Here is a 55,918-nt window from a genome sequence, read left to right as displayed (position 1 = left end):
ATTCCTCGAAACGATGCATCGCCTCGTCTTCCGACAGGCCCACGGTTCCGATTTCCGGCTGGGAAAACACCGCCGTGGCGATCGTGTCCCTGTCCGGCCTGGCAGGATTGCCCTTGAATGCCGTCTCGACGACACACATGGCTTCGTGGATGGCCACCGGCGTCAACTGTACCTTGTTGGTGACATCGCCGACCGCCCAGATGTTCTCTACATTGGTGCGTTGGTAATCGTCGACGATCACGGCGCCCTGATGATCCGTCGCCACCCCGGCCCGGTCAAGGCCCAGCCCTTCCGTGTTGGGCAGGCGGCCGATGGCCAGCATCACCTGATCGGCCTCCAGCACCTCTCCCTCGGAAAGATGCGCCCGCAGGCCGCCATCATCACGCCGTTCCACCTGCTTGATGACGCGATGGCACAATATGCGGATGCCCTTGGCCTCCATGGCTTCATGCAGGCCGCGCCGCATGTCCATGTCGAACCGGCCGAGGATTTCCTTGCCGCGATAGATCAGGGTCGTCTCCACGCCCAGCCCGTGGAAGATGTTGGCGAATTCGACGGCGATGTAGCCGCCGCCCTCGATCACGATGGCCTTCGGCAGGGTTTCCAGATGAAAAGCCTCGTTGGACGTGATGCACAACTCATGGCCCGGCAGCGCATTGTGCGGATTGGCCCGCCCGCCGACCGCGATGAGGATCTGGTCCGCCGTCACCGTACGGCCACCGGCCACAAGGCGCACCGTATGCGCGTCCACCAGTTCCGCCCGCGTGTCCAGCACCTCCGCGCCGGCATTCTCCAGACCCTTGCGGTACAGCCCTTCCAGCCTGGCGATTTCACGATCCTTGTTGGCGATCAGCGTCGCCCAGTCGAATGTGCTTTCGCCGACGCTCCAGCCGAAGCCTGCCGCGTCCTCGAAATGTTCGGTGAACTGCGAGGCATAGACGAACAGCTTCTTCGGCACGCAACCGCGGATGACGCAGGTGCCGCCATAGCGGTACTCCTCGGCGATTGCCACGCGCTTGCCGAGCCCGGCGGCCAGCCGCCCCGCGCGCACCCCGCCAGAGCCCCCGCCGATGACGAAGAGATCGTAATCATAAGCGGCCATGGCATCACCTTTCGCTGGCTGTCGGATCGGCGCGAACGCGCCCGGGCAGGATATGGCCAGCGGTGTGGCAAAGAAAAAGCCCGGCCGCAAGAGCCGGGCTGGCAATGTTTGGCAATCGACGGTCAGCCGGGTTACTGGGCCGGCTTGTCGCCGCCCGCCGCCTCGGCCAGTGCGTTGCCCACGCCCTCCGCCAGGTCGCGGGCAATGCCCTGCTGCCAGATTTCGGCGGCCTTCATCATTTCGCGCGTGGCGATGGGGCCTTCCGAAAGCAGTTTCTTGCCGGCATCGGTCTGGTAGAAACCGGCAATGGCTTTCAGTTCCTCCTCGCTGAAGGAACGGGCATAGACCAGCGCCACTTCGCGCTCCAGGTCTGCACGGCGCGACACCAGTCCCAGCGCCTCTTTCTGCACGACCTGATTGATCGTATCGGCCATGTCCGGGTTTTTCTGGACAAGCTGGCCCTGCAACTGCTGCGCCGTGGCCGGCAGAACGGCATCGAACTGGTCCGTGACATGCAGCGCGCCGATGGCGTCGCGCGCGGCTTTCAGATGGGCCTCGGAAATATCCTGGGCGCTGGCCGAAACCGGAGCGAGAAGAAGCGCGGCAAGGGCCGCTGCCGGCACGAGGCGGGTAAAGGAAATACGTGTCATGTCTGCGTCAGCTCCGTTGGTTCATGCGCGGCGCGATTTCCTCCACGCCGCCGGCCCTGGCGACGACCGCCAGTCTGGCCATGTCAGTGAAAAGCCCATGCTCCACCACGCCGGGCACGGCGTGCAAGGCTGCCGAAAGCGCTCTTGGATCGGGAATGCGGCCAAAAGATGCATCGAGAATGAGGTGTCCGCCATCGGTGACGAATTCGCCGTCTCCGGCCATGCGCAGCGAAAGCGGCCCTTCAAGCCCGAGCTTGCGCGCAACCGTTTCCACGGCCAGCCGCGTGGCGCCCAGACCGAACCGGTTGACCTCGATGGGCAGCGGAAAGGCGCCCAGCGGATCGACCAGCTTGCTCTCGTCGGCAATCACGATCATCGAATCGGAGGCCGCAGCAACGATCTTTTCGCGCAGCAATGCGCCACCGCCGCCCTTGACCAGGTTGAGTTCGGGATCGATCTCGTCCGCCCCGTCAATTGTCAGGTCGAGATGCGGTGTCTCTTCGAGCGTTGTCAGCGGCACGCCAAGTTCGCGGCAAAGCGCCGCGGTCCGTTCCGACGTGGGAACCCCGATGATTTCCATGCCGGCGGAAACCTTTTCGGCCAGCAGGCGGACGAATTCCTCCGCCGTCGACCCGGTGCCGATGCCCAGTTTCATTCCGTCCCGGACATGACCGAGCGCAACCCGCGCGGCCTCGATTTTCAGCGCCTTGGCATCCATGTGCAGTTCTGCTTTCCGCCTTCCCGAATTGATCGCCGGTGACCTATCATTTTTGCACCCGCAGGCAAAGCCCAATCTCCCCGCGGCTTGATGCGCGGCGGCGGCCCGGCTATGGCGGGTGCGGATCAGCCGTGGATGGAAACGCATGCCCTCAGCCGCCTCAGCAAACGTCATCGCCTTTGACCTTGACGGAACGCTTGTGGATACCGCGCCCGACCTGCTCGATGCGCTGGATCACGCCATTGCCGCGGCCGGCCTGCCGCCGGTGGACCAGAAAGCCATGCGCGCCTATGCCGGGCACGGGGGCCGAGCCATGATCGAGCGGGCCTTTGCGCTCAATCGCAGGCATCTTGAAAACGATGAGCGCGAACGCCTCCTGGCCCTTTTTCTTGAGCATTACACCGACAGGATGCCCGGCCGCTCGGCTCCCTTCCCCGGCGCGCTGGAAGCCATGGCGCGGTTCGAGGCTGCCGGTTTCGCACTTGCCGTCTGTACCAACAAGTTCGAGCGGCTTGCCCGGCATCTGCTGGAAAGCCTGGGCCTTGCACACCGCTTCGCCATGATTGCCGGCGCCGACACGTTCGGCTTCCGCAAGCCCGACCCGCGCCACCTGACCGAGACGATCCGCCTTGCCGCCGGCGACGGCGCAGCCGGATTGCTCGTTGGCGACACGAACACCGACATCGCCACCGCAAAGGCAGCCGGACTACCCGTCATTGCCGTTGAATTCGGCTATTCGGCCGAACCCATCGCCAGCCTTGAACCCTCCATCGTCATCCACCATTTCGATGAACTGACGCCTGACCTTGCCCGGCGGCTGATGCGCAACGCGGAGGAGGCACCGCACAAATCCGTCATGCAGGCATCAAAAGCGCCTTGACTTCCCGCGCCGCGCCCTCGTATACCGCGCGGCACCGGACAGCGGCGCATCGCCGCAACCGACCGGGCGCGTAGCTCAGCGGGAGAGCACTCCCTTCACACGGGAGGGGTCACAGGTTCAATCCCTGTCGCGCCCACCATCCTCATGTCTTGAAAATGTGGTCTCAAGCGATTCGCGTCGCAGCCCGCGGCCGGGTCTGCCGCGTCATCGCCGAAAGTTGGTTGCCTGTCATCAGACAGACAACAGCCGCAGACCTGAAGCCTGCGGTCCGTCGTTTGAAGACCCGTCGAAGTCCGTCAGCCCGCCGCCGCGCGCGCATCGCGCACGGCATCCAGCGCCCGAGTCAGGAATTCGTCGCGGCCATAGACATCGGTGAAGAAGCCGATTTCGCCGGTTTCCTGCGGCCAGGCGGTGAAATAGGCGACATAGACCGGGATCTTCACCGGCACCTTGCGCGAGGAATGCCCGGCGGCCAGCTCTCGCCGGATGTCATCCATGCTGGTGCCGAGCACCGCCGCTGCCATTTCGCGCGGTTTCTGCAAACGCACACAGCCATGCGAAAAGGCGCGCGAATCCCGATTGAACAGTGATTTCGACGGCGTGTCATGCATGTAGATGGCGTGCTTGTTGGGAAACAGGATCTTCAATTCACCCAGTGCATTGGCCTCGCCCGGCGTCTGGCGCACATTGTAGGGAATGTTGGCGCCATGCGCGCCCCAGTCGATGGACGAGGACGGGATGCGCCGCCCCTTCGAATCGGTGACCTCGTATCCTGCCCTGTCGAGATAGCCCGGATCGTTGACCAGACGCGGCAGCATCTCGTTGACGATGATCGAGCGAGGAACGCCCCAATAGGGGTTGAAGTCGACCTGCTCGATCTCGTCGTAAAAGAACGAGGTCTGGTTGGATTTCTTGCCCACCACCACGCGCATCGAAAGCTTCACCTTGTCGTGCTCGTAATAGCGGACCAGGAATTCCGGCTGGTTGATGAACACGCGGCGCGCGCCCAGGTCGTGCGGCAGCCAGCGCAGCCGCTCCAGCGCCAGACGGATCTTTTCCATCCGCTCCGCCTTGGAAACCGGGCTGATCGCCGCCACGGTGCGCGGGCCGATGATACCGTCGGGATTGAGGCCCCGCGCCTTCTGGATGGCCTTGACCACCGGCACCAGATCCTGGGTATAGGTATCGCTCCTGCGCGCGGCCATGATGGCGCGGCCATGCTCGGCCATGATCTCCGGATTTCCGTCGCGCCACACGATTTCCATCAGCTTGGCGAATTCCGGGCTCTGGCCGCCGGGGCGCAGGAACAGCTTGCTGTCGACGATGATATCGGCATCCGCCTCACGCCGGATCTTTGCCATGGCAGCGCGCAGGCGCTTGTATTCGTCGCCATGCGGCGCCTGCTCGGCAAGCCACGTGCCGGCATCGGTCGTGGAAGCCAGATCCGCCAGCGCCTTCTTCGGATCGAAGGGCAGGACCGGCAGGTCATGATAGCCCGAAAGCTTGTTGGGGTCGACACGGCCCGCTGCCACGTCGCGCGCATAGCGCAGCACCCGTGCCGAAAGCGTCATCTCGAAGCGGATGAGCGCCTGCAAACGGCCGGCCATGTCATCCATGGAAAAGGCTTCCGTTGGCGCGATGACGCCATAGTGTTCGGCGTCCAGCCCCTCGTCGCCGGCGTTTTCCAGCACCCGCAGCGCCGCGCGCGCCTTGGCGTTCGGCCCGTAGCCGGACACCCAGATGAAATCCGGATTTGCGGCATAATGCGCCGCGATGGCCGCGGCATCGGCCTTGTCTGCTGTCAGGTCGAAACCCTCAAGCGCCGGCGCGGCTGCCGTGAAGCTTGCGCCGCCGGGCAGGGAAAGCGCGCTGACGGCACTGGCCGCGGCAAGGATCTTGCCGAATTCGACACGCACGGGCGACGTCGCCTGGTAATTGAAATAGCGTGGCGCGGAGACTTTCGGCAGCGAGGCAACCGGTCTCTTCTTCTGTCTTTCCTGGGCAGCCGCCCGCTCCCTCTCCCGGCTGTCCGTCTCGAACCGCCCACGGATGATGCGCGACAACCAATTGTCCTGGGCTTGGGCGGGACTGGCCGGCAGCGCAAGAAAGCCTGAAAAGGCCATGACGGCGGCAAGGCATAGGCGGGAGGAGAAGGCGCGTATCATCAAGTCAGGTTCCCGGGCTGGCTGGCGTGCCCGTCGGCGATGCGGGCGTTGATCGGCCGGGCTCAGTGCCCGCGCCGGCTTTGTCTATCCCAGAATGATACGGATTTGAATCGAATTCGTTAAGGCCGGAGCCGCCAAAAGTAGCACCTTGCCGCTGACGATCACGTGAAAAAGGCCAGCCCGCATGTACAGACCGGCCGGCATTCTTCCCAGAAGCGCCTGTCTTCTGAACAGCCTCCGACAGGAGACCGTGGCTGCGGCCAGGCGCGTTACTTCACGAGCCGCAGCCGCGTCAGGGCCTCGGCAATCTTCTGGAAGGTCGTATCGAGGGCACTGGCCGACTTGGCGTCGAAGAAATGGGCACCCGACGAGGCGCAGTCCTTGAGAACCTTCTTTCCGCTCGCCGACACTTCGGTGCCATAGGCGATGGAGAAGATTTCCACGCCGCGGCTCTTGGCATGCTCGCAGGCCTCACGCGTCCATTCGTCACCGATCGTGGGATCGGACACCAATCTATTTTCGTCCTTGTACGTTGCTTCGTGGAAAGCGTTGTAGATGGAATTATCCATCCTCGGTGCCAGGGTGTTGTCGCCATCCGACATGACGATGAGGATCTTGCGAACCTGGCCATTTCCGGACTCGGTCTGATCGGCACCCTCGCTGAAGGGGGCAACGGAAGAGAGGATGCGAAGCCCCCACATCACGCCATCTGCAATATAGGTTCTGGAATAGACCCACAAATTGTCGATCGCATCGAGGACATCCTGCTTTTTCTTGGTCAGGGGAAGAAGTGGATCACCACACCGCGCGCCAGGAAGTGCGGGAAAGCGTCGGACTTCCGGCCAACTGACGAGGTCAGTTGTCTCGTCTTCCAGCGCAATCCGGTCAGCATTTGTACCTCGTGAACCGACACATCCATTCCATTCGAGATCTTCGCGAATAATATTTCCAGTCCATTTGTAATCGCAGACTTCTTCATAACTCAGCACCCCATCCCTGTTGACATACTCCTTTCGGCAAGTATCAGGGTCTTTTACTTGTTCCTTGTATTCAGTGTACCAAAGCCGACTACCAGCGTCGGGAAGTTTGAGCCACTTTTCATTCCTGTATTGAAGACCGACATTGACATAGACATTGAAGGGGACAATTCCGATCTTGATTTCGGAATTCCCGGTCGCGGCATCAAACAACGTGTTGGTAAAGTTCGTCGCCGCCTTTTTCAGCCCGTCGAGTTTGCCGTCATTGATCATGGATTCCGTCGTGTCCAGCGCCATCGCCACCTCGATGATCTGGTCCTGGCCCGCCACGGACACGCTCTTCACCTTGATCGTATAGTCCCTGTCCCAGATCGCCTGCATGATGAAGGGATCGTATGGCGCCTTCACGGTGACATAGATCTGGCCGTTGGCTCCCCGCTTCAGCCGGGTCAAATCCACCGAATCAACCTCGGTATTGGCCTTGATGAACTGCTTGACGGCCTTTTCATCGGGCATTTTACCGTTGTCTTCATAATAGCGCGCGGCCATCAGCGCGCCCGCATCGGACGCGTTCTGAAGCCTGTCACGCGTCCGCTCCATGTTCGAATAGTCCACGGCCAGGACGATGCTGCCGAGCAGCGGAACCATCATGATGGCGAAGGTGATCGCGACATTGCCACCTCGCGCTCTGGCGAATTGCATGAGTTTGCTTTGGATGTTCATCCCATACCCCCAGGATAGCCGCACACTGACTATCCGATACCCGCAAACTGCAAACACCCGGTTCACCGGAAAGGTAAACTTTAGGTTGTTTTGTGGATCAACACTAGTTTTAGTATTTCATGGAGTATCGATTTATCGCGCATCCCCGCCGCTGCCGCGCGGCTCCGCCGCGTCCGGCAAGCGCATCGGCCTTTCGATGGGCTGGATTTTGCGCGCCGGTCCGCTAAACAGGGCCAACTTCGCAGCAATGCCATCGGAGCTGACAACATGGCCGAGACCTTTACCGCTGACCTTTTTCCGCTTGCAAAGGACGAAACGCCCTGGCGCAAGCTCACGTCCGATTTCGTTTCGGTGGACACGTTCAAGGGCCAGGAGGTTCTGACCTTGGAGCCGGAGGGTCTGCGCCTGCTCTCCGAGGCGGCCTTCGCCGACATCAACCACCTTCTGCGCCCCGGCCACCTGGCCCAGCTTGCGAAGATCCTGGAAGACCCGGAAGCCACCGAGAACGACCGCTTCGTCGCCTATGACCTGCTGAAGAATGCCAATATCGCCGCCGGCGGCGTGCTGCCCATGTGCCAGGACACCGGAACGGCGATCATCATGGGCAAGAAGGGCCGCCGCGTGTGGACCGAAGGCGGCGATGCCGAGGCGCTCGGCCACGGCGTTCTCGACGCCTATGAGCGCAAGAACCTGCGCTATTCCCAGCTCGCACCGCTTGCGATGTTCGAGGAAAAGAACACGAAGAACAACCTGCCCGCCCAGATCGACATCTACGAGGAAGGCGAGGACGCCTACAAGTTCCTGTTCATGGCCAAGGGTGGCGGCTCGGCCAACAAGACCTTTCTCTATCAGGGCACGCCCTCGCTGCTTACCCACGACCGGTTGATCGACTTCCTCAAGGAGAAGATCCTGACGCTCGGCACAGCCGCCTGCCCGCCCTATCACCTGGCCATCGTCATTGGCGGCACCTCGGCTGAAATGAATCTCAAGACGGTCAAGCTTGCCTCCGCCCGCTATCTCGACGGACTGCCCACACAGGGCTCCGAGACCGGCCACGCCTTCCGCGATCTGGACATGGAGGCCGAGATCCACAAGTTGACCCAGCAGATGGGTGTCGGCGCGCAATTCGGCGGCAAGTATTTCTGCCACGATGTGCGCGTCATCCGCCTGCCCCGCCACGGCGCGTCCCTGCCCATCGGTCTCGGTGTTTCCTGTTCCGCCGACCGTCAGGCGCTCGGCAAGATCACCAAGGACGGCATCTTCCTTGAGAAGCTGGAAACCGATCCGGGCAAATACATGCCGGAGATCGACGAGGCGGCACTCTCCGAACATGTCGTGAAGGTCGACCTGAACCAGCCGATGAGCGACATCCTCGCGGAACTGACGAAGCACCCGGTCAAGACCCGCCTTTCGCTTACCGGCCCGATCATCGTGGCGCGTGACCTGGCCCACGCCAAGATCCGCGAGCGGCTGGAAAACGGCGAGCCGATGCCGGACTATTTCAAGAACCATCCGATCTACTATGCCGGCCCGGCCAAGACGCCGGAAGGCTATGCATCCGGCTCTTTCGGCCCCACCACGGCCGGCCGCATGGACAGTTACGTCGACCAGTTCCAGTCCTTCGGCGGCTCCATGGTCATGCTGGCAAAGGGCAACCGCTCACGCCAGGTGCGCGATGCCTGCGCCCGCCATCACGGCTTCTATCTCGGCTCCATCGGCGGCCCTGCCGCCCGCCTTGCGCAGGACTGCATCAAGAAGGTGGAGGTGGTCGAATATCCCGAGCTGGGCATGGAAGCCATCTGGCGCATCGAGGTGGTCGACTTCCCGGCCTTCATCGTCATCGACGACAAGGGCAACGACTTCTTCAAGGAACTGAACCTGGGCTGAGCCTGCCCCGGTGGGAAGCGGCAACGGGGCCGGCCGCCCCGTTCACCGCGTTCGCTTCCTCAACCAGGCCTGCCAGCCGTCCTTGGAACCGTTGAAGGCGTTCAGGTCGATGTGATTGTCGACACCGGAGGCCAGGCCCGTGCCGGAATACTGCCAGAACGCGAAGTCCCGGCCGGGATAGACCTTGCTGGGATGTTCGGCCACGGCGCGAAGCCAGAACGAATGGTCCTTGAACTGGCCTTTCAGGTTGTCGCTGTAGAAATCGGGCGCCGTGTAGATCACCGGCTGCTGGCCGTAGTGGCGTTCGATCTTCTTCATGAACACCTTCATCTTGGCCAGCACCACGTCGCGTGACGGGCGCTTCGGACAGGTCCTGGAATGGGCGTTCCACTCCACGTCGATCACCGGCGGCAATGTGCCCTTTTCCTTCGGCACGTTCTGGATGAACCAGTCGGCCTGCACTTCCGCGATCGTGCACCAGTAGAAGAAATGATAGGCACCGCGCGCGATGCCTGCCTTTTCGGCCCCGCGCCAGTTGCGCATGAAGCTGGGATCGAGATGGTCTCCGCCCTCGGTGGCCTTGATATAAACGAAGTTGGCGCCCTGCTTCTTCAGCTTCAGCCAATCGATCTCGCCCTGCCAGCGTGAGACATCCACCCCGTGAACCGGATAATCCTCCGGCTCGATACGGCCGAAATTCACCGGCTTGGCATCGGAGAACCGGGGCTTGCGGATTGACCGCTCGATCGCCTTGACCGCCTTTTCAGGCACCCGTGGCGCTGCCAGCGCCGCGATCTGGCGCCGCGTTTCGGCCTCTGGTTCGGCATGGGCGGCGGCTTGCCCGTCCTGCGCGTCCGGGCGCCCCACCTTCGCAGCCGGCGTCGGCACGCCGATGGAACCGGTGATCATGCCAGGTGCGGGATCCAGCGCATCGACACCAGACGACGTGCAACCGGAGATGAAGAGAGCGGCAATACAGGCACAGGTCGCGAAATGACGCACGCGGGGCACCCTTGAAAGGAACGCGGGACACGGTTGGAATTTCATGCGCCCTGGCAGCCGGGCACATGATGCAAGGGTTACCGGGCAATGAATAATAAATCGCAAATGCGAAATTAACCTTGACGCTCCGCACCATGGGCAAGGACTTGCAGGGAGCCTCGACGACAGGACGGGCTGTGACCGCTCCCGCCAGGACGGCCCGTCAGCCTTCGCGACAGCACAAACCGTCACCTTTTGTGACAAGACAATCCGTCACCTTTTGTGACAAGACAATCCGTCACCTTTTGTGACGAGGGTCATTGACTGTGACTGCCAGCTTGGCATGTTGATCGGGCTTCACCGTTGACCGCCGTTTGAAACCTGGAACCTCTTCCCATGCTGTTGCGTCTTCTCTCCCTGTTCGCTCTCGTATTCGGCCTTTCGGCTCCCGTAACCTTTTCGCTCACCGCCCAGGCCCAGGCCGAATCGGGCTTTGCCCAGTTCATTCGTGGCGGCCAGCCGCGCGTGCGCCACGGCCGCCATGCATCTGACAAGTCGCCGATCCCGCGCCAGACGGTTCGCTCCGACCTGCCCGCGAACACCATCCTCGTCGATACGTCCGAACGCCGCCTGTATTACGGGCTCGGCAATGGCAAGGCGCTGAAATATGCCGTCGGTGTCGGCCGCGACGGCTTCACCTGGCAGGGTAGCCACCGGGTGACCCGCAAGGCCGAATGGCCGGGCTGGACGCCGCCCAAGCAGATGATCGCCCGCGAGGCGCGCAAGGGCCGCAAGCTGCCGGCCTACATGGAAGGCGGCCCGAACAATCCGCTTGGCGCCCGCGCCCTTTATATCGGCTCCACGCTGTATCGCATCCATGGCACCAACCAGCCCTGGACCATCGGCCAGGCCATGTCATCGGGCTGCATTCGCATGGCCAACGAAGACGTGATCGATCTTTACAAGAGGGCCGGTGTCGGCACGAAGGTCGTCGTGCGTCACTGACCTTCCCTTGAGCGGCGCCTTCCATGATGGCGCCGCCTGCTGCTGCCGCCTTGCAAGCCCCGCCGGACAGACATACCCTGCCCGCCGCCAGTTTCGGAGCAAGGGAGATATCACTGTGAAATTGAAGCGCGGGATCAAGGAGTTGATTGAAGAGGCCGATGCCGAGATCGTGGCATTGTCGCCGCAGGAAGCCGCCGAGGCGGCCAAGGACGAGAATGTCCTGCTTGTCGACATTCGCGACGTGCGCGAACTCCAGCGCGATGGCGTCGTTCCCGGCGCCTGGCATGCGCCGCGTGGCATGCTGGAATTCTGGGTCGACCCCGAAAGCCCCTATCACAAGCCCGTTTTTGCATCCGGAAAGCGCTTCATCTTCTTCTGTGCCGGGGGCCTGCGCTCGGCCCTGACCACGAAAACCTTGCAGGACATGGGCCTGGAACCGGTCGCCCATGTCACCGGCGGTTTCGGCGCCTGGCGCGATGCAGGCTTGCCCGTCGGCGAATACCAGAAGAAGCACTGAACCCTGGCAAATTCGCCCCATTCGCCGCTCAGGGGCATCTTCAGGTCGCATTTCGTGCCGTTTCTTGACCATTCGCAATGCACGGTGGCACCCTTGTCATTGACTGGAGAAGCAAGGGCGTCCGCTGCGGCGGCCATGATAAGGGAGGCACAGTCCATGTATTCCACCATTCTCGTTCCCGTTGACCTTGCCCATGCGGAAAAGCTGGAAAAATCGCTGGAACTGGCTGCACGCATGGCAAAAACGGAAGGCGCCAGGATCGTCTATTGCGGCGTGACGGCGGGCACGCCCGGCGCCGTGGCACATACGCCGGAGGAATTCGGCCGAAAGCTGGAAGCCTTCGCCGCCGAACAGGCCGGCAAGTCCGGCGTGGACTGCAGTGCCCTTGCCATGACGAGCCACGACCCGGCCATTGATCTCGACAAGGCCCTCATGAAAGCCATTGACGACAGCGGCGCCGACCTCGTCGTCATGGCCTCGCATGTGCCGGGCGTACTGGACCATTTCTTCACGTCGAATGCGGGCTGGCTGGCGACCCATGCCGACATCTCGGTCATGGTCGTGCGGTGAACCAAGCGGTTTCAGCGGAAGTTGCAGACTTCCGCGCCCGTGAAACCGCGTGAGGGAAACCAGGTTTCAGCGGAAGTTGCAGACTTACCATCCCCGTGAAGCCGCGTGAGGGAAACCAGGTTTCAGCGGAAGTTGCAGACTTACCATTCCCGTGAAACCGCGTGAGGGAAACCAGGTTTCAGCGGAAGTTGCAGACTTACCATCCCCGTGAAACCGCGCGAGGGAAACCAGGTTTCAGCGGAAGTTGCAGGCCTCCGCGCCCCTCGAAACCGCCTATGTCCGGCGCCTGGGCTCCCGTGACAACCCCTTGGCGGCCAGTTCATCGAGATAGGCCTGCCACTTCGCCTCCATGGCCCGGCCGTGTTCACGGAACCACGCCCAGGTGAAGATGCCCGTGTCGTGCATGTCGTCGAAAGCCACGCGGATGGCGTAATTGCCCACCGGCACGATGGTCATGATGGCGACGTCGCGCTTGCCGCCAATGACCTTGCGTTCGGCAGGTGAATGGCCCTGCACCTCGGCGCTGGGCGACATCACGCGCATCATCTCCGCGCTGAACGAGTAGGATGCGTCGGCAAAGGTCACTGTCAGCGTGCGCTTGTCCTTCGACAGCCGGATTTCCGTTGGCGCTTCCATCAATGCCCCCTTCCCTTCGCCTTGATGATTCCAGAACAGGGAAATGATGCCTTTTGCGCGAAAGGACAAGGCCGTGTCGCATGGTCGCCCTTGAAAAGCCGCGCCGGCTGGCCAAAATGCGGGTAACAAGGTGAATGGCTTTGCAACAGGCTTCGGGCCGCAAGGCAAAGCGTGAGGGAAGGAATGCCATGTCCGCCAACGGAACTTCCATGATCGACCCGTTCGGCCGTGCCGTCACCTATCTGCGCGTGTCGGTAACGGACCGCTGCGATTTCCGCTGCACCTATTGCATGGCCGAGGACATGACCTTCCTGCCCAAGAAGGACCTGCTCTCGCTGGAGGAACTCGACCGGCTCTGTACCGCCTTCATCGACAAGGGCGTGCGCAAGCTGCGCCTGACCGGCGGCGAGCCGCTGGTGCGCAAGAACATCATGCACCTGATCCGCCAGCTATCCCGTCATCTGGATTCCGGAGCGCTGGAAGAGTTGACGCTGACGACCAACGGCTCGCAACTTTCCCGCTTCGCCGATGAACTGGCCGATTGCGGGGTCAGGCGGATCAATGTCTCCATAGATACGCTGGACCCTGACAAGTTCCGCCAGATCACCCGCTGGGGGGACCTCGCCAAGGTGATGGAGGGCATCGAGGCGGCCGAGCGCGCCGGCCTGAAGATCAAGCTCAACGCCGTGGCGCTCAAGGGCTTCAACGATACCGAAATCGCCGAAATGCTGCGTTTTGCCCATGGCCGGGGCATGGACATGACCATTATCGAAACCATGCCCATGGGCGAGATCAGCGAGGACCGCACCGACCAGTATCTGCCGCTGTCGAAGCTGCGCGCCGACCTCGAACAGCAGTTCATGCTGACCGACATTCCTTTCCGCACTGGCGGGCCGGCCCGCTATGTCGAGGTGAAGGAGACCGGCGGAAAGCTGGGTTTCATCACGCCGCTGACGCACAATTTCTGCGAAAGCTGCAACCGCGTGCGCATCACCTGCACAGGCACGCTCTACATGTGCCTGGGCCAGGACGATGCCGCCGACCTGCGTGCCCCGCTGCGCGCATCGGAAGGCAACGAACTTCTGTCGGCAGCCATTGACGAGGCCATCGGGCGCAAGCCGAAAGGTCATGACTTCATCATCGACCGGACGCACAACCGCCCTGCGGTCTCGCGCCACATGAGCGTCACGGGCGGCTGATCCATCAGGACTGTGCATCCGTCACATCAGTTTTCTTCGCTTTTCAGGATGCCGAAAGCCGTTTAACGCGGAAAGACGCTGATCGGACAGCACGGGCCGCATGGGGCGCCCTGCCGGGTCTCGGCTTTGCGTGATTCTCGGTAAAAGCCGGTGCTGCTGACGCCCAACACCCGCGCCGCCCTGTTCATGACCCTGTCCATGGCGGCTTTTCTCGTCAATGACATGCTCACCAAGCTGGCCTCGCAATCGGTCAGCATGGGCCAGGTCATGCTCGTGCGCGGCCTGTTTGCCTCAGCCATGATCCTCTGGCTGGCCTGGCGCAACACACCGCGCGAAAGCTGGCGCGGACTCGGCCAGCCCATGGTCTTGCTGCGCACCGGCGCTGATGTGCTGGCCACGGTCACCTACCTCGTCGCGCTTGCCAATGCGCCGCTGGTTTCCGTGGCCTCGCTGTTCCAGGCCCTGCCGCTGGCCGTCACCATGGGCGCAGCCATCGTCTTCCGCGAACCCGTCGGCTGGCGGCGCTGGAGCGCCATCGCGGTCGGCTTCACCGGTGTGCTGATCATCCTGCGCCCTGGCTTCGGCGCCTTTTCCGTCTGGTCCGCGCTGGTGCTCGCCACGGTCTTCTCCTGCACCGTCCGCGATCTTGCCACCCGTGCCATTCCCGCGAATGTGCCCTCCCTGCAGATTTCCGCGCTCACCGCCGTCTCGGTCATGCTCACCGGCGGAATGCTGGTCGCCCCTTTCGGCGGCTGGCAGCCCATGCAGCCACAGGTGCTTGCCATCCTGGTTGGTGCAGCCGTTTTCGTGATGATCGGGTACCAGACGCTTACACTCGCCATGCGCACGGGCGACCTGTCCGCCTCCGCGCCGTTCCGCTACAGCGCCCTCGTCTGGGCCGCGCTTTTCGGCTACCTGGTCTTCGGCGAGGTGCCCGACTGGCCGACAGCAGCCGGCGCGCTGCTCATCATCGGGTCGGGCATCTTCACCATCTATCGCGAACGCAAGCGCAAGGACGCAGCCAATGTCGTGGCCGAAAGCACGGCAAGAACCGGGGCACGCGGCCTGTAGCGCGCCAATCAGACGAATCGCTTGGACTTGCGAAACGCCTCCAGTGCCGAACGTTCGGACTCGATCTCGGCAAAGACGAAATCGTGAAACGCCTTGACCTTCGGCGTTTCCAGCGTCTCGGGAAGGCAGCAGAAATAGAAACTCGCCTGCGCCCGCATCATCATGTCGAAGGGCGCGACAAGGCGGCCGGAGGCGATGTCGCGCTGGGCCAGGAACAAACGGCCAAGTACGATTCCCGCGCCGTCGATCGCGGCTTCGAGCGCGTGGTCGGAGTGGGAAAAGCGGGGGCCGCGCGTGCTGTCCACATTGTAGACGCGCATCTTCTTCAGCCATTCGCTCCAGCCCACGCTGCCCGGCAGGAAAGCCGCTGAATCGTCGTGCAGCAGCGTGGTGCGGCCCAGGTCATCGGGCGTCAGCGAACCGCCCAACTGTTCCAGCAGGCGTGGCGACATCAGCGGCAGCACCGCCTCATCCGTCAGCGGTTCGACATGCAGTCCGGGGTAATTGCCGCCACCGAAGCGGATGGTCACGTCCACCTCTTCCGTGCGCAAGTCGGTCAGCCGCAGGCCCGCCGAAATCCTCAGCTCGATATCCGGCCAGGTTTCGATGAACCGGTGCACCCGCGGCGAAAGCCACTTGGAGGCCGTTGCCGGCCCGGTTGAAACCGTCAGCACGTTCGGCGGCGTTTCCGGGCGCAAGCGCGCCATGGTCGAATGCAGCCGCTCGAACGCATCGGAAATACCCGGCGCCACCCGTTCGCCATGCTCGGTCAGTTCGACCGCCCTGTTGAGACGGCGGAACAAGGGTGTCTGCAGGAAATCCTCCAACTGCCGGATCTGGTAGGAAAGCGCCGAGGGCGTGACATGCAGTTCCTCCGCCGCCTTCTGGAAACTCATGTGCCGGGAGGCCGCCTCGAAGGCGCGCAAGGCATTGAGCGGAGGCAGACGGTAAGCCATGGTTCACTTCAAATTTCCTGATCCGATTTGCGCACAATACCCATTTGCCCGGCGCCCGGCAATCGCTCATCCTGACCACGCATTCGGAAACGCACCCCTCCCAGGCCGTTGACACGCAGGAGACCTGCAATGCTCTACAACCCCATGACAAACCGACGGATAGAACCGGATGTTGTCGAATATTTCATTCATGCGGCACGGCGAGAGCAATCGCGTGCCTTTGCCTGCGCCATCGAGCGCGTTTTCCGCCGCCGGTGAGACGGGCGGAAGCCCGTTCAGGCATACCGACCGTCCGGAGCGTCCCGCCCGGGCGGTTGTTTCATTGTTGACAGGCGAGGATTTGCGGCGTGACCTCTCCCATCAAACCGGTTAAAGCGAGCGGCATGACATCGCTCGTTGCCCCGGCGCCCGCGCCGCACATCTTCATTCTCGTTCTTTGTGCGGCGGTCAGCCCGCTTGCCATCAACATTTTCATTCCCTCCATGCCGGGCATGGCGGCAGAATTCGGCGTGCCCTACGCAACCATACAGCTCGGGCTCTCGCTCTACCTGGCCATGACGGCAGCCATAACGCTGGTCGCAGGGCCCCTTTCGGATCTGTTCGGCCGCCGGCCGCTGATCATCGGCGGCTTTCTCCTTTTCGTGCTCGGCAGCATCATGACGCTTGTCGCCGACAACGCCACACTGTTCCTGGCGGGCCGCATCGTGCAATCGGCGTCGGCCACCGGCATGGTTCTTTCGCGCGCCATCGTGCGCGATCTCTACGATCGGGACATGGCCGCCTCGATGATCGGATACGTGACGATGGGCATGGCGGTTGCGCCCATGGTCGGGCCTGCGGTCGGCGGCCTGCTCGACGACCTGTATGGCTGGCGCGCCAGTTTCCTGTTCCTTGGCACGCTCGGCACGCTGGCCACGCTGGTCGTCATGGCCCGCCTGCCCGAAACCAATGCCGCGCGCGGCCAGCCGCTGTCGCGCCAGTTCCGCAGTTACGGCGTGCTCCTGTCCTCGGCCCCCTACTGGTATTTTGCCGGGTCCGGCGCCTTTGCCGCCTGCATATTCTTCGGTTTTCTCGGTGGCGGCCCGGCCATTGCCAGCCACTATCTCGCCATGTCGCCAACCAATTACGGCCTGTGGTTCGCCGCGACTGCAGTCGGTTACATGATCGGCAATTTCATCGCCGGACGCTATTCGCGCCGGGTCGGCCTTGCCCGCATGCTGCTGTTTGGTGCCGTGGCCTCCATGATCGGCGCTTTCCTGCCGCTCATCCTGCTCGTCATCGTGGACATCCGGCTGCCCATCGCCCTTTTCGGCCCGACCATGCTGATCGGCATCGGCAATGGCATGACCATTCCCAATGCCACCGCCGCAGCCGTCTCGGTCAAACCGGACTCCGCCGGTGCCGCATCCGGGTTGATGGGCGCGCTGCAGGTCGGCAGCGGCGCACTCGCATCCGTCATCAGCGGCATCATGGCCGGCGACGGCAGCCAGATCACGAGCTTCGGCATGACGCTTGCCGCCTTCGGGGCCATGGCCTTCCTCGTGGCCTTGAAGGCCTGGCGCATGGCCCGCTATCCCGAATGACAAGGTCTGGTCTTGCCGCGGCGCTCAACCTGTCGGATAGTCCCGGCATGCCGATGCACGTCCGTTCAACCCGCTTGCGGCCTGATCCGGAATGAAGCCCGCGGGCCTGATCCTCGCCGGCGGCCTGTCGCGGCGCATGGGCGGAGGCGACAAGGCCCTTTTGCCTCTGGCGGGACAGCCGATGATCGGCCACGTCGTGGCCGGTCTGCGTGCGCAGGCCCATCCGCTGGCGATCAACGCCAATGGCGATCCGGCGCGTTTCTCCACCTTTGGCCTGCCCGTGATATGCGACAGTATCCAAGGCCATGCCGGGCCGCTGGCCGGCATCCTGGCGGGTCTGGACTGGTGCTCCGGCCTTCGGCCTTCGCCGTCCCGTCTGCTCACCGTCCCCGCCGACACGCCTTTCCTGCCCGGCGATCTGGTCGCCCGCCTCCAGGATGCCGCCGGGAACGGCAAGCCCGCGATTGCCGCTTCCGCCGGGCGCATGCATCCGGTCGCAGCCCTTTGGCCACTCGCGATTCGAGGCAGGCTGGCGGCATTCCTTGCGGATCCGGGCAATCGCAGCGTCATGGCCTTCCTGCACCAGGGCCCCTTTGCCACCGCTGACTTCCCCTGCCCGGAAGGCCGCGATCCGTTCGCCAACATCAATACGCCCGAAGACCTTGCCCGCGCCGGGCGGCGCATGGCGCAAGGATGCTGACATGACCGCGCCCGTCTTCGGAATTGCCGGTTGGAAGAACGCCGGCAAGACGACGCTGACCGAGCGGCTTGTCGCCGGTTTCACGCTGAGGGGTGTCCGGGTGGCCACGGTCAAGCACAGCCACCATGCGGCAATGGCCGGCGGGCCCGAAACCGACAGCGCCCGCCATGCCCGTGCCGGCGCCATGGCCACGGCGCTCGTCTGGCCGGGCGGCTGGATGCTGGACGCCGAGGCGATGGCCGGGCAAGAGCCGGACCTCCCCGGCGTGCTGGCGCGCCTGCCGGCCTGCGACCTGGTGCTCGTGGAGGGCTACAAGTCGGCACCGCACGAGAAGATCGAGCTGCGCCGTCTCGGCCAGCCGGACCGGCGCCCTCTGGCAGGTCATGTCCCGAACGTCGCCGCCATTGCGGCCGACCACCCGGTCGAAACCGCCCTGCCCGTCTTCGCCCTCGACGACATCGATGCAATCATCGCGTTTATCGCACAACGGACCGGGCTGCACATGCCCCCGCGTAAATCGCCCTGAAGCCGCTTTTCCTGACCATCTGTTCAAAAACGCGGTTGCAATTGCGCGTCAAACCGGATCACTATCGCATTCAACGCGCCCGTTTGCAGGCGCGGCCCAGGCGCCCGTCCGGGCTGCCGAGAAAACAACCGCCAGAGAGGTACAACATGTCGTTTTCCAACCGTCTCAAGCTGGGTCTCGCCACAGCGGCCATCGCCCTTGTCATGGGGGGCGCCCATGCCCAGGACCAGATGAAGCTGAAGATCGGCACCGAGGGCGCTTACCCGCCCTTCAACAATCTTGAAGCCGACGGCACGCTGACCGGCTTCGACATCGACATCGCCAAGGCGCTCTGCGCCGAGATGAATGCCGACTGCGAATTCGTCACCCAGGACTGGGACGGCATTATTCCCGCCCTCCAGGCAGGCAAGTTCGACGCCATCATCGCCTCCATGTCGATCACCGACGAGCGCAAGGAAAAGGTCGACTTCACCAACAAGTATTACAACACGCCGCCCGCCATCGTCGCGCCGAAGGACACCGATATCCAGGGCGTGACCAAGGAGGATCTCGCCGGCAAGGTGATCGGCGTGCAGGGTTCGACCACCCATTCCAACTATGCCGAGGCCACCTACACGGATTCCGACGTCAAGCTCTATCCGACCGCCGACGAGTACAAGCTCGATCTGGTCAACGGCCGCCTCGATGCCGTCAATGACGACATCATCGTGCTCAAGGAGTTCCTCGGCACGCCGGAAGGCGACTGCTGCAAGGTCGTCGGCACCATCACGCCCGATCCGGCCATTCACGGCGAGGGCGCGGGCATTGCCATCCGCAAGGGCGAAACGGAACTGGCCGAGAAGTTCAACAAGGCCATCGAGGCCATTCGCGCCAATGGCACCTACAAGGAAATCAACGACAAGTATTTCGATTTCGACGCCTATGGCGGCTGATCGGCCTTGACCGGACGATAATCGGCTGCGGCGCGCCTTTGCAGCGCCGCGGCCTTTTCAGGGGGGCCGCCTGATCATGGACAATGCCGCCACACTCCTCTCCTGGGGGTCGCAGGGCTGGGCAGACGAGATCGCCGCCGGTGTGGTGGTGACAGTCAGCCTTGCGCTGGCGACATTGCCCTTCGGCCTGCTGCTCGGCTTTTTCATCGCGCTCGCCAAGCAGGCGGAAGAGCCAAGCCTGCGGCTGGCAGCCAACATCTACACCACCATCTTTCGCGGCCTGCCCGAACTGCTGACGCTTTTTCTGGTCTATTTCGGCGTCCAGATCGGCCTGTCGGAAGCGGTCAAGGCGCTCGGTTTCGCCGAAGGAGTGGAAGTCAATTCCTTCGTGGCCGGCATGTTCGCGCTGGGCGTCGTGTTCTCGTCCTATGCCTCGGAAGTGTTTCTTTCCGCCTTTCGCGCCATTCCGCAGGGCCAGTATGAGGGCGGCTATGCCGTGGGCCTCTCGTGGGCCCAGACGATGCGGCTTGTCGTGCTGCCGCAACTGATCCGCATCGCCCTGCCCGGACTGGCAAACCTCTGGCTGGTCCTGCTGAAGGATACCGCGCTCGTGTCGGTCATCGGCCTGTCCGACATCCTGCGCCAGACCGGCATCGCCGCCCGCGTCTCCAAGGAAGCCTTCCTTTTCTATGGCATTGCCTGCCTTCTCTATCTGGCGCTGGCCATGATCTCCTCGATCGGCATCTCGGCCATCGAGCGGCGCTCCGAAAGGGGAACGGCCCGATGACCCTCGCCACGGAAACCCGCCTGCGCCCTGCTGCCCCGCCACGACAATGGACGCGAACCCGCATGATTGGCTGGCTGCTCGTCGGCTTGTGGGCCGTGGCAGGCATCGGTTTCCTGATCTATCTCTACAATGCCTGGGACATCGATCTCGTCGAGAAATACGGCCCGCGCTACTGGTCCGGCCTGAAGACGACGATTGCCCTTGTCGGCCTGTCGCTGGTCGCCGGCGCCCTGTTTTCCGTGCCGGTGGCGTTGGCGCGCCTGTCGCGCAATCCGTTCATCAACGGCGTCGCCTATGCCTATGTCTATTTCTTCCGTGGCACCCCTCTGCTCGCCCAGGCCTTCCTTGTCTATTACGGCATTGGCCAGTTCTCCGCGGAATTGCGCGCCATCGGCTTGTGGGGCTTCTTTCGCGACGCCTGGAACTGCGCCTTCCTTGCCTTCACGCTGAACACGGCGGCCTATCAGGCGGAAATCCTGCGCGGTGCCATCCAGTCCGTGCCGAAAGGCCAGTGGGAGGGAGCCGATGCCTTGGGCCTGCGGCGCTGGTACACCTTCCTGCGCATCATCCTGCCGCAGGCGCTCATCGTCGCGCTGCGCCCCTATGGCAATGAGATCATCCTGATGATCAAGGGCTCGGCCATCGTTGCCATCATCACCGTATACGACCTGATGGGCGAGACCCGCCGCGCTTTCTCGCGCACGTTCGATTTTCAGACCTACCTGTGGGCCGCCGTCATCTATCTTGCGATCGTCGAGACGCTTCGCAACCTCTGGGACCTTATCGAGAAGCGGCTGACACGGCACCTGAAGCGATGAAAAGCGGGTTTGTTTTCAAGGCCCTGCTTCCAGCAGCGGACTCTGTGCGCTAAACAGGGCGCAGCCGCGCGCATCGCGCTTCAGCACTCGCATCCGGAGGAAAGACGAACCATGGCAAAAGTTGCGTTCATCGGCCTTGGCGTCATGGGCTATCCCATGGCGGGCCACCTGAAGACCAAGGGCGGCCACGACGTCACCGTCTACAACCGCACTGCCGCCAAGGCGGAAAAGTGGGTCGCCGAATTCGGTGGCACCCATGCACCGACACCGGCGGATGCGGCAAGGGATTGCGATTTCGTCTTCGCCTGTGTCGGCAATGACGACGACCTGCGCTCGGTGACCACGGGCGAAAACGGCGCGTTCTCGGCCATGAAACCGGGCGCGGTCTTCATCGACAACACCACCGCCTCCGCCCATGTGGCGCGCGAGCTGGCCGCAGCGGCCGCCGGGCGCGGTTTCGGCTTCATCGACGCCCCGGTCTCCGGCGGGCAGGCCGGCGCGGAAAACGGGGTCCTCACGGTCATGTGCGGCGGCGACGCGGAAACCTTCGCCCGCGCGAAGCCTGTGATCGAGGCCTTTGCCCGCATGGACGGTCTCATGGGCCCCGCCGGCGCCGGCCAGTTGACCAAGATGGTCAACCAGATCTGCATTGCCGGCCTTGTCCAGGGATTGGCCGAAGGCATTCATTTCGCGAAAAAGGCCGGGCTTGACGTGGAAAACGTCATAGACGTGATTTCCAAGGGCGCCGCCGGCTCATGGCAGATGGAAAACCGTCACAAGACGATGAACCAGGGCAGTTACGATTTCGGCTTCGCGGTCGACTGGATGCGCAAGGATCTCGGCATCGTGCTGGAAGAAGGCAATGCCAATGGCGCCTCCCTGCCCGTCACCGCGCTTGTGGACCAGTTCTACAAGGATGTGCAGACCATGGGCGGTGGCCGCTGGGATACCTCCAGCCTGCTGGCCCGGCTGGAAAGGAAATAGGCTTCACGCCTCATCCGCCACCGGCGAGTTGCGCGTCCAGATGAAGGCGAGCACGCCGGAAAGGGTGATGGCCTGGACGGCCAGCACCCAGCTTGGCAGGGCCATGACGACCGACAGCGCAAAGGCCGCCGCGATGGCCACCGTGGCGGCCTTTTTCGCGCGTGTCGAAATGGCCCGGTTGTCGCGCCAGTCGCGGATTGCCGGCCCGAACGTCCGATGATCGACCAGCCAGGCCTCGAAACGCGGCGAGGATCGCGAGAACAGGAACGCGGCCAGGATCAGGAACGGCGTTGTCGGCAGCAGCGGCAACGCTATGCCGGCAATGCCAAGCACAAGCGACAGAAGGCCTGCGGTGAACCAGATCGGGCGCATGTCCTGTCTCCGCACCCCTTCCAAGCAGATTGCCGGGTGCTTTCCGCAACCAAGATAGGACCGGCTGACGGCAGCACAAGGCCGGGGCTTGTATCCGGACAGCAAGTCGCAGCCTCGACCGTTTGACGCCGCCGCGCGAATTGGACAGAATCAGGCTGCAAGCCACTGCCGCTGTCCGGCCGGCTGCGGCGAAAGGGGCAGAGGTGCCATGGCTCTTGGAAAATCGGCGACCGTTGACGCCATCATAGGCCATCTCTCGGCCCTGGAATCGCCGGTAAACAAGGCAGGCATGGCCCGCTACGGTATCCGTGCCGACCGTGCATTCGGCGTCTCCAATGCGCTCTTGCGGCCATTGGCGCGGCAGATCGGGCGCGACCACGGCCGCGCGATGGACCTCTGGGCGACGGGCTGGCGCGAAGCGCGCCTGCTTGCCGCCTTCACCGCTGACAGGAAGAAGCTCACGCGGGAAGAAGCAGAAAGCTGGGCAGCGGATTTCGACAGTTGGGAAATCGTGGACGGCACCGCCGCGCTCTTTGCCGAAACGGATTTCTGGCCGGATCTGGTGGCGGAATTCGCCGACGACGAGCGCGAATTCGTCCGCCGCGCCGCTTTCGCCACGCTGGTCTGGGCATGCGTTCACCGAAAGAAGGAGCCGGACGAAACCTTCATCGCCTGGCTGCCACTCATCGAGCGTCATGCCACGGATCCCCGCAACTACGTCAGAAAGGCCGTCAACTGGGCGCTGCGCCAGATCGGCAAACGCTCGCTTGCATGCCATGGCCCTGCCCTGGCAATGGCCAAACGCCTCGCCGCAAGCGAAGACCCGACCGCCCGCTGGATCGGCCGCGATGCGGTCCGGGAACTCACCGGTGAAAAGACGCTGGCGCGGCTTCAGGCCCGCCAGGAGCGCCAGGCCGCGCGGAGGCAGACCGCATGACAAGCCTGCCCGCCATGCCGCCTCTGGCGCCCGTTTCTCCCGCCCCGAAAATGTGCGCGTGCCTGCTTCCCATCGCGCTTTTGGCCTTTGCACCCGGTTCCGCCGGGGCCGCGCCGCCAGCGCTCATCCCGCCGCAGGCCACGAACGACGCCCGGCCCGTCATTCCTGTCCTCGATCTGCAACGCCCCGGCCGAGGCTATGCGGCACAAGCCGGCCGGACGGCTGATTTCCAGGGCTTCGTGCTTCCGCTGGAGCAGGAGGGCGACCAGGTCTACAGCTTCCTGCTGGTGCCCTGGGCCGGTGCCTGCAGCCACATGCCCGCGCCACCGCCGGACCAGATCATTCTCGTGGTTCCGCAGACGCCCTTCACCCTGGCGCAGATCTACGAGCCGGTGACAGTGACCGGCTTGTTGCGTGCACGCCACGAGATTTCACAACTCTTCGTGCTCGACGGAGTCATGCGTGTGGAATCCGGCTTCGTCATCTCCGCCGCCACGATCAGCATCGGCAGCGCCGCCATCAGGCAGGCGCCGCCGGCCGCACGCTCACCCTGGAAGTTCCTGACGCCGGCGCCACGCTAGGCCCCTTTTGTCAAAAACCCTCGGCAGCTTCCTCGGCGATCTCGTTGAGCAGCGTGTTCACCTGGTCGCGGCCCGCGCCTTCGGGCAGCTTGCGATGCCCCACCACGACGTGTCCCGGATTGTCAGCCGTTTCATAGACGAAAACCACATAGGGACAGTAGGCGATGTCGCCGATATCGGCCTCCATCACCTGGCGCGAGACAACGGCAGAGCAGAAGGTGAAAAACTCGGCATCGTTGTAGAGCGCCTTGCTGGCGCCCACGTCGCCAGCGGTGCGCTTCAGCATGTCGCCAATGAAACCGTGATAGTCGATCTTGAAGCCACGGTTGACGATGGCATCGTTCACCGCTTGCGCGGTATCGGCAAAGGCATTCTGCGTGGTGACGGTGAAAACGTCTTCGCCGGCGGCCAGGGCCGCTCCGGCCTGGCTGGCCAAAAGGCCGATGCCGGCTGCAATCACGAACTTTTTCATGGCACTCCTCCCTGCGTCTGGGGCATGGGTCAAACATAGCATTCATTGAATATGCGATCCGCCCGGTCAACAGGGTGCGGCATTTCGTCTTGCACTTTCGTACAATTTCCGCCGAGCGCATTGAACGAAGGTCGAATCCAATGAATAATACTGCCTAAGCACTCCAAGAGGTGCATTATATTTCATTGGTCCGGACCTGAGGGAGGAAATCATGGACTTCAAGACCCTTGCGGCAAGCGCCGCGTTATCGGTTTTCATATGCACGGGCGCGCTGGCCCAATCGGCCGAGGATTTGAAGATGGACGCCTCGACGCCGGGCGACATCCTGACCTACGGCATGGGTCACGGCCAGCAGCGCTATTCGCCGCTCGACCAGATCAATCGTGACACCGTCAAGCGCCTCGTTCCGGTCTGGAACTATTCGCTCAACGATTCGCGGGGCCAGGAAACCTTTCCTCTCGTCCTGGACGGGGTCATGTATGTGACCTCGCACAATGCCACGGCCGCCATCGATGCGCGCACGGGCAAGCAGATCTGGAAGACGATGGTGGAATACCCCGCTGAGACGCCGCGCGTGGCCTGCTGCGGCATCGTCAACCGTGGCGCTGCCATCTATGAGGGCAAGCTTTTCCGCACCACGCTGAATGCCAATGTCGTGGCGCTCGACGCCAGGACGGGCGAGGAAGTGTGGTCCACCAATTCCATCGACTTCAAGACCGGCTATTCCATGACGGTCGCCCCGCTGGTGGCCGATGGCGTGGTCATCGTCGGCGTGTCCGGCGGTGAATATGGCATCCGCGGCTATATCGAGGGCTACGATCCGAATTCGGGCGAGCGCCTGTGGCGCACCTACACGGTTCCCGAGCCCGGCCAGCCAGGTTCCGAAACCTGGCCGTCCGACAGCGACGCCTGGAAGAATGGCGGCGGCCCCGCCTGGCTGACCGGCACCTATGATCCGGATCTCAACACGGTCTATTGGGGTGTCGGCAATGCGGGTCCGTGGAACGCCGGCGTCCGCCCGGGCGACAATCTCTATACCGGCTCCATGCTGGCGCTCGACCCGAAGACCGGGGAGATCAAGTGGCACTACCAGTTCACGCCCAACGATCCGTTCGACTATGACGGCACGAACGAACTCGTCATGGCCGACATGGACGGCAAGAAGGTCGTGATGCAGGCCAACCGCAACGGCTTCTTCTACGTCATCGACCGGACCAACGGCAAACTCGTCGCCGCCAACAAGTTCATCGACCGCGTCGACTGGGCTGACAGCATCGACCTTGAAACCGGCAAGCCGGTGGAGACGGAAGTCGCGGCAAAGGCCCGCTCCGGCGAGCAGGTGCAATACTGGCCGTCTGCCTTCGGCGGCAAGAACTGGTCGCCCATGTCCTACAATCCGGACATGCAGACCGCTTTCGCCAACACGCTCAATATCGGCATGAACTACAAGGCGGTGGAGCCGCAATACCGCGCCGGCGTGTTCTATTTCGGCGCCGACTTCTCCTGGGCCTGGCCCGATGGCGACCGCGGCTATCTGCGTGCCATCGATCCGATGACCGGCGAAACGAAGTGGAAGGACGGCACAGCCATCCCGCGCATGGCCGGCGTGCTCTCCACCGGCGGCGGACTGGTTTTCACCGGCCAGATGACCGGCGAGTTCGAGGCATTCAACGCCGAGAGCGGCGAGAAGCTCTGGCAGTTCCAGACTGGCTCCGGCATCGTCGGCCAGCCTGTGACCTGGGAGATGGATGGTGCGCAATACATCACCGTCGCCTCCGGTGTCGGCGCCGTCTACGCCCTGTTCTCCGGGGACGAGCGGCTGGCCAGCGTTCCGGCCGGCGGCTCCATCTGGACCTTCAGGCTGATGGGTGAATGACCGGATGAAGCTTGTCGCATTTGCATTCTGGCTTCTGGCGCTGCTTGCAGCGCCGGTTGCCGTCCTCGCATCCGATGGTGCCAACACCATTCCGGACGTTTCAAAGGGCACCTCGCTCTACAAGCAGTTCTGCTCCCATTGCCATGGCATCAACATGGTCAATTCCGGCGCATCCTCCTTCGACCTGCGCAAGTTCCCGCGGGACCAGAAGGACCGCTTCGTCACCTCGGTGACCAGGGGCAAAGGCAACATGCCGGCCTGGGGCGACATTCTGCTGCCCGAGGAGGTGGAAAATCTCTGGCTCTACATCGTCACGCGCGGCGGCAAGGAACCGCCGCCGGCAAGGGCCGCGGCACCTGAAACACCCGGGAAGGATGACAAGGAAGCCTCCCTCGGAACAATCAAGGAAGGCAGGCTCACAGCCTGCCTTCCGTCCAATGGGGGTGCGCTTTCCCGCCGCCGTCACCAGGGCGGTGCCGGTCTGGACTATGTCCTGGCGCAAGCCCTGGCCAGTCGCCTGGGGCTTGGGCTCGATGTCGTCTGGTTCGAAAGCGAACCGGAGGAGGAATCCGATCCCGTTCGCGAGACCTACGCCCTCCTGTCGCATCGCATCTGCGACATCGTACCGGACCATCCGCTCTACGAATCCAATATCGGCGAGCCGCCATCGCAACGCGCCGCGCCGCCGCGCTGGGACACCATGCCGCAATACTGGACGCAGGCCATGCAGGTGGACCTTGAACCGATTGCGGCCACCCGCCCCTATCGCCGCGCCGAACTGGCAATCGTCGTCAGCCCGAAGGCCGGGGGCAGACGGATCGCGCGCTTGTCCGACCTGGAAGGCCTCACCGTCGGCGTCCAGCAGGGAACGCTGGGCGGCGTCATCCTGACCACCCAGTTGCCGGCCGCGATCAGGACGCAATCGGTCATGCTGCCGCCCGGTCCGCAATTCCTCTGGCGCATGGAACAGGGCATGTTCGATGCCACGCTGACCGATACCGGGGCCTATGACAGCCACCGTGTCCAGAACCGCATCACGCGGTTGGAACTGACCGGCTACCGCCACCCGATCGGCTTCAACATGGGCATTGCCTACCGCAAGTCCGATGCGGCCCTGGGAGCCCATCTCGATGCAGCGCTGGCCACCATGCTGGAAAGCGGGGAGGTCGAGGCCATAGCGGCCGGTGAAGGCGTTACCTGGGCACCCCCGCGCGATCCCCTCATTGCCCCGCCTCTGACCACGCGCGATCTTTTCACCATGCGCTGAGCAGGCGAACGGACCCGGCCGCCCTCATTCCTTGTCGAGTACCAGATAGTCCAGCGGAAGCTCGGTCGTGTACTTGATCTGCTCCATCGCGAAGGAGGACGACACGTCGCGGATTTCGATCTTCGAGATCAGCCGCTTGTAGAAGCCGTCATAGGCGGCGATGTCCGGCACGACGACACGCAGCAGGTAATCGACATCCCCGCTCATGCGGTAGAACTCGACCACTTCCGGAAACTCCGCGATCACCTCGGAAAATCGCCGCAGCCATTCGTTGGAATGGGAATTGGTGCGGATGGAGACGAAGACCGTCACCCGCGCATTCACCTTTTCCGGCGCCAGGATGGCCACCCGCTTGCGGATTACTCCGTCCTCTTCCAGCTTCTGGATGCGCCGCCAGCACGGTGTCGTCGACAGGCCGACCTTCTTCGCGATATCGGCTACAGCCAGCGTGGCATCTTCCTGCATGAGGCGCAGGATTTTCCGGTCAAGGCGGTCCATGACAACAGGCTCCGTGAAATTTTTCTCTGAATGCGCCTGTTTCAACGCGCCTTCAAGGCAACAGAAGCTGAATTGCGGCATCCGATTGGAATTTTTTTCCATGATCGGCGATCAGCAATGGTCTGGCGGTCATGCGCCGGTCAGCCTTGCCACTTCGGCCCTGAGCTCCGGCAACAGGTCTCTCTCGAACCATGGATTGCGTTTCAGCCAGGCCGTGTTGCGCCAGGAGGGATGCGGCATCGGCAGGACAGCCGGCCCGTCTGTCCGCCGCGATGTCTCATCGAGGATGCGCCGCCAGTCACGCACGGTCTCGGTCAGGTTCTCGCGGCGCAATGGGCCCAGATGCCATTTCTGGGCATACAAACCGATGGCAAGCACCAGTTCCACCTGTCCCATGGAGGCCATCAGTTCATGCCGCCACGCCGGCGCGCATTCCTTTCTCGGCGGCAGGTCGCCGCCCTTCGCATCAAGGCCGGGGAAGCAGAAGCCCATGGGCGCGATGGCGACGCGGGCGGGATCATAGAAGATGTCGCGCCCGATACCCATCCAGTCGCGCAGCCGGTCGCCGGACGGATCGGTGAACGGCGCGCCGCTGGCGTGAACGCGCGTGCCGGGCGCCTGGCCGGCGATCAGCAGCCGCGCCGTCGCGGAGGCCACGACGACCGGCCGTGGCTCATGCACCATGGGCGCACCGCTGGGGCATTCCACGCAGATCCGGCAGGAACGGATGCGCGCGGCAACAGCCTCCGGCGCGTGTCGGGTGCCGGAGGCCATGCGATCAGGCGCCGTAGCTCGGCCGCGCCTTCATCGCCTCGTACCAGCGGGTGAAATTCGGCACGTCGTCGGGGATGGCGATGCGCGCCGGCTTCATGAAGTCGGTGGCGACCGTCGCCGTGATGTCGGCGATGGAATAGTGGTCGCCGGCAATGAAGTCGCGGCCTGCCAGCTCGCTGTCGAGAAGACGGATGAAATCCAGCGCCTTGGGCCGGTTGGCCTCGCCCCATTCAGCCACCTGTGGCACTTCCCATGTGGCCATGGCCGGATGCGTATGGCGAAAGGCCTGCGCCACGGGCGCCAGGAAATGATGCTCGCAGCGCCGCTCCCACATCTCGATGATCGCCACGTCCAGCGGCGTCTTGCCCATCAGGTTTGGCTGCGGATAGAGCGCCTCGAAGTAACGGCAGATGGCGACCGATTCCGAGATGCAGGTGCCGTCGCCCAGTTCCAGCACCGGCAGGCGCTGCAACGGATTGCGCTTGGTCACCGCGTCGGACTTGTGGCCGAGCGCCCCCATGTCCACCGGCTCCAGCGGCACATCCACGCCCTTCTCGGCCAGAAAAATGCGCACGCGGCGCGGGTTGGGCGCCTTGCCGCCGTCATAAAGCTTCATTTCAATCCTCCCGGAAAGCCGATTGTTATGATTCATCATTCTTGCAGCGTAGGCGCACCCCGGTCAAACAGGATTTGCCCAAGCCAGTGGACAGCGGCCGACAGCAGGTCATGCGGCCGACCGCCGGCCTGGCCCCGGCTCACGCGCCACGCTTGCGGCCGCTCGAACGCGCCCGCCCAAAGCCCCCGCCCCGCCAGGCGGGCATCCGTTTCCTGGCTCGCATATGCGCCATAGGCGACGGCCCATCCGGCCGAGACCATGGCCGCGTTGATCTCGGTACCGCCGGCATGGCAGACGGCGAGAAGACGGCGATAACGGTCCCGCTCCCAGCCGCCGCACCGCACGTCCTGACCATCGATCAGACGCCCGAGCGCGGCGCGCGCGGTCTTGCCGCAGGCATAGGCCGCACCGTCTTTCCGACAGATCTGATCCAGTTCCGGCGCATCGATGCCGCGCAACCGGATCCGCTCGCCAGCGACGCGCAATGTGTCGCCATCGACAACCCTGGCCGCGCCCCGCACTTCCAGGCTCGCGGTCTTTTGTGCGCCTGCGGCGACCAGCGCCACCAGCCCCAGCAGCACAAGCGCCAGCGCGATATCCATGATGCGGCGAAAAACGCGGTGTAGCCGGGACGTCCTGTTCAACGAATGGCTGCGCTTCATCAGGGTCCGTTAACCATTCGCTTCTAGTTTGAGCCGTGTTTCATCGCTCGTGAAGGTCCCGCGAACAGGTCATGTCCGTCGCATTCTCAGACATTGCCGACAAGAACGTTCTAGACAAGCGCAAGACGCACCGCAATTCGGAGGTGGCGCGTGCCATTCGCTCGACTCGTGAAAAGCTGTCCACGCGGCCCGGCAACCTGAATTTCGACCGCGCGCTTCTCAAGATGCATGCCAGCTCGGTCATGGCCAGCGCATGTGCCTTTCCCATCCTGATCGGCATCATGACTCTGGCGGGCCTGGCGCTCGGCATCGGCCTGATGATGATCGTCTGGGGCGCGATGTCTGTCCTGCTCTACGGCGCGGTCATCGAGACGGCCCGAAAGGTACGCGCAACGCCGGAAGACCAGATTCACGTTCCCACCGTGACCCGCCGCTTTCTTTTCGTCCACGCCGTCGCCGGCCTGGGATGGGCGGGCTTCGTCTTCATCCCCTGCGAGACCTGCGGCCCGGACCAGGCCGCCATCATGCGCGCTGTCCTTCTGTTGCTGGCCATCGCCGCGACAGCGGTCATCGCCTGGGCCCTGAACGGGGCGCTTACGGCATCCTTCACCGCGCCCGTCGCGCTCAATGCCTACCTGACCGCCATCGATTTCGATCCGGCGCGTGCAGCCATGGCCGCGATGCTCGTCGCCGCGCTGCCATTCTTCGCCTATATCGCGCGCCATCTGCATGCATCCGCGGTCATGACGCTGTCCTTCCGGTCGGAAAAGGACGCGTTGATCGCCGAACTGGAAACCGCCAACGCGATTTCGGACGAGGCGCGGCGGCGCGCCGAGGAGGCCAATCTTGCCAAGTCGCGCTTTCTGGCCTCCATGAGCCATGAATTGCGAACTCCCCTCAACGCCATTCTCGGTTTTTCCGAGGTGATGGCCGGCGAGATGCTCGGGCCGTTGCGTAACGAGACCTACAAGGAATATGCCCGCGACATTCACGGATCGGGAAAACACCTGCTGGATCTCATCAACGAAATCCTCGACCTGTCGCGCATCGAGGCCGGCCGCTACCAGGTCAACGAGGAACCGGTCTCGCTGGTCGAGATTCTCGACGACTGCGCGCACATGCTCGACATCAGGATCCGCGGCAAGGACATCCGCATCGTCAAGCAGTACCAGGCCGCCCTGCCCTTCGTTCTGGCCGATGAACGCTCCGTGCGCCAGGTCGCCCTCAACCTGCTGTCCAACGCGGTGAAATTCACCCCGCAGGGCGGCGAGATCACCATTCGCGCCGGCTGGACCCGCTCGGGCGGTCAGTACATGGCAGTGATCGACAACGGCCCCGGCATTCCCGAGGACGAAATCCCGGTCGTCCTGTCCGCTTTCGGCCAGGGCTCCATCGCCATCAAGAGCGCGGAACAGGGCACGGGCCTGGGCCTGCCCATCGTCCAGGCCATCATGAAGATGCATGAGGGCAGGTTCGAACTGCGGTCCAAGCTGCGCATCGGCACCGAAGTGATCGCAACCTTTCCGGCCAAACGGGTTCAGTTGCAGGACAATGAACCGGAGCGCACGGCCGGCGAGGTTGGCGCGGCCTGAAGTCTTGTCCGGGCCGTCGCCGCGTCAGTGCCTGGCGCCGGTTTCTGTTTCCCGTTTCGCCGCCATGCCCGTCTGGCAGGCCAGCGCCGTGCGAACGAGCCCCGCGCCAAGCGCTGCCGAGGCCCCTTCGCCCATTGCGATTCCGAAATCGAGCAGAGGTTTCAACCCGAGCCGCCTTGCAGCCTCCGCCTCGCCGGGTTCGCCCGACAGGTCGGCCAGCACGCAATGCCCCGTGGCCAGCGGATTGGCTTTCCACAGGATCGCCGCCGCCAGGGGCGCGTATCCGCCCAGCACCACCGGAATACGCTCCATGCGCGCCGCCAGGATCGCCCCGGCCATGGCGGCGAATTCGCGCCCGCCGACACGGCGCAACGCCTCCAGCGGGTCCGCCAGCGCATCGCCATGGGTGGCAAGGGCGGCCTCGATGACCGCGCGGCGCGCCTGGCCTTCCGCCGTCGAGACATCCCCTGCCCACATGCCGGGTTCGCCCCCGAACGCCGCCGCCATCAGCGCGCCAGCGACAGCACCGTTCCCCGCGCCGATATCGCCCAGCGCCAGCAGGTCCACACCGCCCATGATGGCTTCCATGCCGAAAGCCATGGTTGCGGCACACTGGCGTTCCTCCAGTGCCGCCTCCACGGTGATGTCGCCGGTCGGATGATCCAGCGCCAGATCGAGGATCTTGAGGCTGAGATTCTGTGCCTCGCAGACCTGGTTCACCATGGCCGTGCCGGAGGCGCACAGGTCGACGCGCCGCTTCGTTTCCTCCAGTGACCAGGGCCCGCGCGCGGCCGCGACATGGCCGTGATTGCCGGCAAAGATGGCGGTCAGCGGCTTCATCACGGGTTGCCGGGCATTGCCACGCCAGCCGGCAAACCACTGCGCGATGGAACCGATGCGTCCAAGCCGGTCGCCGGCCAGCATTGCCTTGCGGGTCTCTCCCGCCTGGGCCAGCGCGTCCCGGTCGGGATTCGGCAGATTGGCGATCAGGGAACGGAAATCGTCGAAGGGCGTAGGCTCGGCCATGGGGCAGTGCTCCGGATGCGATTGTTTTGCAGCGCACATAGAGCATTTTTGCCATTGCGCAAAATCCCGCCCACGGCCGCCTTGCAAAAGATGATCGGCAAACCCATCATAATCCCATGAACATCGCGTCGCGCGCGCGGAACAAGCCGTGCCACAGCCGGCGGCAACACGCCAGGACCGTCATGCTCTCACCCTGCATCCTCGTCTGCTCCATCGACCAGAAATCCGGCTATTGCTTCGGCTGCGGCCGGACCACGGGCGAGATCATGAACTGGATGTTCTACACCGACACCGAGCGCGAAACGATCATGGCCGCGCTGCCCGAACGGCTGTCGACAGTTGAGCGCAAGCCGCGCCGCGATACCCGGCGCACACGCATGGCAAGACAGCGCACGTCGCCGTCATGAGCCGCTTCTTCTGGATACTGATCGCCATCATTGGCGCGGCCCTGGCATGGCTGCTTCTGACAGGCGAAAGCGGCGCGGTATTCGGCCTCGACAATGATCGTTTCGCCCGGCTCGTCTATCTCGGGCTGCTGGGCGCCGTCATCGGGGCCGTGGCCGTGCGTTCGGCAGGGCGTTTTTCGAATGTGACGCGAAGCATCGCCATCTGGCTTGCCCTCCTTCTGGTCCTGGTCGCCGGCTATCAATACCGCTTTGAAATGCAGGACGTGGCAAGCCGCATCACCGGCGGGCTGGTGCCGGGCAGTCCCATCGCGATGACGGGCGAGGACGGCCACGCCATCATGGTCATGCGGTCCGATTCCGGCCATTTCGAGGTCGACGCCCGTGTCAACGGCCACCCCCTGCGCCTGCTCGTCGACACGGGCGCCACCAGCACCGTCCTGACCGAGCGTGACGCGGCGGCCGTGGGCATCGATGTCGGTGCGCTCGCCTATACCATGCCGATCCAGACCGCCAACGGCCGCACCGAGGCGGCCCGCGCCCGCATCGACGAGATCGAAATCGGCACGATACGCCGCCAATCGCTGCCCGTTCTTGTCGCCCGCAGTTCCGGTCTCGGGCAGAGCCTGCTGGGCATGAACTACCTCAACACGCTGGACGGGCTGGACATCCGCCGCGACCGGCTCATCCTGCGCGATTGAGCGCGCCCCTCATGTCAGGCTGAAGAAGAACCGCGCCGCAACGATCAGCAGGAAGATGCCGAAGGCGATTTCAAGCTGCCGCTTGCTCACCGCATGGGCCACGCGAACGCCCAGCGGCGCGGCCAGCATCGTCACCGGTATGATGCAGGCAACCGCGATCCAGTTGACGAAACCGGTGGAGCCGAGCGGAAGGTTCGGGTCGCCCCAGCCTGCCCATACATAACCCAGGACACCGGGAATGGAGATCAGCACGCCCACGCCCGATGACGTAGCGACCGCCTGATGCATCGGCCGGCCGAACACCGTCATGAACGTGTTGTTCAGCACGCCGCCGCCAATGCCCATCAGCGTGGACAGGAAGCCCAGGACGAGCCCGACAATCGCGCGCACCGGATTTCCGGGGATCTCGGAGCCGATCCGCCAATGCTCGCGGTTGAGCAGCAGCCGGAGCGCAACGACAATGGCGATGCAGCCGAAAATCGCGCGAAGCCCGGCACTGGAAATCGCCGCCGCCACGAGCGATGCCAGCACGACGCCGGCCGGCACCGGAATGAGGAAGCTCTTCAGCAGCGCCGTGTCGACGGCATTGCGCCGGTAATGCGCCTGGAAGGAACGCAGCGACGTCGGCACGATGATGGCGAGCGACGTGCCGACTGCGATGTGCATGCGCACGCTCTCGTCCACGCCAATGGCGCCAAGGGCCTGGTAGAATACCGGCACCATGACCGCGCCGCCGCCAATGCCGAACACGCCGGCCAGGATACCCGCCACCAGGCCAACCGCGATTCCGGCTGCCGCGAAGGACAGCAGTTCCATCAATGGCAAGTCGCCCATGGTTTCCCCTCCACGCCGGACATGGCGTGTCCGCTAGCCCGTTCCCGTGAACATGTAAAGTATTGGCGCGGTTTGCGACCGGAGCGGGCCGGTTCGCTCCGGTCGCAAACTCTAGGCTGCCGGCAAGCAGGCGCCCTGCCAGTCCACTGCCGCGAAGGCCTCGCGCAGCACCTCCGGCCCGGCGCCGGGCTTCACCGCCTCTGTCGACAGGATCTGGCGCCAGCGCCGGGAACCCGGCATGCCGTGAAACAGGCCCACCATGTGCCGCGTGACATGGCCGAGCCGCCCGCCGCCGGCGATATGGGCCGCGCAATACTCCGCCATGGCGTCGATGAGTCCCGGATAGTCCGGCGCGCGGGACGCCGCTCCGTCCAGCAGGGCGTCGGCGCCCCAAAGGATGTCCGGCTGCTGATAGGCCGCGCGCCCCAGCATCACGCCGTCGACATGGTCCAGTTCGTCGCGCGCCATGTCCAGTGAAACGATTCCGCCATTGATGCCGATGAACCAGCCGGGATAGCGCGCCTTGAGCCGGTGAACCCGGTCATGGTCAAGCGGCGGGATGTCCCTGTTTTCCTTCGGGCTCAAACCCTTGAGCCAGGCCTTCCGGGCATGCACCCACAACGCATCGGCGCCCTCGCCGTGTACGAATCCGGCAAGCCGGTCGAGCGCCTCTTCCGGATTCTGGTCGTCCACGCCGATCCGGCACTTCACCGTGACGGGAATGGAGACCGCCGCCTTCATGGCCGCGACGCTTCGCGCCACGACATCCGGCGTCAGCATCAGGCAGGCACCGAACGTGCCCGATTGCACCCGGTCGGAGGGACAGCCGACATTCAGGTTGATCTCGTCATAGCCGAAGCCCTCGCAAATGCGTGCCGCCTCGGCCAGCTTGTCCGGGTCCGAGCCACCGAGCTGCACCGCGACCGGATGCTCCGCCACGTCAAAGCCCAGCAGGCGCGCGCGCGGTCCATGTATGGCGGCATCGGCCACCATTTCCGTAAACGGCTACGCACATCGCCCTCTCCCCAAAAATAATTGGTACTTGGTACAAGAGCAGAATGGATTAAGCTTTGATTTTATGACACAAATTGCGCTCTAACCGTCCAATCCATCATCGGCGCAATGGCAAACATATGCCCTTGGTATTGCAACGATTTTCCTTCTTGCTTGATGGATTGGAGGGAGAACGTGCACACAAATGTGCGCTTTTTTCGCCCTCTTACCCAGCAATTCGATCCTTCTCTGTGCACGTTTTGTGCATAGAAATCCAGTCAAGGCCGATCTGCGCGATGGTCGCAGTCGCAAAGCTCAAGGGCCAACAACGAAGCGGTGATATTGATTGAAGTCCCTGCTCGTCCTTCTTCAAGGATAGACAGGCTCTCCTATTGTTGCTCCTGGTACATCGCTCTGATTGCAGATCCAGGCATGAAACCTCTGTGCAGTCATCGTGGGTTCCACCGTCTTGGGAACGACGAGATGATAGGCAAAGGACGTATCGAAAGCCTGTTCGAACGGGTTGATAAGAATACCTTTTTCAAGCTCGTCACGGACCAGCCAGGATGCAAACAGGGATACGCCGATCCCGTTGATCGTGGAGCTCAACTGAAAATGGCGATCCTCAAGCATCATCTGTGATTGCTTCGGTTCAAGCGCCAGATTGTTCCCCGACAGCCACTCTTCCCACATCCGCGTGTCGTCCACATGCAGCAGCGTACAGCCAAGGATATCGGACGGTTGACGGATGGGGTGGGATTTCAGATAGGCCGGACTGCAAAGGACAACCAGTTTTTCTTCCCACAGGCGGGTGACATGAAAATTGCCCCAATTGCCGCGCCCCCACTGGATGCCAAGATCGGCAAAGCGTTCGGGATTGTTCATCCGCACGTAGCTGTTGTTGTGATTCTGGATTGACAGGTTCATGTCGGGATTGGTTTCAAGGAGATGGCCCAGACGCGAAGAAAGCCAGCGGCTTGCAAACATGGGCAGCAGGGCGATCCGGACAGAAGCGGGTGCATGGGCGATCCGGTCGAGGCCTGTCCGGATGGCGCCGAGTCCGCGCTCGACATGCCGGGCCAGTTGCGTCCCCTGCTCGGTCGGCTGAAGTCCGCTTGCGGTGCGCCGGAAAAGGGCGACCGCCAGATCCTCTTCCAATTTTTTTATGTGATAGCTGACAGAGCTCTGGCTGATATTGAGCAATTGAGCGGCACGGGTGACGTTTCCGGCATCAAAAACAACCATAAACACCTGAATCGAATAGATATTCCGAACAATCTCCATCGAACCCGAAAAGCTCCCCCATGACTGCTGCCTTTGTTACATTATCGAATTTTTCGAAATAGCCCAAGAATCTTTGAATTTTTCCCGCACAGTGCGAGCCGCTAGCCTCTTCTCGTCCGCATGACAATGCGGGAGGGAGGAAACATGACGGTCGCGGTTCTCGAAGTGGACCAATTGTGCAAGTCGTTCGGAGGCGTGCATGCCATCCGCAACCTGTCCTTCTCGGTCGCGTCCGGGGAAATCCTGGGGCTCATCGGGCCGAACGGGTCAGGCAAGTCGACAACCGTGAACGCCCTTGCCGGCGTGTTTCCGGCAACGTCGGGCACGATCATGCTGGGCGGCGCGCATGTGCAGGGCCTGCCCGAATATGAACGCGTGTCGATGGGTCTGGCGCGCACGTTCCAGACGGCAAGCACGTTTCCCGAATTCACCGTGCGCGAACAGGTCGCCCTGGGTGGATCGGTCACGCTGAGATCGCACCCGGCATCCTCCATTTTCCGCATGGGACGCCATCTGGAGGAAACCGAGGCGCTTGATGCACGCGTTGGCGACATTCTGGAACTGACCGGTCTGGACGCAGTTGCCGGGCAGGCCGTAGGCACGATCTCGTCCGCCCAGCAGCGCTTCCTGATGATCGCGACCGCGCTGGCCGCGGAGCCGAAGATACTCCTCCTCGATGAACCGGCCGCAGGCCTTGTTTCGAGCGAAAGGCAATTGCTTTCCAGCATGATCAAGGCGATCCGCGACCGGGGTACCTCCGTGCTGGTAATTGAACACCACATGGCATTGATCATGGAGGTTTGCGACAGGATCGTCGTGTTGAACTTCGGCTCCAAGATCGCCGAGGGCACGCCATCGGAAATCCGGAACAACCAGGCCGTCATCGATGCCTATCTGGGCGAGGCTGTCTGAGATGCTGAACATCCGGAACCTGAAAGTCAGCTACGGCCCGATCGAGGTCATTCACGGCATCAGCCTGGATGTCAACGAAGGGGAATGTGTGGCGCTGATCGGCGCCAACGGTGCGGGAAAGTCCTCGACCCTCAAGGCCATTTGCGGGCTGGTTCCCGCAAGCGGCGGCACGGTGACCTTCGAAGGACGCGATATCACCAATCTCAGCGGTCATGCCGTGGTGAAGGCCGGCATCACCATGTGCCCGGAAGGCCGGCAGGTCTTCCCGCAGATGAGCACGTTGAAAAACCTGCGCATGGGCGCCTACACACGCAACGATGAAGAACAGGACGCGGACCTGGAGCGGATGATGGGCATGTTCCCGATCCTCCGCGAACGCGCCCACCAGGCGGCGGGCACCCTGTCTGGTGGCGAGCAGGAAATGCTCGCCATTGCGCGCGCGCTGATGGCCCGTCCGAAACTGTGCATCTTCGACGAGCCGTCGCTCGGGCTGGCGCCGAAGATCGTGGCCGAGGTGGCCGCCACCATCCAGCGGATCAAGGAGATGGGAATGACCATTCTTCTGGTGGAACAGAACTCGCTCATGGCCCTTCGCCTTGCCGACCGGGCCTATCTGTTCGAGGCAGGAGAGATCGTTCTCAGCGGCACCGGGGAGGAGCTGCAATCGCATCCGGAGGTGGTCAAGGCCTACCTTGGCCACTGAAGGTTCACGAATACCTGAAGGGAGGAAGTGCAATGAAGCTCGGAGTTTCGTTCTTGACGGCGGCAATGATGCTTGCCGGCCCGGCCGCGCTGGCGGCCGAGAAGACACTGGATATCGGCGTGTCCGATGCGCTGACCGGCGGCGCGGCGGTCTATGGCCTGCCACAGGCCAACGCGGTGAACATGGCGGCTGAGGAAATCAATGCCAAGGGCGGCATCAAGGTGGGCGAGGACACCTACAAGCTCAATGTCATCGCCTATGACGACAAGGCCAATCCCACCGAGGCGACCAACGCGGTCCGCAAGCTCATCGACCGGGATGGCGTCAAGTTCATCCTCGGCTTTTGCTGCTCCGGCGCAACCGGTGCCGTTGCCTCGTTCATCGCGAACGAGGATGCGGTGATGCTGGTCGGAAATGCTGCCGAACGGTCGATCACCACGCGGGAAATTTCGAACCTGGTGCGCACCCGCCCGCCAGCCGACTACACCGGGGCTGCGGCAGGAACCTTCGTGGCCCAGAAGGGTCACAAGAAGGTCGCTGTTCTCGGCGCGCTCGATGTGGGCTTCTATGCCAGCTATGTCGATGCTTTCGAAAAGGAACTGAACAAGGCGGGCGGTGAGATCGTCACCCGTGAATCCTTCGGTCTGAAGGATCGCGACATGACCCCGCAGCTCACCAAGATCCGCGAACTGAACCCGGATGCAATCCTCGTCGTCGGCTATGTCGAACCGGCCGCCTTCATCTATCGCCAGGCAACCGAACTGGGCATCGACGTGCCGCGCTACGGTTTCACCAGCGGGAGCGAGGAGCAGTTCCTGCGCGTTGCGACCTCCGAGCAGATGGAAGGCGTCTGGGACCTTCGTCCGACCGAACTCACGCTCCTGTCGGCCAGTGAGAACGGCAAGGCGTATCATGCCAACTACACCGCGAAATACGGGATCGCGCCCTCTCCGAGCTCGCCCTATGCCTATGACCAGACCTATGCTCTGAAACACGCCCTCGAAGCGGCCGGCACGGTCGAGGACACGGCGGCAGTTGCGGCGGCCCTGCGCGAACTGCCGGTGCCGGAGGAAGTGGTCATGCAGTATCTTCCGGTCGATGGAAAGATGTTCGACGTCAACGGCCAGGCCTACACGTCCAACGGCGCCTTCCAGTGGCAGGACGGCAATTGGGTGTTCGTCCAGGACCTGCCCTCGGACGCGGAAGCGTATTCCAGGTTCCTGAGCACGATCGACTGAGGTCCTCCCGGCGGCGCGGAACCTCCGGGAACTGCGCCGCCAATTCCACCGCGGCCGCGGCGCTCGTCCTGCCGCGCCGCCATCGAGAGTTCGCCACATGATCGAGATCCTGCAACAGATCGTCAACGGCCTGGCGATCGGGGGCGTCTACGTCCTGATCGCCCTTGGCCTGACCACCGTCTTCGGCATCCTTGGCATTGCCCATTTCGCCCATGGCTCGGTGTCGATGTTCGGTGGCTACCTGACGTTTTTCCTCGTGGCCTCGCTTGGCTTCCCCCTGCTGGTGGCCATTGTCACGGCCCTTGCCGCCGGGCTTGTCCTCGGGGTGCTGATCGAATGGCTTGCCTATCGCCCGGTCCGAAACGCCAGCCATATCAACGTCTTCATCGTGGCGCTCGGCCTGACGATGATGGTCGAGGGGCTCAATCTCGAATTCTTTGGGCACGAACAGATCGTGATCCCGACGAATTTGTCGCGCGTCTTTGACATTGGCGGTGTCACCATTCCCGAACTCCGGCTCTACGTCATTCTGGCGGCGGCCCTGCTGATCGCGGCCATGACGCTGTTTGTCGAAAAGACCAAGACGGGCCAGGCCATTCGTGCCGTGGCAGAGAACCGCGACGCGGCCATCCTCATGGGGGTCAATGTCAAGACCATTCCGATGATCGTCTTTTCCATCTCCACTGCGCTCGGCGTTTGCGCAGGCGTGATGGTCGGCGCCCTGTTCGCCATCGCCCCGGGGATAGGCGAATGGCTGGTCGTCAAGGGTTTCGCGGTCCTGATCCTGGGCGGCCTGGGCTCGATACCCGGCGCGATCGTCGGCGGCCTGGTGCTCGGCGTGACCGAGGCGCTGGCCGCAGGCTTCATCTCGTCGGCCTACAAGGACGTGATCGCCTTTGTCGTGATGATTGCGGTGCTCTTGCTGCGCCCGCAGGGCTTGATGGGAAAATCGTGATGACCTTCCGTGCCAAATACCTCGTCTATGGCGCTGCATTGGTCGGCTTCGTGCTGTTGCCACAGCTGATCACGGTGAAATACTACCTTCACCTGAGCGTGCTGGCTCTTGTGTGGGTGATTGCCGCACAGGGGCAGAACCTCATCCAGGGCTATACCGGTTACGTTTCCATCGTGCAGGCCGGTTTCATGGGCATCGGCGCCTACAGCACGACACTGCTTGGGCCTCCATTACAGCTTGCCCGTCTGGCTGACCATCCTGCTGGCGCCCGTCATCACTGCGCTGTTTGCCCTGTTTGCCGGCTATCCGAGCCTGCGGGTCAAGGGCCACTACTTCGCCATTGTCACGCTCGCCTTCAACCTGGTCATCTTCATCGTGCTGATGAACTATGCCGATCTGACCGGAGGCGAGGCCGGCATTAGCGGCATTCCGAAGCCGGGAAGCAAGGACGGCTGGCTGAATTTCGCCAACCGCGAGGTCTACTACTATTTCGTCCTCATCATCGCCGTCATCATGACCGGACTGGCCGCGCTGATTGTCCGCTCACGGATCGGGAAGGCACTCCTGGCGATCCGCCAGAACGAGACGCTCGTCGGCGCCATCGGCATCGCGGCCTGGAAATACAAGCTCTTCGCCTTCGTGGCCGCGGCCATGTATGCCGGCCTCGCCGGTGCGCTCTATGCCCACTACCAAAGCTTCATCAATCCGGATGTTTTCGGTCTGGCCCAGTCCCTGGACGCGATCCTCGCCGTGATCATTGGCGGTTCCGGCACCATCCTCGGTCCCGTCGTCGGTGCATTCGTGGTGGTCTTCCTGCCCGAATACCTGCGCTTCGCCGACAGTTTCCGCCTGATCCTCTACGGACTTGTCCTGGTGCTTGCGACGATCTTCATGCCGCGCGGCATCGTGGGTGTCACAGACGATCTCTGGACACGTCTCACGAGGCGGACAGCCTGATGACGGAGGGAAACACATTCCTTGCCAGCGTTCAGGCCTTTGCAAACCAGCAGGTCGCACCCTCAGCAGCGCGCTGGTCGCAGGGCCACGTCCCCGACCCCGATATCTTCAAGGCCGCAGCCAGGCTGGGACTGTTCGGGATCGAGCTTCCGGTGCATGCCGGTGGCCTGGGCCTCGACTTCCGGCACAAGGCGGAGGCCTGCCGCATTCTCGCGGCAGCCGATTTCGGCTTCGCCATGGCGGTCGTCAACACCCACAATGTCGCTCTGCGCCTTTTCAGAAGCGCACCGGAACTGGCCGGCGCACACCTTGTCACTCTTCTGTCGGGAGAAACATCGGCCTGCACCGCCCTGACGGAGCCATGCGCGGGAACGGATGCGGCAGCGATGCGCACCCGCGCCGTCGAGGCGCCCGGCGGCTGGGTCCTGAACGGCGAAAAGACGTGGATCGTCAACGGGCGGCGCGCCGGTCTTGCCATTGTCTTCGCCAAATGCGGCGCGGGTGACGATCCGGGCTCGATCGGCGCTTTCCTCGTCGACCTGACGGCACAGGGCGTCGAGCGCTACCCCATCGACTCCGCCTTCGCGCAGACCGGCACCGGAACCGGCGGATTTACCCTGAAGGACGTCCACCTTCCGCGCGAAAACCTGATCCTTCCTCCGGGCACGGCCTTCCGTTCGATCCTTGCGGAGATCAACGGCGCACGCGCCTATGTGGCGGCCATGTGCTGCGGCATGCTGGAGGCGGCGATCGCTACGGTGGCTGCGCATGGACACCGCCGTGTCAGTTTCGGCAAGCCGCTGATGGAACACCAGGCATGGCGGCTCTCCCTTGCACAGGCAGGGACCGATCTGGCGGCCTCCCGGGCATTGACCGACAGGGCGATTTCAGCCGTTCCCGATGATCGGGCCGCCCAACGGATCGCCGCCGAGGCCAAGATTCATGCCGTTCAGACCTGCCAGCGGCATCTGCCCGCGCTTCTTCACGCCATGGGGGCCGAGGGCTTGCGCCTGGAGCATTGCCTGGCAAGGCACCTGGCCGCCGTGCAGAGCGCCGCATTGACCGACGGGGCCGAGGCGCCCCTGCTCGAACGGGTATCCAAGCTTTCATTTCCCTTTCCACCAGCACTTGAGGATTGATCCATGCGTGTTTTCCAGATCGAAGGTGACTGGGGCTTCGACAACCTGCGCCTTGCCGAAAGACCCGAACCAAAGGCTGGACCTGGCCAGGTGGTTGTGAAAATGCGCATGGCCTCCCTCAATGCCCGCGACCTGATCGTGCCCGAACGCGGATATGGCCGCGCCACGGGCGAATTGCCGCTGATCCCTGTTTCCGACGGTGTCGGCGAGGTCGTCGAGACCGGTGAAGGCGTGACCCGTATGGCCGTTGGCGACCGGGTATGCCCGACCTTTTTCCAGAACTGGATTTCCGGCGATCCGACGCCGGAACGGTTCGCCTCCTCGCTGGGCGGTCCGCTGGATGGGGTCATGGCCGAATACATGTGCCTGTCACAGGATGGCGTCGTGAAAGTCCCTGAATATTTGAGCGACGCCGAGGCGGCCAGCCTGCCATGCGCGGCGCTGACCGCATGGAGCGCGGTCGTGACCCATGGCAAGACCAGGGCCGGCGACAAACTGCTCGTTCAGGGCACCGGCAGCGTCGCGTTGTTCGCCCTTGCGTTTGCCAAGCTCCACGGCGCGCATGTCACCGTCATCTCGTCCAGCGACGAAAAGCTGGAAAGGGTTCGTGCCATGGGCGCCGATGAAACCATCAACTATGTCATGCACAAGGACTGGGCCCGTTCCAGCCGGGAGATCACGGCTGACAGGGGCGGCTATGACAACATCATCGAGCTCGGCGGCGCCGGAACCTTGCCGCTATCCCTGCGCGCAGTGCGTCCGGGTGGAACCCTGTCCATGATCGGCGTTCTGTCCGGCCTGACCGTCGAGGCCTCCCTCGGTCCGATCGTCGCGCGCCAGATCAGGCTTCAGGGCGTGACCGTCGGCCACCGTGACGGGTTCGACGCCATGCTCGCGGCCATGACGCAACACCAGGTGCGCCCGGTCATCGGCACGGAATTCGCCTTTGGCAACCTGAAGGAGGCGATGCGCCATCAGCGCGACGGCGACAATTTCGGCAAGACGATCATCCGGCACTGAACCCGCCATGTCCACGACGCACCCCTATCAGCCGCGCTGTCATGCGCTGAGTGATCCCGAGGCCATTGCCTTTGTCATGTGCGCGACCGGCGAGACCGTGACATTCGCGACGCTGGAAAAACGGGCCAATCAGGGCGCCCATGTGCTGCGCCGCGCCGGGATCATGCGTGGTGACCATATCGCCATCGTGATGGAAAACCGGCGTGAATTCCTGGAAGTCTGCTTTGCTGCCGACCGGTCCGGCGTGTACTACACCACGATCAGTACGCAGCTTACCGCCAGCGAGGTCGACTACATCCTGCGCGACTGCGGCGCGCGGATCCTGATCATCTCCGGCAAGATGGGTGACTTGCTGGCGAAACTGGCTCCCGGTCTTGACCCTTCCTGCAAGATCTTTGTTGTCGGCGACCCCTTGCCCGGATATCCCTCATGGGACCGCGCCCTTGCCGAAGTGCCGTCAACGCCGATCGACGACGAGGCGCAGGGGCTGGACATGCTCTATTCCTCCGGCACCACGGGACAGCCGAAGGGAATCAAGTGGCCCTTGCCGGATGACCTGCCGGGCGGGCGATCCATGCTGATCGACCTTCTGTCATCCCTCTTCCACTACAGTTCCGGCACACGTTATCTCAGCCCGGCGCCGCTCTATCACGCCGCGCCCCTGCGTCACTCCATGGTCACGATCAAGATGGGTGGCACCGTTCACGTCATGGACCGGTTCGATGCGCTCGACGCCCTGCGCCAGATCGAAACCCATCGCATCACGCACAGCCAGTGGGTGCCGACGATGTTCGTTCGCCTGCTCAAGCTGCCACCGCAAGAGCGCGCCCGTTTCGATCTGTCTTCAATGGAGATGGCCGTTCATGCCGCTGCCCCCTGCCCCGTCGATATCAAGCGCCAGATGATCGACTGGTGGGGCGACATCATTCACGAATACTATGCCGGCACGGAGAACAACGGGTTCACAGCGATCACCACCACGGAATGGCTTCGCCATCCGGGATCGGTTGGCAAAGCCAAGCTCGGAATCATCCATATCTGCGACGAAGCCGGACGCGAGTTGCCAACCGGCGAGGAAGGCGAGATCTATTTCGAGAACGGTCACCAGTTTGTCTATCACAATGACGCGGAAAAGACGGCCGCCTGCCGCAACGAACAGGGTTGGACGACGCTGGGCGATATCGGTCGGCTCGACAGGGACGGATATCTCTACCTGACCGACCGCAAGTCCTTCGTCATCATTTCCGGGGGCGTGAACATCTATCCCCAGGAGTCGGAAGACATCCTGCTGGGCCATCCTGCTGTTCTCGATGCAGCGGTTTTCGGTGTGCCCAACGAGGATTTTGGCGAAGAAGTGAAGGCCGTGGTGCAGCTCGTCCCCGGCCGGACCGGGACACCGGCGCTGGCAGCCGAACTCATTGCCGCGTGCCGGGAACGGCTGTCGGGCATCAAGTGCCCGCGCAGCATTGATTTCCGCGATTCCCTCCCCCGCTCGGCCACGGGCAAGCTCTACAAGCGGCGGCTGAAGGCGGAATACTGGCCGGTTGCAAACCCTGATGAGCAAGGCGCTACGGGATCAAGGAAACCCTGACACCGGCTCGTTGCGCATCTCTGCGCCGATGGTTGGCATCGTGGCCGGTTAGCCCGAGGCTTCCGCCTGATCTGACGTGCTCATCAATGTGGCCTTCATGCTTCTTTTCAGCTCATCCTCCCACGCCTGCAGGTTCTCCCTGATCAGGCGCGAATATTCGCTGTCATCGGCGTGCGGATCTTCACTCTCGATGAAGGCCTGCGCGGTTTCGAGCATGGTCCTGCGGTCGAAAGCCTCGAATACCCCGGCGAGTTGCTCCGCCTTTTCCCGGGAGTGCCCGAGCGCCTCGAAGGTGGATCGCGCGGCCCGGATGGAGCTGTCGTAAGTCTCCCGGATGATGTCCCGGCATCCGGCAGACCAGAGGTCGTAGACATGCCAACGATCGATGGCGCGCGCGACCAGATGCACGTTCGGGTGATGGTCGTTCATGTAGCGCGCCAATTCGGTCGCGGCCTCCTTGTTGTCGATGGCGATCACCAGAACCTTGGCACTTTCTATGCCAGCAGCGTGAAGCAGGTCGGGGCGTGTGGCATCGCCATAATAGGCACTCAGCCCGAAGCGGCGCAGCATCTTGAGCTGCTCGTTGTTGTAGTCGACCACGGTCGTTTCATAGTCGGCGGCCCGCAAGGCGCGATTGACGATGCCGCCAAAGCGCCCGTGCCCGGCGATGATGATCCCTGATCCATGCGAAATCTCGTCGGTTTCCCGGGCTTGCTGGCGCGAATAACGCGGCGCAATCAGCCGGTCATGGAGAATGAACAGCGCCGGTGTCAGCAGCATCGACAAGGCGATGACAAGAAGCATGAGGTCGGCGACGCCTGCGGGAACGACGGCATTGGCAACCGTGAAGGAGACGAGGACGAAACCGAATTCGCCCGCCTGGGCAAGGCCGAGCGCAAACAACCACTTGTCGCCACCGGCCAGTTTGAACATGCGGCCAAGGCCCAGAATCACGATGCATTTGAGCAGGATCAGGCCGAGGGTCAATCCGATGACCAGCAGCAGGTTCTCGCCAAGTAGGGCGAAATCGATGCTTGCGCCGACCGTGATGAAGAACACGCCAAGGAAGATGCCCTTGAAGGGTGCTATGTCGCTCTCCAGCTCGTGGCGGTATTCGCTGTTGGCCATGACGACGCCGGCAAGGAAGGTGCCGAGCGCCGGCGACAGGCCGACCATGGTCATCAGCAGTGCAATGCCGACAACCATCATCAGGGCTGTGCTGACAAACAGTTCGCGCAGCCGCGCCCGGGCGATGTATCGGAAGACCGGTCCTGTCAGGTAGCGCCCTACGAAGACGACGAGGCCGATCGCGGCCAGGGTGATGAGCGCCGTTTGCCAGCCGGGCAGGCCTTCCACCAGATTGAGGTTGAGCCCGGCTGCGCCATGCCCATCGCCATGCTGATCCGTGTGACCGGAGGCGGCCATCAGGTCCGGCAAGGCCAGAAGCGGGATCAGCGCCAGCATGGGAATGACCGCAATGTCCTGGAACAGCAGAACCGCGAAACTGGCCTGTCCGCCATCGCTGCGCATCAGGCCCTTTTCATTGAGCGTCTGGGTGACGATGGCCGTCGATGACAGGGCGAAGATCAAGCCGATCGCCAGCGCGATGGTCCAGGACTGTCCGAGCAGCATCGCCGCTGCCATGACGGCAACAGCAGTTATCGCGACCTGCAGCCCGCCCATCAGGAAGATTTGCGAACGCATGGCCCAAAGCACACGCGGCTGCATTTCCAGCCCGATCAGGAACAGCATCATCACCACGCCGAATTCGGTGAAGTGCTGGAGGGCAACCACATCGACACCGGCCCGGTGCAGCACCGGGCCGATGGCAATGCCTGCAATCAGGTAGCCCAGCACCGACCCGAGCCCGAAGCGCGAGGCCAGCGGAACGGCGATCATTCCGGCCAGGAACAGGGTGAATGTGATGAACATGAATTCCGCGGTCATTGGCGTCCTTTCGGCCTTGTCATCCCGGCACCGGGTGCGTTCCTGTGGTTCAGGCCGCCGTGCTCGGATCGCCGGTTGCCCAGGCGACGCCTTCGCCACGGTCCATCTTCCGTATCGCCGCCATGTCGGCGTCATCAATTTCGAACCCGTCGAGATCGATGTTCTGAAGCATGCGGGCGCGGCTGAGGCTCTTTGGCAGGACAGCATAGCCGTTCTGCACGCCCCAGCGCAGAAGAAACTGCGCTTCGCTCACCCCGTACTTCTTCGCCAAGCCGGTGAAAACGCCGCTGTCGGCTTTCATGGCGTCAGTCTTGGCGCTGGCTTGCCCCTCCTGCGTCCGCCATGTCGAAAGCGGCACAAGGCTTGAATAGGCGATCGGCGCGATTGCGTTTTCAGTCATGCAGGCAATCAAGTCCGGCTTCTGGGACCAGGGGTGGAGTTCGATCTGGTTTGCGTCGGGAGTTTGCAAACCGGCTGCGCGGATTTCTTCCAGATGGGACCGGTTGAAATTGCTGACGCCGATGGCGCGTGCCTTGCCTGCCTTTTGAAGCGCGATCAGCGCGCGCCACTGGTTGAGCCTTTCCGGGCCGCCATAGGGGGCATGGATGAGGTAGAGGTCCAGATAGTCCAGTCCCAGCTTCGCAAGGCTCGCCTCGCATTCGGCAATTGTCTGGTTGAAGGTTTTCGGCGCGTCGCCCCAGGCGCGATTGCCCGGCCAGAGCTTGGTGGTGACGAAGATGTCCTCTCGCGACAGGCCGCTCGACGCGAGGCCCGCCCGGAGGCCGTCTCCGACCGCTTCTTCGTTGCGGTAACCGGATGCCGTATCGATGTGCCGGTAGCCGCAATCGATGGCAGTCTGGACCGCTCTGGGGGCATCTTCGTTGGAGACGAGATAGGTGCCAAATCCGACGGCTGGAATTGTGACGGTCGCGTTGAGGGGAAAGGTGCTGGTCATGAGTGCCATGATCGTCTCCGGTTGCTGGGGAACAGTCATGCCACGCTAGCGGATTGATGGCGGCCGGACCTGCCGGTTCCTTCGAAAAATCTGCCAATTCCTCCGAAAGACAAAAGGAACCGATGGAATTCGCCTGCCCGGATGTTACAAAACGTCCAAGGAAGGGCGAAGCCATGGAATTCACGGAACTGACAGGACCTGCACTTGCCTATGCCGCTTGCGCCGGGGAAAGTGACGATTGCGCGCTGCCAAACCTGACGGTGCTGCGGAAATTCGAGGTCAGCGAATTTGAATCCGTGATCTACAGGCCTGTGGTCTGCCTTGTCCTGCAGGGCGCGAAGGAAACGGCCATCGGAGACCAGTCCGTGACGTTGCGAGCAGGCGATGCACTCATTGTAAGTCACGACCTTCCCGTCAGGTCGCGGATCCTTTCGGCCAGCGCGGACACCCCCTATCTGGCGCTCATCCTCTCGCTGGAACTGGGCCTTGTGCGCAGTCTTCATGAACAGATCAGCGCGACCTGCGACGGCGAAACACCCACGCGTTCGCTGGCGGCCGGGCCGGCGGAGCCCAGGCTCATCGAGGCCGTCGCCCGCTATCTTGCCCTGGCAAGCAATCGCGTGGAAGCCGAGGTACTGGGCCCTGCGATCCTTCGGGAAATCCACTTCCGCCTGCTGATGTCGCCGATTGGCGGCATGTTGCGGGCGCTCCTGTCCATTGACAGCCATGCCAGCCGTGTGGCCCGCGCGATCATGCAGATCAGGCGGAATTTCCGGCAGAACCTGTCGGTCCCGGACCTGGCGCAGTCCGCGGGCATGAGCCAGTCGTCGTTCCACGGACATTTCAAGCAGGTGACCGGCACCACCCCGCTGCAGTACCAGAAGGATTTGCGGATGATTGCCGCACGCGATTTGCTGCGCATCGGTGGCCATAGCGTGGCATCGGCCAGTTTCGAGGTAGGCTACGAAAGCCCGACCCATTTCAGCCGGGACTACCAGCGCAAATTCGGCATGGCGCCCAGCAAGGAAAGTCTTTCGATTTCCGGGCACGCATGAAAGCGAGCCCGCATGCCTCGCAAACGCCTTTCGAACCCTATGCCAAAATGGCTCGTCACAACGTGCCAAGAACCGCCAAGCTCAAGCGCCTGTCTCCAGCTTCTGTGTGCACGGATTGCACAAGCGCTGTTTAATTTAATAATATTAAATCAATAGTATGACCAATCAAACATGGGTGCGATGGCGAAGCGGTTGGCCAATGGGTGCGCAGGTCGTTTATTTTGGCCGCCATGCCACGACACCGCTCCATCTGCAAATCCTGCCGATGCGGCACCGGGTCATTTTGGTGGTGGCTCATTGACACGTATCATGGCGCGCGCGCCCGGTTCCCGTTGAAATCCGCTTGCCCAGCCACGGCCAAGGAGAGGCTTTGCCATGACCACAACAAACCCGGTTCACGTGCTTCCGCTTGCCGAAGTCCGCCGCGCCGATGTTCCGCGCGTCGGCGGCAAGAATGCCTCACTGGGGGAAATGATCGGCGTGCTGGCCGCCCGCGGCATTGCCGTTCCCGCCGGTTTCGCGACCACGGCCGATGCCTTCCGCCATTTCCTGTCGGCCAATGGCCTGAACGAAACGGTCGCGGAAGCCTGCCGTGACTACGAAAGCGGCGCCGTCGCCCTTGCCGAGACCGGCGCGCGGATTCGCGCCGCCATCCTGTCGGGCGCATGGCCCGACGATCTGGCCGCCGCCATCCTGCAAGCCTATGACGGCCTGTGTGCCGCACGTGGCGGAACACAGGTATCGGTGGCAGTCCGCTCCAGCGCGACGGCAGAGGACCTGCCGGATGCCAGCTTTGCCGGCCAGCAGGAGACCTATCTCAACATTTCAGGCCAGGAAGCACTCCTGGACGCCTGCAAGCGTTGCTATGCATCGCTGTTCACGGATCGTGCCATCAGCTACCGCCAGGCCAAGGGGTTCGACCAGCTCGCAGTGGCACTGTCGATCGGCGTCCAGCTCATGGTCCGATCCGACCGCGGCGGGTCCGGCGTCATGTTCTCCATCGACACCGAGACGGGTTTCGACAAGGTCGTCGTGATCAACGCCGCCTGGGGCCTTGGCGAAAACGTCGTCCAGGGCGCGGTGGACCCGGATGAATATGTCGTCTTCAAGCCATTGCTCGACCGCCCGTCGCTTGTCCCGGTCGTTGAGAAGAAGTGCGGCGCCAAGTCGATCAAGATGATCTACGGCAAGGGCACCGAGCCAACGCGCAACGTGCCGACCTCCAAGGTCGAGCGTGCGGCATTCGTGCTGGACGACAGGCAGATCCTCACGCTGGCCCGCTGGGCCGTCACCATCGAGACGCATTACGGCTGCCCGATGGACATGGAATGGGCGCTGGACGGCGAGACCGGGGAGCTTTTCATCGTCCAGGCAAGACCGGAGACCGTGCAGGCGGCGCGCGAACATGGCACGATCAAGGCGCATACCATCGCCAGCCATGGCGCCACCCTTACGAAAGGCCTGAGCATCGGCGACTCCGTGGTTGCCGGACCGGTCTGCCTGATCGAAAGCGCCGCCGACATCGCCGATTTCGTCGATGGCTCGATTCTCGTCACCGGCATCACCGATCCCGACTGGGTGCCGGTCATGAAACGGGCCGCCGGTATCATCACCGACCATGGCGGGCGCACGTCGCATGCCGCCATCGTCAGCCGCGAGCTTGGCCTGCCCGCCATCGTGGGCACCGGCAATGCAACCGCCATTCTCCATTCCGGACAGGATGTGACGATTTCCTGCGCCGAGGGCGACGAGGGCTTCGTCTACGAGGGAACCGCGGACTATTCGGAAGCGACCCTGCAACTGGAAGACATCCCGAAAACCCGCACCCGGGTCATGCTCAACATGGCAAATCCGGCAGCCGCCTTCCGCTGGAACCAGTTGCCCGCCGGCGGCGTCGGCCTTGCGCGCATGGAATTCGTGATCTCGAACCATATCCGCGTGCACCCCATGGCGCTGCTGCGGTTCGACGCGCTGGAAAGCGGGGCGGACAAGGCCGAGATCGCCGCACTGACCGAAGGATATGAGGACAAGGCGGAATTTTTCGTCGAGCGGCTTGCCCGGGGTCTTTCACGCATCGCGGCAACCGTTTACCCGGACCCGGTTATCGTGCGTATGAGCGACTTCAAGACCAACGAATATGCGGGCCTGCTGGGCGGGCGCCAGTTCGAGCCGGTCGAGGAAAACCCCATGATCGGTTTCCGTGGCGCTTCGCGCTACTATTCCGCGCAGTATCGCGACGGCTTCGCGCTTGAATGCCAGGCAATCCGGCGGCTGCGTGAGGACATGGGTTTTGACAATGTCATTGTCATGATACCCTTCTGCCGCTCGACCGCCGAGGCCGACCGGGTGCTGGACGTGATGGCCGAAAACGGGCTCAGGCGCGGGGAAAACGGCCTGAAGATCTACGTGATGTGCGAAATCCCGGCCAATGTGGTGCTCGCCGGGGCTTTTGCCCGCCGCTTCGACGGTTTTTCGATCGGTTCGAACGATCTCACCCAGCTCACCCTTGGCGTTGACCGCGATTCCGAATTGCTGTCGGACCTGTTTGACGAGCAGGACGAGGCGGTCAAATGGATGATTTCCAATGTCATTCGTGAGGCCCATGCCGCCGGTGCCAAGGTCGGACTGTGCGGTCAGGCCCCAAGCGACCACCCGCAATTCGCCCGTTTTCTGGTGGAATGCGGCATCGATTCCATTTCCGTGACGCCCGACAGCTTCATCCGCGTCAAGGAACAGGTTGCGGCCGCCGAAGAGGCAGGCTGACGCCGACGCCGGCGAACGTCGGCTGCGCAACCGGGCCGCCACCACGGGATGTGCCCCTCATCCCGGGCAGCGGCCCGGCGCCGGGGGCTTCCTATTGGCCTTTTCGGCCAGCCATGACGCCGATCGTCTCCAGCGCAATGGAAAGGTCCGTTTTCAGCCATGTCCACAGTGAATCGATGCGCAGCGCATAGGCATGGTCCCAGCCCACCTTGGATCGGACGTCCTCGATGCTTTCGTCATAGCCCTGGCGCACCTGCGCAAGCCCGGTCACGCCGGGAAGGATGCCGTAGGTCCGCTCCACATAGAGCGGAATACTGGTCTCCAGCCGGCCGAAGAACACCGGCCTTTCCGGCCTCGGCCCGATCAGCGACATGTCGCCACGCAACACGTTGATCGCTTGCGGCAACTCATCCAGCCGCGTGCGGCGCAGGAAGCGGCCGACTCGTGTGACGCGCGGATCGCCCTTCGAGGCCCAGGCCGCGCCGTGGCGTTCGGCATCCTGGCGCATGGTGCGGAACTTGATGAGTTCGAAAAGGTCGGTGCGGTCCGGCAAGGCCCGCCCCACGCGCAACTGGCGATAGAAGACCGGCCCCGGGCTTTCCAGCCGGATGGCAATCGCCACCGGCACATAGGCGATGACCAGAAGCAGCAGCAGCACCATGCCTCCGGCAAGGTCGAAGGCGCGTTTGGCCATGCGCACCGATGCCGGTAGTGTGTGCTCCTCCCCCCACTTTTTTTTCGTCCACTGCCCGCGAATGTCGAACTGGCCCAGCATCCACAACAGGGCGCCGAAACCATTTGCCGCATAGCCGGCCAGCAGGGTCGCCGCCAGCGTCTGCAGCCGCGAGCGGCTGTGGTCGGCCACAGCCAGCCCGGACAGGGCAAAGAGGAGGCCGAGCCAGGCCAGGGCGGCGGGCGCGATCCATGCGGCCGAACGCAAGGCCAGCAGCGTCACGCTGGCAAGGGCAGCCAGCAGAAGGAAAGGCATCACCGCCCGCAGCCCCTTGCCGGACAGGAACGCATAGGCCAGGCCGGGGCGGCGCGGATCGGCCAGGCGCATCAGGCGTATGGCCTGTTGCAGGTTGCCGGCGCCGATACGCACCCGCCGCGCGAATTCCTGCCCCGGACGAGTCCGCTCGCGCTCCGAAATGGCGATGCCGGCATCGAGCACACCGCGATAGCCCCGGGCAACGATCTCCATGGGCAGGATGAAATCGTCATTGATCGTTCCCTCCGGCAGCGGCTTGAAGGCCTCGCGCCGGAAGACATGAAAGGCCCCGGAAAAGCCGAGTGGCGAGCCAAGCGCGGCCTCACCGAGACGAAGGCGGTTCTGGAAGGCCCAGTAGCGTCTTTCGCCCGGCGTGCCGTTTTCCGCGCAATCGTAAAGGCCGCCCGCCACGCCGACCCGTTCGTCCGAGAATGCCGCCGCCATGCGCCTGAGCGTATCGGCGGGCAGGCTGGCGGATGCATCCGTCAGCGCCACGACCGGCGTATCGGCGGCTGCGACGGCGTCGTTGATGACAGCGATCTTGCCCCGGTTGACCGGATGGGCATGCACCCGGGCATCGATGCCTTTGGCAAGCAACACGCCAAGTCTCTCGCCAGCAATGGCAGGCGTCCCGTCCGTGGAGCCGTCGCAGTGGATGCGCACATGCAGACGGTCTGCCGGATAGTCCAGCCCCGCGAGGTTCTCCAGCTTCGCTGCGATGGTCCGAGCCTCCTGGTAGGCCGCGACGATGACCGTGACATGAGGCAGTTCGCGGACTTCACTGCATTGCACCGGCGCGCGGCGGGACAGCGCCAGCAGGCTGAGCGGATAGGTGACGTGATGGTGGAGCGCTGCAAGGGCGCTTGTCCAGAACAGGGTTTCAAGCATGAAGGGTCTCCAGCGAGAGATAGGCTTCCCTGGTCTTGCCCAGGGACAGGTTGGTCTGGATGAAGAAACGCGGATTGCCGCGCAGCGGTTGATCGAGCGCTTTCGCAAGCGCATCCGCCAGTCTTTCCGGATGGCCGTCCTCGATCCGCATGGCAGTGCCCGAAGCCGGGCAAAGCCCGTCGCGAACGCCGCCGACGTCGCTGGCGATCACCGGCACGCCACAGGCCTGGGCCTCCAGGATCGACAGCGGCATGCCTTCGAAACGTGAGGGCAGGCAGTAGAGGTCGAGTGCAGGATAGATGTCGGCGGCCTGGTCCGTGCGTCCGGGCAGCAGCACGCGCCCTTCCAGCCCGAGCGCCGCTATGCGCGCATTCAGGGTATCGCGCTGACTGCCTTCGCCCCAGATCGCAACCAGCACATCCGGCGGCAGGAATCGTGCCGCCTCCACTAGCCGGTCGAACCCCTTGACATGCTCCAGCCGGCCGACGGCGCCGATGATGCGCTTGCCGGCGGGAAGGCCGAGCCGCCGGCGCGCCGCTTCCCGGATATCCGGACGGAAGACAGTGCAATCCACCCCGTTGGGGATCACGCGGAACGGAAGCCCCGTGCGCTCTGCCGCCGCCTTCGCGACGACGCCCGAAACCGCCACGCGGTCCGGGCGCCATGCCCGCAATGCCAGGGCTGTCATCCGTCTGCGCCGCCGGTCACCCAGATGCCAGGCGTCATGCTCGACATGCGAATAGGACCGGATTCCGGCCAGCCGCGCCGCGGCACCGCCATAGAGCAGCGGCCCGGCATGGTGCGTCACGACGCTGGTGGCGCCCAGCGCCCGAAGACGGCGCGCCATGCGCTGCACCAGCAGCGGGCGCAGGCCAGGCGCCTTGTCAAAGGCCGTCAGGCGATCGGCGGACTTGGTCACCTTCGGCCATGCACTGCAAAGCGAAGCGACCGTTCCTTCCAGGCTGAAGATATGGATTCCGGGTGTCTCGGCCAGCGCGAGCACCAATTGCTCGATACCGCCGGGCGCCAGCCTCTGTACGATGTGAACTTGCATCAATGTGCATACCCTTGCGTGTGAACCATGAAGGCCTGTTTGCAAGAGGCGTGCCGGTGCACAGGGCGGCAGAAACGGGCCTTTTTGACGCAAAACGCGAAATCCCTCACCCATACGCGGTCGCAGATTGCAAAATACCTGCCCCATTTGCGCGGCCGCGCCCACTCCCGCAAGGGTTGTCGAGATGGCACGCCTCTTGCTCGGCTCTGGCGGGGGAAACAAGGAGCACTGCCATGACCAAGACCATCACAATGAGCGGAGACCTGGATGCAGCCAGGATAACGGTCCTCCGGCCTGAGATTGACGCCATTGCCGCCGGCGACAGCGATGTGACGATCGACATGAGCCAATGCCGGTTCATCGATTCGTCCGGCGTCGGCGCCATTGTCTTTCTGCACAAGCGCATGCGTTCACGCGGCTACCGCGTCCGGCTTTCGAATCTTCATGGCCAGCCGCTCAAGCTGCTGCGCCATCTGGGCATTGCCGGCCTGCTTTCG

54 protein-coding genes and 1 tRNA gene (2 of these 55 only partly in view) are annotated in these 55,918 nt (G+C 63.3%); 33 read left to right on the top strand and 22 right to left on the bottom strand.

Annotated elements, in window-relative coordinates; genetic code table 11:
* From gor to rpiA, 3 genes are all read right to left on the bottom strand, one after another.
* Positions 1–1,102, bottom strand: partial view of a glutathione-disulfide reductase gene (gene gor / locus R3D65_RS11995; protein ID WP_371275451.1) — the 5' portion only. The gene continues 287 nt to the left of window position 1, outside the view; 1,102 of the gene's 1,389 nt are visible here — the first part of the coding sequence; it begins with the start codon at positions 1,100–1,102; its stop codon lies off the left edge, out of view.
* Between the two features lie 131 nt (positions 1,103–1,233).
* Entirely contained in the window at positions 1,234–1,752 is a 519-nt protein-coding gene (locus tag R3D65_RS11990) for a DUF2059 domain-containing protein (protein ID WP_371275450.1), read from the bottom strand.
* Positions 1,753–1,759: 7 nt separating this feature from the next.
* Positions 1,760–2,470 carry a ribose-5-phosphate isomerase RpiA gene (rpiA, locus tag R3D65_RS11985; protein ID WP_371275449.1) on the bottom strand — a complete coding sequence of 237 codons (711 nt, stop codon included), beginning with the start codon at positions 2,468–2,470 and terminating at the stop codon, positions 1,760–1,762.
* Positions 2,471–2,615: 145 nt separating this feature from the next.
* Here rpiA and R3D65_RS11980 point away from each other — a divergent pair, with 145 nt between their 5' ends.
* Complete coding sequence (locus R3D65_RS11980) at positions 2,616–3,350, top strand: HAD family hydrolase (RefSeq protein ID WP_371275448.1); 735 nt, start codon at positions 2,616–2,618, stop codon at positions 3,348–3,350.
* A 64-nt stretch (positions 3,351–3,414) separates the two neighbouring features.
* A tRNA-Val gene (locus tag R3D65_RS11975) sits at positions 3,415–3,489 on the top strand.
* Positions 3,490–3,646: 157 nt separating this feature from the next.
* Here the strand turns inward: R3D65_RS11975 and R3D65_RS11970 are convergent.
* Positions 3,647–5,515 (bottom strand): murein L,D-transpeptidase, encoded by a 1,869-nt coding sequence (locus R3D65_RS11970; protein ID WP_371275576.1) that lies wholly within the window; start codon positions 5,513–5,515, stop codon positions 3,647–3,649.
* Positions 5,516–5,784: 269 nt separating this feature from the next.
* Complete coding sequence (locus R3D65_RS11965; protein ID WP_371275447.1) at positions 5,785–7,215, bottom strand: pilus assembly protein TadG-related protein; 1,431 nt, start codon at positions 7,213–7,215, stop codon at positions 5,785–5,787.
* 267 nt (positions 7,216–7,482) lie between these two features.
* Between R3D65_RS11965 and R3D65_RS11960 the strand changes: the two genes are divergently transcribed.
* The gene (locus R3D65_RS11960) at positions 7,483–9,102 is read left to right on the top strand and encodes a fumarate hydratase (protein WP_371275445.1); all 1,620 of its coding nucleotides are present in this window, start codon (positions 7,483–7,485) and stop codon (positions 9,100–9,102) included.
* 42 nt (positions 9,103–9,144) lie between these two features.
* Here R3D65_RS11960 and R3D65_RS11955 read toward each other — a convergent pair whose 3' ends face one another.
* A complete protein-coding gene (locus R3D65_RS11955) occupies positions 9,145–10,104 on the bottom strand; it encodes a GH25 family lysozyme (RefSeq protein WP_371275444.1) in 960 nt (319 codons plus the stop codon).
* Positions 10,105–10,479: 375 nt separating this feature from the next.
* Between R3D65_RS11955 and R3D65_RS11950 the strand changes: the two genes are divergently transcribed.
* From R3D65_RS11950 to R3D65_RS11940, 3 genes are all read left to right on the top strand, one after another.
* A complete protein-coding gene (locus R3D65_RS11950) occupies positions 10,480–11,088 on the top strand; it encodes a L,D-transpeptidase (RefSeq protein ID WP_371275443.1) in 609 nt (202 codons plus the stop codon).
* A 109-nt stretch (positions 11,089–11,197) separates the two neighbouring features.
* Complete coding sequence (locus R3D65_RS11945) at positions 11,198–11,605, top strand: rhodanese-like domain-containing protein (protein ID WP_371275575.1); 408 nt, start codon at positions 11,198–11,200, stop codon at positions 11,603–11,605.
* A 156-nt stretch (positions 11,606–11,761) separates the two neighbouring features.
* Positions 11,762–12,175, top strand: coding sequence for a universal stress protein (locus R3D65_RS11940; protein ID WP_371275442.1), 414 nt, complete (start codon positions 11,762–11,764; stop codon positions 12,173–12,175).
* 273 nt (positions 12,176–12,448) lie between these two features.
* Here R3D65_RS11940 and R3D65_RS11935 read toward each other — a convergent pair whose 3' ends face one another.
* On the bottom strand, positions 12,449–12,811 hold the full coding sequence (locus R3D65_RS11935; RefSeq protein WP_371275441.1) for a gamma-butyrobetaine hydroxylase-like domain-containing protein: 363 nt from the start codon (positions 12,809–12,811) through the stop codon (positions 12,449–12,451).
* 188 nt (positions 12,812–12,999) lie between these two features.
* Between R3D65_RS11935 and moaA the strand changes: the two genes are divergently transcribed.
* Both moaA and R3D65_RS11925 read left to right on the top strand, forming a co-directional pair.
* Positions 13,000–14,010 carry a GTP 3',8-cyclase MoaA gene (gene moaA, locus R3D65_RS11930; RefSeq protein WP_371275440.1) on the top strand — a complete coding sequence of 337 codons (1,011 nt, stop codon included), beginning with the start codon at positions 13,000–13,002 and terminating at the stop codon, positions 14,008–14,010.
* Positions 14,011–14,160: 150 nt separating this feature from the next.
* Positions 14,161–15,081, top strand: a complete 921-nt coding sequence (locus R3D65_RS11925; protein ID WP_371275439.1) for a DMT family transporter — start codon at positions 14,161–14,163, stop codon at positions 15,079–15,081.
* 8 nt (positions 15,082–15,089) lie between these two features.
* Here the strand turns inward: R3D65_RS11925 and R3D65_RS11920 are convergent, their stop codons facing one another.
* Positions 15,090–16,037 (bottom strand): transcriptional regulator GcvA, encoded by a 948-nt coding sequence (locus tag R3D65_RS11920; RefSeq protein ID WP_371275438.1) that lies wholly within the window; start codon positions 16,035–16,037, stop codon positions 15,090–15,092.
* Between the two features lie 383 nt (positions 16,038–16,420).
* On the opposite strand from R3D65_RS11920, the gene R3D65_RS11915 reads away from it, so the two are divergent.
* The 7 genes from R3D65_RS11915 (at position 16,421) to R3D65_RS11885 (ending at position 22,367) form a co-directional block, all read left to right on the top strand.
* Positions 16,421–17,620 carry a multidrug effflux MFS transporter gene (locus R3D65_RS11915; RefSeq protein WP_371275437.1) on the top strand — a complete coding sequence of 400 codons (1,200 nt, stop codon included), beginning with the start codon at positions 16,421–16,423 and terminating at the stop codon, positions 17,618–17,620.
* A 91-nt stretch (positions 17,621–17,711) separates the two neighbouring features.
* Complete coding sequence (mobA, locus tag R3D65_RS11910; protein WP_371275436.1) at positions 17,712–18,320, top strand: molybdenum cofactor guanylyltransferase MobA; 609 nt, start codon at positions 17,712–17,714, stop codon at positions 18,318–18,320.
* Position 18,321: 1 nt separating this feature from the next.
* Positions 18,322–18,846, top strand: coding sequence for a molybdopterin-guanine dinucleotide biosynthesis protein B (mobB, locus tag R3D65_RS11905; RefSeq protein WP_371275435.1), 525 nt, complete (start codon positions 18,322–18,324; stop codon positions 18,844–18,846).
* 146 nt (positions 18,847–18,992) lie between these two features.
* Positions 18,993–19,778, top strand: a complete 786-nt coding sequence (locus R3D65_RS11900) for an ABC transporter substrate-binding protein (RefSeq protein WP_371275434.1) — start codon at positions 18,993–18,995, stop codon at positions 19,776–19,778.
* A 76-nt stretch (positions 19,779–19,854) separates the two neighbouring features.
* Entirely contained in the window at positions 19,855–20,565 is a 711-nt protein-coding gene (locus R3D65_RS11895; RefSeq protein WP_371275433.1) for an ABC transporter permease, read from the top strand.
* A complete protein-coding gene (locus tag R3D65_RS11890; RefSeq protein ID WP_371275432.1) occupies positions 20,562–21,383 on the top strand; it encodes an ABC transporter permease in 822 nt (273 codons plus the stop codon). The genes R3D65_RS11895 and R3D65_RS11890 overlap by 4 nt, the downstream gene beginning before the upstream one ends.
* A 72-nt stretch (positions 21,384–21,455) precedes the next feature.
* On the top strand, positions 21,456–22,367 hold the full coding sequence (locus R3D65_RS11885) for an NAD(P)-dependent oxidoreductase (RefSeq protein ID WP_371275574.1): 912 nt from the start codon (positions 21,456–21,458) through the stop codon (positions 22,365–22,367).
* 3 nt (positions 22,368–22,370) lie between these two features.
* On the opposite strand, the gene R3D65_RS11880 is transcribed toward R3D65_RS11885, so the two are convergent.
* Positions 22,371–22,739 (bottom strand): YbaN family protein, encoded by a 369-nt coding sequence (locus tag R3D65_RS11880; RefSeq protein WP_371275431.1) that lies wholly within the window; start codon positions 22,737–22,739, stop codon positions 22,371–22,373.
* A gap of 208 nt (positions 22,740–22,947) precedes the next feature.
* Between R3D65_RS11880 and R3D65_RS11875 the strand changes: the two genes are divergently transcribed.
* Both R3D65_RS11875 and R3D65_RS11870 read left to right on the top strand, forming a co-directional pair.
* Positions 22,948–23,676, top strand: coding sequence for a DNA alkylation repair protein (locus R3D65_RS11875; RefSeq protein ID WP_371275430.1), 729 nt, complete (start codon positions 22,948–22,950; stop codon positions 23,674–23,676).
* Positions 23,673–24,257 carry a DUF3299 domain-containing protein gene (locus R3D65_RS11870; protein WP_371275429.1) on the top strand — a complete coding sequence of 195 codons (585 nt, stop codon included), beginning with the start codon at positions 23,673–23,675 and terminating at the stop codon, positions 24,255–24,257. Before R3D65_RS11875 ends, R3D65_RS11870 begins: the two co-directional genes overlap by 4 nt.
* A gap of 10 nt (positions 24,258–24,267) precedes the next feature.
* On the opposite strand, the gene R3D65_RS11865 is transcribed toward R3D65_RS11870, so the two are convergent.
* Positions 24,268–24,729 carry a DUF302 domain-containing protein gene (locus R3D65_RS11865; protein ID WP_371275428.1) on the bottom strand — a complete coding sequence of 154 codons (462 nt, stop codon included), beginning with the start codon at positions 24,727–24,729 and terminating at the stop codon, positions 24,268–24,270.
* A 211-nt stretch (positions 24,730–24,940) separates the two neighbouring features.
* On the opposite strand from R3D65_RS11865, the gene R3D65_RS11860 reads away from it, so the two are divergent.
* Both R3D65_RS11860 and R3D65_RS11855 read left to right on the top strand, forming a co-directional pair.
* Positions 24,941–26,605, top strand: coding sequence for a PQQ-dependent dehydrogenase, methanol/ethanol family (locus R3D65_RS11860; RefSeq protein WP_371275427.1), 1,665 nt, complete (start codon positions 24,941–24,943; stop codon positions 26,603–26,605).
* A 4-nt stretch (positions 26,606–26,609) separates the two neighbouring features.
* Positions 26,610–27,872 (top strand): c-type cytochrome, encoded by a 1,263-nt coding sequence (locus R3D65_RS11855; protein WP_371275426.1) that lies wholly within the window; start codon positions 26,610–26,612, stop codon positions 27,870–27,872.
* Positions 27,873–27,896: 24 nt separating this feature from the next.
* On the opposite strand, the gene R3D65_RS11850 is transcribed toward R3D65_RS11855, so the two are convergent.
* From R3D65_RS11850 to R3D65_RS11835, 4 genes are all read right to left on the bottom strand, one after another.
* Positions 27,897–28,370 (bottom strand): Lrp/AsnC family transcriptional regulator, encoded by a 474-nt coding sequence (locus R3D65_RS11850; protein WP_371275425.1) that lies wholly within the window; start codon positions 28,368–28,370, stop codon positions 27,897–27,899.
* Positions 28,371–28,499: 129 nt separating this feature from the next.
* Positions 28,500–29,144 carry a uracil-DNA glycosylase family protein gene (locus tag R3D65_RS11845; protein ID WP_371275424.1) on the bottom strand — a complete coding sequence of 215 codons (645 nt, stop codon included), beginning with the start codon at positions 29,142–29,144 and terminating at the stop codon, positions 28,500–28,502.
* Positions 29,145–29,148: 4 nt separating this feature from the next.
* The gene (locus R3D65_RS11840) at positions 29,149–29,760 is read right to left on the bottom strand and encodes a glutathione S-transferase (RefSeq protein ID WP_371275423.1); all 612 of its coding nucleotides are present in this window, start codon (positions 29,758–29,760) and stop codon (positions 29,149–29,151) included.
* Between the two features lie 35 nt (positions 29,761–29,795).
* Positions 29,796–30,422: a thermonuclease family protein gene (locus R3D65_RS11835; RefSeq protein WP_371275422.1), complete on the bottom strand. Its 627-nt coding sequence runs from the start codon at positions 30,420–30,422 to the stop codon at positions 29,796–29,798.
* Positions 30,423–30,493: 71 nt separating this feature from the next.
* Here R3D65_RS11835 and R3D65_RS11830 point away from each other — a divergent pair, with 71 nt between their 5' ends.
* A complete protein-coding gene (locus R3D65_RS11830; RefSeq protein ID WP_371275421.1) occupies positions 30,494–32,014 on the top strand; it encodes a sensor histidine kinase in 1,521 nt (506 codons plus the stop codon).
* Positions 32,015–32,038: 24 nt separating this feature from the next.
* Here the strand turns inward: R3D65_RS11830 and R3D65_RS11825 are convergent, their stop codons facing one another.
* Positions 32,039–33,040, bottom strand: coding sequence for a nicotinate-nucleotide--dimethylbenzimidazole phosphoribosyltransferase (locus R3D65_RS11825; protein ID WP_371275420.1), 1,002 nt, complete (start codon positions 33,038–33,040; stop codon positions 32,039–32,041).
* A 182-nt stretch (positions 33,041–33,222) separates the two neighbouring features.
* On the opposite strand from R3D65_RS11825, the gene R3D65_RS11820 reads away from it, so the two are divergent.
* Positions 33,223–33,447: a DUF1289 domain-containing protein gene (locus R3D65_RS11820; RefSeq protein ID WP_371275419.1), complete on the top strand. Its 225-nt coding sequence runs from the start codon at positions 33,223–33,225 to the stop codon at positions 33,445–33,447.
* Positions 33,444–34,145 (top strand): TIGR02281 family clan AA aspartic protease, encoded by a 702-nt coding sequence (locus tag R3D65_RS11815; RefSeq protein ID WP_371275418.1) that lies wholly within the window; start codon positions 33,444–33,446, stop codon positions 34,143–34,145. The genes R3D65_RS11820 and R3D65_RS11815 overlap by 4 nt, the downstream gene beginning before the upstream one ends.
* Positions 34,146–34,154: 9 nt before the next feature.
* Here the strand turns inward: R3D65_RS11815 and R3D65_RS11810 are convergent, their stop codons facing one another.
* The 3 genes from R3D65_RS11810 to R3D65_RS11800 all read right to left on the bottom strand — a co-directional run bounded on the left by R3D65_RS11810 (position 34,155) and on the right by R3D65_RS11800 (position 37,256).
* Positions 34,155–34,979, bottom strand: coding sequence for a sulfite exporter TauE/SafE family protein (locus R3D65_RS11810; protein ID WP_371275417.1), 825 nt, complete (start codon positions 34,977–34,979; stop codon positions 34,155–34,157).
* A gap of 111 nt (positions 34,980–35,090) precedes the next feature.
* Entirely contained in the window at positions 35,091–35,972 is an 882-nt protein-coding gene (gene dusA / locus R3D65_RS11805) for a tRNA dihydrouridine(20/20a) synthase DusA (RefSeq protein WP_371275416.1), read from the bottom strand.
* Positions 35,973–36,341: 369 nt separating this feature from the next.
* Positions 36,342–37,256: a LysR substrate-binding domain-containing protein gene (locus R3D65_RS11800; protein ID WP_371275415.1), complete on the bottom strand. Its 915-nt coding sequence runs from the start codon at positions 37,254–37,256 to the stop codon at positions 36,342–36,344.
* Positions 37,257–37,400: 144 nt separating this feature from the next.
* Between R3D65_RS11800 and R3D65_RS11795 the strand changes: the two genes are divergently transcribed.
* From R3D65_RS11795 to R3D65_RS11760, 8 genes are all read left to right on the top strand, one after another.
* Complete coding sequence (locus R3D65_RS11795; protein WP_371275414.1) at positions 37,401–38,168, top strand: ABC transporter ATP-binding protein; 768 nt, start codon at positions 37,401–37,403, stop codon at positions 38,166–38,168.
* A 1-nt stretch (position 38,169) separates the two neighbouring features.
* On the top strand, positions 38,170–38,871 hold the full coding sequence (locus tag R3D65_RS11790; protein WP_371275413.1) for an ABC transporter ATP-binding protein: 702 nt from the start codon (positions 38,170–38,172) through the stop codon (positions 38,869–38,871).
* 32 nt (positions 38,872–38,903) lie between these two features.
* Positions 38,904–40,109 (top strand): ABC transporter substrate-binding protein, encoded by a 1,206-nt coding sequence (locus R3D65_RS11785; RefSeq protein WP_371275412.1) that lies wholly within the window; start codon positions 38,904–38,906, stop codon positions 40,107–40,109.
* Between the two features lie 97 nt (positions 40,110–40,206).
* Positions 40,207–41,064 (top strand): branched-chain amino acid ABC transporter permease, encoded by an 858-nt coding sequence (locus R3D65_RS11780; protein ID WP_371275411.1) that lies wholly within the window; start codon positions 40,207–40,209, stop codon positions 41,062–41,064.
* Between the two features lie 219 nt (positions 41,065–41,283).
* Positions 41,284–42,021 (top strand): branched-chain amino acid ABC transporter permease, encoded by a 738-nt coding sequence (locus R3D65_RS11775; RefSeq protein WP_371275410.1) that lies wholly within the window; start codon positions 41,284–41,286, stop codon positions 42,019–42,021.
* A complete protein-coding gene (locus R3D65_RS11770; RefSeq protein WP_371275409.1) occupies positions 42,021–43,160 on the top strand; it encodes an acyl-CoA dehydrogenase family protein in 1,140 nt (379 codons plus the stop codon). Before R3D65_RS11775 ends, R3D65_RS11770 begins: the two co-directional genes overlap by 1 nt.
* Before the next feature lie 3 nt (positions 43,161–43,163).
* Positions 43,164–44,180: an NAD(P)-dependent alcohol dehydrogenase gene (locus R3D65_RS11765; protein WP_371275408.1), complete on the top strand. Its 1,017-nt coding sequence runs from the start codon at positions 43,164–43,166 to the stop codon at positions 44,178–44,180.
* Between the two features lie 7 nt (positions 44,181–44,187).
* Complete coding sequence (locus R3D65_RS11760) at positions 44,188–45,771, top strand: acyl-CoA synthetase (protein ID WP_371275407.1); 1,584 nt, start codon at positions 44,188–44,190, stop codon at positions 45,769–45,771.
* A 48-nt stretch (positions 45,772–45,819) separates the two neighbouring features.
* On the opposite strand, the gene R3D65_RS11755 is transcribed toward R3D65_RS11760, so the two are convergent.
* Both R3D65_RS11755 and R3D65_RS11750 read right to left on the bottom strand, forming a co-directional pair.
* Positions 45,820–47,718 (bottom strand): monovalent cation:proton antiporter-2 (CPA2) family protein, encoded by a 1,899-nt coding sequence (locus R3D65_RS11755; protein ID WP_371275406.1) that lies wholly within the window; start codon positions 47,716–47,718, stop codon positions 45,820–45,822.
* A gap of 49 nt (positions 47,719–47,767) precedes the next feature.
* Positions 47,768–48,682 (bottom strand): aldo/keto reductase, encoded by a 915-nt coding sequence (locus tag R3D65_RS11750; RefSeq protein ID WP_371275405.1) that lies wholly within the window; start codon positions 48,680–48,682, stop codon positions 47,768–47,770.
* Positions 48,683–48,846: 164 nt separating this feature from the next.
* On the opposite strand from R3D65_RS11750, the gene R3D65_RS11745 reads away from it, so the two are divergent.
* Positions 48,847–49,728, top strand: a complete 882-nt coding sequence (locus tag R3D65_RS11745) for an AraC family transcriptional regulator N-terminal domain-containing protein (protein WP_371275404.1) — start codon at positions 48,847–48,849, stop codon at positions 49,726–49,728.
* Between the two features lie 375 nt (positions 49,729–50,103).
* On the top strand, positions 50,104–52,491 hold the full coding sequence (ppsA, locus tag R3D65_RS11740) for a phosphoenolpyruvate synthase (protein WP_371275403.1): 2,388 nt from the start codon (positions 50,104–50,106) through the stop codon (positions 52,489–52,491).
* Positions 52,492–52,582: 91 nt separating this feature from the next.
* On the opposite strand, the gene R3D65_RS11735 is transcribed toward ppsA, so the two are convergent.
* Positions 52,583–54,367 carry a sugar transferase gene (locus tag R3D65_RS11735; RefSeq protein ID WP_371275402.1) on the bottom strand — a complete coding sequence of 595 codons (1,785 nt, stop codon included), beginning with the start codon at positions 54,365–54,367 and terminating at the stop codon, positions 52,583–52,585.
* Complete coding sequence (locus R3D65_RS11730) at positions 54,360–55,421, bottom strand: glycosyltransferase (RefSeq protein WP_371275401.1); 1,062 nt, start codon at positions 55,419–55,421, stop codon at positions 54,360–54,362. Before R3D65_RS11730 ends, R3D65_RS11735 begins: the two co-directional genes overlap by 8 nt.
* 233 nt (positions 55,422–55,654) lie before the next feature.
* Here R3D65_RS11730 and R3D65_RS11725 point away from each other — a divergent pair, with 233 nt between their 5' ends.
* Positions 55,655–55,918: the 5' portion of an STAS domain-containing protein gene (locus R3D65_RS11725; RefSeq protein ID WP_371275400.1), read on the top strand. It continues 24 nt past the right edge of the window; only the first 264 of its 288 coding nucleotides appear in the window; its start codon is at positions 55,655–55,657; its stop codon lies beyond the right edge, outside the window.

Origin of the sequence: Zhengella sp. (genome assembly GCF_041397485.1) — a bacterium.
Classification (GTDB): Bacteria; Pseudomonadota; Alphaproteobacteria; order Rhizobiales; family Rhizobiaceae; genus Zhengella.
The sequence above is the reverse complement of the archived record's forward strand: the minus strand, read 5'-3'. Positions and strand labels throughout refer to the sequence as shown.

Excerpts from the sequence above, each read along its gene's own strand:
- R3D65_RS11990 (WP_371275450.1), bottom strand. The coding sequence starts at position 1,752 with ATGACACGTATTTCCTTTACCCGCCTCGTGCCGGCAGCGGCCCTTGCC.
- rpiA (WP_371275449.1), bottom strand. The coding sequence starts at position 2,470 with ATGGATGCCAAGGCGCTGAAAATCGAGGCCGCGCGGGTTGCGCTCGGT.
- R3D65_RS11980 (WP_371275448.1), top strand. The coding sequence starts at position 2,616 with ATGCCCTCAGCCGCCTCAGCAAACGTCATCGCCTTTGACCTTGACGGA.
- R3D65_RS11970 (WP_371275576.1), bottom strand. The coding sequence starts at position 5,515 with ATGATACGCGCCTTCTCCTCCCGCCTATGCCTTGCCGCCGTCATGGCC.
- R3D65_RS11965 (WP_371275447.1), bottom strand. The coding sequence starts at position 7,215 with ATGAACATCCAAAGCAAACTCATGCAATTCGCCAGAGCGCGAGGTGGC.
- R3D65_RS11960 (WP_371275445.1), top strand. The coding sequence starts at position 7,483 with ATGGCCGAGACCTTTACCGCTGACCTTTTTCCGCTTGCAAAGGACGAA.
- R3D65_RS11950 (WP_371275443.1), top strand. The coding sequence starts at position 10,480 with ATGCTGTTGCGTCTTCTCTCCCTGTTCGCTCTCGTATTCGGCCTTTCG.
- R3D65_RS11940 (WP_371275442.1), top strand. The coding sequence starts at position 11,762 with ATGTATTCCACCATTCTCGTTCCCGTTGACCTTGCCCATGCGGAAAAG.
- R3D65_RS11935 (WP_371275441.1), bottom strand. The coding sequence starts at position 12,811 with ATGGAAGCGCCAACGGAAATCCGGCTGTCGAAGGACAAGCGCACGCTG.
- moaA (WP_371275440.1), top strand. The coding sequence starts at position 13,000 with ATGTCCGCCAACGGAACTTCCATGATCGACCCGTTCGGCCGTGCCGTC.
- R3D65_RS11920 (WP_371275438.1), bottom strand. The coding sequence starts at position 16,037 with ATGGCTTACCGTCTGCCTCCGCTCAATGCCTTGCGCGCCTTCGAGGCG.
- R3D65_RS11915 (WP_371275437.1), top strand. The coding sequence starts at position 16,421 with ATGACATCGCTCGTTGCCCCGGCGCCCGCGCCGCACATCTTCATTCTC.
- mobA (WP_371275436.1), top strand. The coding sequence starts at position 17,712 with ATGAAGCCCGCGGGCCTGATCCTCGCCGGCGGCCTGTCGCGGCGCATG.
- mobB (WP_371275435.1), top strand. The coding sequence starts at position 18,322 with ATGACCGCGCCCGTCTTCGGAATTGCCGGTTGGAAGAACGCCGGCAAG.
- R3D65_RS11900 (WP_371275434.1), top strand. The coding sequence starts at position 18,993 with ATGTCGTTTTCCAACCGTCTCAAGCTGGGTCTCGCCACAGCGGCCATC.
- R3D65_RS11895 (WP_371275433.1), top strand. The coding sequence starts at position 19,855 with ATGGACAATGCCGCCACACTCCTCTCCTGGGGGTCGCAGGGCTGGGCA.
- R3D65_RS11890 (WP_371275432.1), top strand. The coding sequence starts at position 20,562 with ATGACCCTCGCCACGGAAACCCGCCTGCGCCCTGCTGCCCCGCCACGA.
- R3D65_RS11880 (WP_371275431.1), bottom strand. The coding sequence starts at position 22,739 with ATGCGCCCGATCTGGTTCACCGCAGGCCTTCTGTCGCTTGTGCTTGGC.
- R3D65_RS11875 (WP_371275430.1), top strand. The coding sequence starts at position 22,948 with ATGGCTCTTGGAAAATCGGCGACCGTTGACGCCATCATAGGCCATCTC.
- R3D65_RS11870 (WP_371275429.1), top strand. The coding sequence starts at position 23,673 with ATGACAAGCCTGCCCGCCATGCCGCCTCTGGCGCCCGTTTCTCCCGCC.
- R3D65_RS11865 (WP_371275428.1), bottom strand. The coding sequence starts at position 24,729 with ATGAAAAAGTTCGTGATTGCAGCCGGCATCGGCCTTTTGGCCAGCCAG.
- R3D65_RS11860 (WP_371275427.1), top strand. The coding sequence starts at position 24,941 with ATGGACTTCAAGACCCTTGCGGCAAGCGCCGCGTTATCGGTTTTCATA.
- R3D65_RS11855 (WP_371275426.1), top strand. The coding sequence starts at position 26,610 with ATGAAGCTTGTCGCATTTGCATTCTGGCTTCTGGCGCTGCTTGCAGCG.
- R3D65_RS11850 (WP_371275425.1), bottom strand. The coding sequence starts at position 28,370 with ATGGACCGCCTTGACCGGAAAATCCTGCGCCTCATGCAGGAAGATGCC.
- R3D65_RS11845 (WP_371275424.1), bottom strand. The coding sequence starts at position 29,144 with ATGGCCTCCGGCACCCGACACGCGCCGGAGGCTGTTGCCGCGCGCATC.
- R3D65_RS11840 (WP_371275423.1), bottom strand. The coding sequence starts at position 29,760 with ATGAAGCTTTATGACGGCGGCAAGGCGCCCAACCCGCGCCGCGTGCGC.
- R3D65_RS11835 (WP_371275422.1), bottom strand. The coding sequence starts at position 30,422 with ATGAAGCGCAGCCATTCGTTGAACAGGACGTCCCGGCTACACCGCGTT.
- R3D65_RS11830 (WP_371275421.1), top strand. The coding sequence starts at position 30,494 with ATGTCCGTCGCATTCTCAGACATTGCCGACAAGAACGTTCTAGACAAG.
- R3D65_RS11825 (WP_371275420.1), bottom strand. The coding sequence starts at position 33,040 with ATGGCCGAGCCTACGCCCTTCGACGATTTCCGTTCCCTGATCGCCAAT.
- R3D65_RS11820 (WP_371275419.1), top strand. The coding sequence starts at position 33,223 with ATGCTCTCACCCTGCATCCTCGTCTGCTCCATCGACCAGAAATCCGGC.
- R3D65_RS11815 (WP_371275418.1), top strand. The coding sequence starts at position 33,444 with ATGAGCCGCTTCTTCTGGATACTGATCGCCATCATTGGCGCGGCCCTG.
- R3D65_RS11810 (WP_371275417.1), bottom strand. The coding sequence starts at position 34,979 with ATGGGCGACTTGCCATTGATGGAACTGCTGTCCTTCGCGGCAGCCGGA.
- dusA (WP_371275416.1), bottom strand. The coding sequence starts at position 35,972 with ATGGTGGCCGATGCCGCCATACATGGACCGCGCGCGCGCCTGCTGGGC.
- R3D65_RS11800 (WP_371275415.1), bottom strand. The coding sequence starts at position 37,256 with ATGGAGATTGTTCGGAATATCTATTCGATTCAGGTGTTTATGGTTGTT.
- R3D65_RS11795 (WP_371275414.1), top strand. The coding sequence starts at position 37,401 with ATGACGGTCGCGGTTCTCGAAGTGGACCAATTGTGCAAGTCGTTCGGA.
- R3D65_RS11790 (WP_371275413.1), top strand. The coding sequence starts at position 38,170 with ATGCTGAACATCCGGAACCTGAAAGTCAGCTACGGCCCGATCGAGGTC.
- R3D65_RS11785 (WP_371275412.1), top strand. The coding sequence starts at position 38,904 with ATGAAGCTCGGAGTTTCGTTCTTGACGGCGGCAATGATGCTTGCCGGC.
- R3D65_RS11780 (WP_371275411.1), top strand. The coding sequence starts at position 40,207 with ATGATCGAGATCCTGCAACAGATCGTCAACGGCCTGGCGATCGGGGGC.
- R3D65_RS11770 (WP_371275409.1), top strand. The coding sequence starts at position 42,021 with ATGACGGAGGGAAACACATTCCTTGCCAGCGTTCAGGCCTTTGCAAAC.
- R3D65_RS11765 (WP_371275408.1), top strand. The coding sequence starts at position 43,164 with ATGCGTGTTTTCCAGATCGAAGGTGACTGGGGCTTCGACAACCTGCGC.
- R3D65_RS11760 (WP_371275407.1), top strand. The coding sequence starts at position 44,188 with ATGTCCACGACGCACCCCTATCAGCCGCGCTGTCATGCGCTGAGTGAT.
- R3D65_RS11755 (WP_371275406.1), bottom strand. The coding sequence starts at position 47,718 with ATGACCGCGGAATTCATGTTCATCACATTCACCCTGTTCCTGGCCGGA.
- R3D65_RS11750 (WP_371275405.1), bottom strand. The coding sequence starts at position 48,682 with ATGGCACTCATGACCAGCACCTTTCCCCTCAACGCGACCGTCACAATT.
- R3D65_RS11745 (WP_371275404.1), top strand. The coding sequence starts at position 48,847 with ATGGAATTCACGGAACTGACAGGACCTGCACTTGCCTATGCCGCTTGC.
- ppsA (WP_371275403.1), top strand. The coding sequence starts at position 50,104 with ATGACCACAACAAACCCGGTTCACGTGCTTCCGCTTGCCGAAGTCCGC.
- R3D65_RS11735 (WP_371275402.1), bottom strand. The coding sequence starts at position 54,367 with ATGCTTGAAACCCTGTTCTGGACAAGCGCCCTTGCAGCGCTCCACCAT.
- R3D65_RS11730 (WP_371275401.1), bottom strand. The coding sequence starts at position 55,421 with ATGCAAGTTCACATCGTACAGAGGCTGGCGCCCGGCGGTATCGAGCAA.